The sequence below is a fragment of the Marinobacter sp. ELB17 genome, assembly GCF_000169375.1.
GTDB lineage: Bacteria > Pseudomonadota > Gammaproteobacteria > Pseudomonadales > Oleiphilaceae > Marinobacter.
The window spans coordinates 1-53,359 of record NZ_AAXY01000028.1; the positions used below are offsets into that span (position 1 = coordinate 1).

At 56.4% G+C, this 53,359-nt stretch carries 42 protein-coding genes, 2 tRNA genes and 5 pseudogenes; 10 read left to right on the top strand and 39 right to left on the bottom strand.

The window, feature by feature from the left end:
• Positions 1 to 182 (top strand): annotated as a pseudogene (locus tag MELB17_RS19345) (M48 family peptidase); the annotation flags it as partial.
• Positions 183 to 240: 58 nt separating this feature from the next.
• Here the strand turns inward: MELB17_RS19345 and nadA are convergent.
• The 14 genes from nadA to aspS form a co-directional block, all read right to left on the bottom strand.
• On the bottom strand, positions 241 to 1,317 hold the full coding sequence (nadA, locus tag MELB17_RS19350; RefSeq protein WP_007352034.1) for a quinolinate synthase NadA: 1,077 nt from the start codon (positions 1,315 to 1,317) through the stop codon (positions 241 to 243).
• A 206-nt stretch (positions 1,318 to 1,523) separates the two neighbouring features.
• Positions 1,524 to 1,599: transfer RNA gene (locus MELB17_RS19355), tRNA-Lys, on the bottom strand.
• A gap of 162 nt (positions 1,600 to 1,761) precedes the next feature.
• Positions 1,762 to 1,837 (bottom strand) — tRNA-Lys (locus tag MELB17_RS19360).
• 84 nt (positions 1,838 to 1,921) lie between these two features.
• Positions 1,922 to 2,698 (bottom strand): tol-pal system protein YbgF, encoded by a 777-nt coding sequence (ybgF, locus tag MELB17_RS19365; RefSeq protein WP_007352035.1) that lies wholly within the window; start codon positions 2,696 to 2,698, stop codon positions 1,922 to 1,924.
• A gap of 50 nt (positions 2,699 to 2,748) precedes the next feature.
• The gene (gene pal, locus MELB17_RS19370; protein WP_007352036.1) at positions 2,749 to 3,318 is read right to left on the bottom strand and encodes a peptidoglycan-associated lipoprotein Pal; all 570 of its coding nucleotides are present in this window, start codon (positions 3,316 to 3,318) and stop codon (positions 2,749 to 2,751) included.
• Positions 3,319 to 3,439: 121 nt separating this feature from the next.
• Entirely contained in the window at positions 3,440 to 4,771 is a 1,332-nt protein-coding gene (tolB, locus tag MELB17_RS19375) for a Tol-Pal system beta propeller repeat protein TolB (RefSeq protein ID WP_050774969.1), read from the bottom strand.
• Between the two features lie 33 nt (positions 4,772 to 4,804).
• Complete coding sequence (gene tolA, locus MELB17_RS19380) at positions 4,805 to 5,806, bottom strand: cell envelope integrity protein TolA (protein ID WP_007352038.1); 1,002 nt, start codon at positions 5,804 to 5,806, stop codon at positions 4,805 to 4,807.
• A 79-nt stretch (positions 5,807 to 5,885) separates the two neighbouring features.
• Entirely contained in the window at positions 5,886 to 6,332 is a 447-nt protein-coding gene (gene tolR, locus MELB17_RS19385) for a protein TolR (protein WP_007352039.1), read from the bottom strand.
• Positions 6,333 to 6,365: 33 nt separating this feature from the next.
• Positions 6,366 to 7,055: a protein TolQ gene (gene tolQ / locus MELB17_RS19390; protein WP_007352040.1), complete on the bottom strand. Its 690-nt coding sequence runs from the start codon at positions 7,053 to 7,055 to the stop codon at positions 6,366 to 6,368.
• 132 nt (positions 7,056 to 7,187) lie between these two features.
• The gene (gene ybgC / locus MELB17_RS19395; RefSeq protein WP_007352041.1) at positions 7,188 to 7,613 is read right to left on the bottom strand and encodes a tol-pal system-associated acyl-CoA thioesterase; all 426 of its coding nucleotides are present in this window, start codon (positions 7,611 to 7,613) and stop codon (positions 7,188 to 7,190) included.
• Positions 7,606 to 8,682, bottom strand: a complete 1,077-nt coding sequence (gene ruvB / locus MELB17_RS19400; protein WP_007352042.1) for a Holliday junction branch migration DNA helicase RuvB — start codon at positions 8,680 to 8,682, stop codon at positions 7,606 to 7,608. Before ruvB ends, ybgC begins: the two co-directional genes overlap by 8 nt.
• A 121-nt stretch (positions 8,683 to 8,803) precedes the next feature.
• On the bottom strand, positions 8,804 to 9,433 hold the full coding sequence (gene ruvA / locus MELB17_RS19405; RefSeq protein WP_007352043.1) for a Holliday junction branch migration protein RuvA: 630 nt from the start codon (positions 9,431 to 9,433) through the stop codon (positions 8,804 to 8,806).
• 37 nt (positions 9,434 to 9,470) lie between these two features.
• A complete protein-coding gene (gene ruvC / locus MELB17_RS19410) occupies positions 9,471 to 9,998 on the bottom strand; it encodes a crossover junction endodeoxyribonuclease RuvC (protein WP_007352044.1) in 528 nt (175 codons plus the stop codon).
• Positions 9,999 to 10,001: 3 nt separating this feature from the next.
• Positions 10,002 to 11,834, bottom strand: coding sequence for an aspartate--tRNA ligase (gene aspS / locus MELB17_RS19415; protein ID WP_007352045.1), 1,833 nt, complete (start codon positions 11,832 to 11,834; stop codon positions 10,002 to 10,004).
• A 290-nt stretch (positions 11,835 to 12,124) separates the two neighbouring features.
• Here aspS and fabR point away from each other — a divergent pair, with 290 nt between their 5' ends.
• A complete protein-coding gene (gene fabR, locus MELB17_RS19425; RefSeq protein ID WP_007352047.1) occupies positions 12,125 to 12,748 on the top strand; it encodes an HTH-type transcriptional repressor FabR in 624 nt (207 codons plus the stop codon).
• A 48-nt stretch (positions 12,749 to 12,796) separates the two neighbouring features.
• Here the strand turns inward: fabR and MELB17_RS19430 are convergent, their stop codons facing one another.
• From MELB17_RS19430 to MELB17_RS24065, 9 genes are all read right to left on the bottom strand, one after another.
• A complete protein-coding gene (locus tag MELB17_RS19430) occupies positions 12,797 to 13,225 on the bottom strand; it encodes an HIT domain-containing protein (protein ID WP_007352048.1) in 429 nt (142 codons plus the stop codon).
• 11 nt (positions 13,226 to 13,236) lie between these two features.
• Positions 13,237 to 14,580, bottom strand: a complete 1,344-nt coding sequence (locus tag MELB17_RS19435; RefSeq protein ID WP_007352049.1) for a UDP-glucose dehydrogenase family protein — start codon at positions 14,578 to 14,580, stop codon at positions 13,237 to 13,239.
• 61 nt (positions 14,581 to 14,641) lie between these two features.
• Complete coding sequence (gene galE, locus MELB17_RS19440; RefSeq protein ID WP_007352050.1) at positions 14,642 to 15,631, bottom strand: UDP-glucose 4-epimerase GalE; 990 nt, start codon at positions 15,629 to 15,631, stop codon at positions 14,642 to 14,644.
• Positions 15,632 to 15,686: 55 nt separating this feature from the next.
• On the bottom strand, positions 15,687 to 17,030 hold the full coding sequence (iscB, locus tag MELB17_RS19445; RefSeq protein ID WP_007352051.1) for an RNA-guided endonuclease IscB: 1,344 nt from the start codon (positions 17,028 to 17,030) through the stop codon (positions 15,687 to 15,689).
• A 295-nt stretch (positions 17,031 to 17,325) separates the two neighbouring features.
• Complete coding sequence (gene tadA / locus MELB17_RS19450) at positions 17,326 to 17,829, bottom strand: tRNA adenosine(34) deaminase TadA (protein ID WP_007352052.1); 504 nt, start codon at positions 17,827 to 17,829, stop codon at positions 17,326 to 17,328.
• Positions 17,830 to 17,958: 129 nt separating this feature from the next.
• Positions 17,959 to 19,800 (bottom strand): ATP-dependent zinc metalloprotease FtsH, encoded by a 1,842-nt coding sequence (ftsH, locus tag MELB17_RS19455; RefSeq protein ID WP_007352053.1) that lies wholly within the window; start codon positions 19,798 to 19,800, stop codon positions 17,959 to 17,961.
• Between the two features lie 90 nt (positions 19,801 to 19,890).
• Positions 19,891 to 28,518, bottom strand: coding sequence for a GH36-type glycosyl hydrolase domain-containing protein (locus MELB17_RS19460; protein ID WP_007352054.1), 8,628 nt, complete (start codon positions 28,516 to 28,518; stop codon positions 19,891 to 19,893).
• A gap of 142 nt (positions 28,519 to 28,660) precedes the next feature.
• Positions 28,661 to 28,906 (bottom strand): formate/nitrite transporter family protein, encoded by a 246-nt coding sequence (locus MELB17_RS26570; protein ID WP_413540301.1) that lies wholly within the window; start codon positions 28,904 to 28,906, stop codon positions 28,661 to 28,663.
• Positions 28,849 to 29,274: a hypothetical protein gene (locus MELB17_RS24065; RefSeq protein WP_007352056.1), complete on the bottom strand. Its 426-nt coding sequence runs from the start codon at positions 29,272 to 29,274 to the stop codon at positions 28,849 to 28,851. The genes MELB17_RS26570 and MELB17_RS24065 overlap by 58 nt, the downstream gene beginning before the upstream one ends.
• A gap of 266 nt (positions 29,275 to 29,540) precedes the next feature.
• Between MELB17_RS24065 and MELB17_RS19470 the strand changes: the two genes are divergently transcribed.
• Both MELB17_RS19470 and MELB17_RS19475 read left to right on the top strand, forming a co-directional pair.
• On the top strand, positions 29,541 to 30,572 hold the full coding sequence (locus tag MELB17_RS19470; RefSeq protein WP_007352057.1) for a zinc-dependent alcohol dehydrogenase family protein: 1,032 nt from the start codon (positions 29,541 to 29,543) through the stop codon (positions 30,570 to 30,572).
• Between the two features lie 198 nt (positions 30,573 to 30,770).
• Positions 30,771 to 31,790, top strand: coding sequence for an ATP-grasp domain-containing protein (locus tag MELB17_RS19475; protein WP_007352058.1), 1,020 nt, complete (start codon positions 30,771 to 30,773; stop codon positions 31,788 to 31,790).
• A 12-nt stretch (positions 31,791 to 31,802) separates the two neighbouring features.
• Here MELB17_RS19475 and MELB17_RS19480 read toward each other — a convergent pair whose 3' ends face one another.
• From MELB17_RS19480 to MELB17_RS19525, 10 genes are all read right to left on the bottom strand, one after another.
• Positions 31,803 to 33,080, bottom strand: a complete 1,278-nt coding sequence (locus tag MELB17_RS19480; protein ID WP_007352059.1) for a TerD family protein — start codon at positions 33,078 to 33,080, stop codon at positions 31,803 to 31,805.
• A 57-nt stretch (positions 33,081 to 33,137) separates the two neighbouring features.
• A complete protein-coding gene (locus tag MELB17_RS19485) occupies positions 33,138 to 33,716 on the bottom strand; it encodes a TerD family protein (RefSeq protein WP_007352060.1) in 579 nt (192 codons plus the stop codon).
• A 105-nt stretch (positions 33,717 to 33,821) separates the two neighbouring features.
• On the bottom strand, positions 33,822 to 34,808 hold the full coding sequence (locus MELB17_RS19490) for a calcium/sodium antiporter (protein ID WP_007352061.1): 987 nt from the start codon (positions 34,806 to 34,808) through the stop codon (positions 33,822 to 33,824).
• Positions 34,809 to 34,868: 60 nt separating this feature from the next.
• Entirely contained in the window at positions 34,869 to 35,318 is a 450-nt protein-coding gene (locus MELB17_RS19495; protein ID WP_007352062.1) for a tellurite resistance TerB family protein, read from the bottom strand.
• A 13-nt stretch (positions 35,319 to 35,331) separates the two neighbouring features.
• Complete coding sequence (locus MELB17_RS19500) at positions 35,332 to 35,919, bottom strand: TerD family protein (protein WP_007352063.1); 588 nt, start codon at positions 35,917 to 35,919, stop codon at positions 35,332 to 35,334.
• A 96-nt stretch (positions 35,920 to 36,015) separates the two neighbouring features.
• Positions 36,016 to 36,960 (bottom strand): HpcH/HpaI aldolase/citrate lyase family protein, encoded by a 945-nt coding sequence (locus MELB17_RS19505; protein WP_007352064.1) that lies wholly within the window; start codon positions 36,958 to 36,960, stop codon positions 36,016 to 36,018.
• Positions 36,957 to 38,078, bottom strand: a complete 1,122-nt coding sequence (locus MELB17_RS19510; RefSeq protein WP_007352065.1) for a cysteine protease StiP family protein — start codon at positions 38,076 to 38,078, stop codon at positions 36,957 to 36,959. The genes MELB17_RS19505 and MELB17_RS19510 overlap by 4 nt, the downstream gene beginning before the upstream one ends.
• On the bottom strand, positions 38,075 to 38,821 hold the full coding sequence (locus MELB17_RS19515) for a hypothetical protein (RefSeq protein WP_227498989.1): 747 nt from the start codon (positions 38,819 to 38,821) through the stop codon (positions 38,075 to 38,077). Before MELB17_RS19515 ends, MELB17_RS19510 begins: the two co-directional genes overlap by 4 nt.
• A gap of 17 nt (positions 38,822 to 38,838) precedes the next feature.
• Entirely contained in the window at positions 38,839 to 40,074 is a 1,236-nt protein-coding gene (locus tag MELB17_RS19520; RefSeq protein ID WP_007352067.1) for a phosphoribosyltransferase domain-containing protein, read from the bottom strand.
• Between the two features lie 4 nt (positions 40,075 to 40,078).
• Positions 40,079 to 40,717: a DUF1523 family protein gene (locus MELB17_RS19525; RefSeq protein WP_007352068.1), complete on the bottom strand. Its 639-nt coding sequence runs from the start codon at positions 40,715 to 40,717 to the stop codon at positions 40,079 to 40,081.
• Positions 40,718 to 40,912: 195 nt separating this feature from the next.
• Here MELB17_RS19525 and MELB17_RS19530 point away from each other — a divergent pair.
• Positions 40,913 to 41,113, top strand: a pseudogene (locus MELB17_RS19530) (type II toxin-antitoxin system HigB family toxin); the annotation flags it as partial.
• A 36-nt stretch (positions 41,114 to 41,149) separates the two neighbouring features.
• Here the strand turns inward: MELB17_RS19530 and MELB17_RS19535 are convergent.
• Positions 41,150 to 42,716 (bottom strand): annotated as a pseudogene (locus MELB17_RS19535) (IS3 family transposase).
• Positions 42,717 to 42,787: 71 nt separating this feature from the next.
• On the opposite strand from MELB17_RS19535, the pseudogene MELB17_RS24405 reads away from it, so the two are divergent.
• Together MELB17_RS24405 and MELB17_RS19545 are read left to right on the top strand one after the other, a co-directional pair.
• A pseudogene (locus tag MELB17_RS24405) lies at positions 42,788 to 42,898 on the top strand (type II toxin-antitoxin system HigB family toxin); the annotation flags it as partial.
• A 17-nt stretch (positions 42,899 to 42,915) separates the two neighbouring features.
• Positions 42,916 to 43,284, top strand: coding sequence for a helix-turn-helix domain-containing protein (locus MELB17_RS19545; protein ID WP_007352072.1), 369 nt, complete (start codon positions 42,916 to 42,918; stop codon positions 43,282 to 43,284).
• A 121-nt stretch (positions 43,285 to 43,405) separates the two neighbouring features.
• Here MELB17_RS19545 and MELB17_RS24075 read toward each other — a convergent pair.
• From MELB17_RS24075 to guaB, 4 genes and pseudogenes are all read right to left on the bottom strand, one after another.
• Positions 43,406 to 43,624, bottom strand: a pseudogene (locus tag MELB17_RS24075) (GMP synthase (glutamine-hydrolyzing)); the annotation flags it as partial.
• Positions 43,625 to 43,778: 154 nt separating this feature from the next.
• Positions 43,779 to 44,915: a Wzz/FepE/Etk N-terminal domain-containing protein gene (locus MELB17_RS19550; RefSeq protein ID WP_007352074.1), complete on the bottom strand. Its 1,137-nt coding sequence runs from the start codon at positions 44,913 to 44,915 to the stop codon at positions 43,779 to 43,781.
• A gap of 700 nt (positions 44,916 to 45,615) precedes the next feature.
• Positions 45,616 to 47,193, bottom strand: coding sequence for a glutamine-hydrolyzing GMP synthase (gene guaA, locus MELB17_RS19555; RefSeq protein WP_007352076.1), 1,578 nt, complete (start codon positions 47,191 to 47,193; stop codon positions 45,616 to 45,618).
• Between the two features lie 63 nt (positions 47,194 to 47,256).
• Entirely contained in the window at positions 47,257 to 48,720 is a 1,464-nt protein-coding gene (gene guaB, locus MELB17_RS19560; RefSeq protein ID WP_007352077.1) for an IMP dehydrogenase, read from the bottom strand.
• A gap of 213 nt (positions 48,721 to 48,933) precedes the next feature.
• Here guaB and xseA point away from each other — a divergent pair, with 213 nt between their 5' ends.
• The 3 genes from xseA (at position 48,934) to MELB17_RS19575 (ending at position 52,698) form a co-directional block, all read left to right on the top strand.
• The gene (gene xseA / locus MELB17_RS19565; RefSeq protein ID WP_007352078.1) at positions 48,934 to 50,283 is read left to right on the top strand and encodes an exodeoxyribonuclease VII large subunit; all 1,350 of its coding nucleotides are present in this window, start codon (positions 48,934 to 48,936) and stop codon (positions 50,281 to 50,283) included.
• Between the two features lie 187 nt (positions 50,284 to 50,470).
• A complete protein-coding gene (locus MELB17_RS19570; protein WP_007352079.1) occupies positions 50,471 to 52,348 on the top strand; it encodes a propionyl-CoA synthetase in 1,878 nt (625 codons plus the stop codon).
• A 140-nt stretch (positions 52,349 to 52,488) separates the two neighbouring features.
• Positions 52,489 to 52,698, top strand: coding sequence for a cold-shock protein (locus MELB17_RS19575; RefSeq protein ID WP_007352080.1), 210 nt, complete (start codon positions 52,489 to 52,491; stop codon positions 52,696 to 52,698).
• 85 nt (positions 52,699 to 52,783) lie between these two features.
• On the opposite strand, the gene MELB17_RS19580 is transcribed toward MELB17_RS19575, so the two are convergent.
• Positions 52,784 to 53,359, bottom strand: a 576-nt coding sequence (locus tag MELB17_RS19580; RefSeq protein ID WP_319795892.1) for an alpha-isopropylmalate synthase regulatory domain-containing protein, incomplete at its 5' end; no start/stop codon positions are given.

The following is a 53,359-nucleotide window of genomic DNA, read 5'->3' on the forward strand; positions in this document are numbered from 1 at the left end:
ATATTGTGGGAGTTCACAGGGCAAGGGCGGAATACGATGCATTGATGGGCGACCTGGAATCAGCCCAGCGCCAATTACGCCAGGCCCAGGAAAAACTGACGGCCGGCTCACCCATGCGCCAGATTGTAACCGAGCGCCTGAGTGCCATTACGGCCGAGCTTAACGTTCGGCGTAATGGCTGATAGCGAGTACACCTGCCACCGCAGCAAAACCCCGCAGGTGGCCTGGGGTTAAACCCTGCTAGGCGTTCCCGGCCGCCTTCAGATTCATGTTGGCGGTAAAGTCCAGCATGCGCTGTAAAGGCCGCAGAGCGTCTTCACGCAGAGCTTCGTCTACCAGCACTTCCTGATTACTGGTCTGGCCCTTTGGCGCTTCCAGCACGGCCAGCAGGTTTTCCAGCCCATTCATAGCCATCCACGGACACTGGGCGCAGCTGCGACAGGTCGCACCGTTACCGGCGGTGGGCGCTTCAATCAGGATCTTGTTGGGCGCCAGCTGCTGCATTTTATAAAAAATGCCGTTGTCGGTCGCCACAATAAAGCGTTCGTTCGGCAGGGTTTGTACGGCGTTGATCAGCTGTGAGGTAGACCCTACAACGTCGGCCAATTTCACTACCGCATCCGGTGATTCCGGGTGTACCAGTACGGCGGCATCCGGGTAAAGCGCTTTAAGATCTTCCAGGCCACGGTGTTTGAACTCTTCGTGCACAATGCAAGAGCCGTTCCACAGCAGCATATCGGCGCCGGTAGTTTTCTGCACCCAATGGCCCAGGTGTTTGTCTGGCGCCCACAGGATTTTTTCACCGCGGGCGTCCAGCAATTCCACAATGGCCTGGGCGCAGCTTGAGGTGACGACCCAATCGGCGCGGGCTTTAACCGCCGCCGAGGTGTTGGCGTAAACCACCACAGTGCGGTCTGGATGTTCATCGCAGAAAGCTGAAAACTCATCCGCTGGGCAACCTACATCTAGCGAGCAGGTAGCCTCAAGGGTAGGCATTAGAACGGTTTTTTCCGGATTCAGGATTTTAGCGGTTTCGCCCATAAAACGAACGCCGGCCACCACCACGGTAGACGCGGGATGTTGATTGCCAAATCGGGCCATTTCCAGGGAGTCGGCGACACAGCCACCGCTTTCTTCAGCCAAGCGCTGAATGTCTGGGTGGGTGTAATAGTGCGCCACCAGAACAGCGTTTTTCTCCTTCAGAGCAGCCTTGATGCGAGGTTCGAGCCGCGCCTTTTCTTCAGCGCTAAGGAGCTTGGGCTCCGCGGCGTGGGCCAGGTATTCCTGAACAAGGATACGGTCTTCAGCTTTAGTCATGTACAGCGTCTCTCAATTGCTTTCTGGCAGTAGCCTTCTGCGACCGAGTATATCATCTCAAACTCCGGCGTACCGCCTGGCAGCAGGGCAAAAAACGACGGAGAACAAGTGGGAATGCCGGGAGTGATGAGTCAAAGGTGGGAAAAAGACAAAAAAGGACAAAAAAGGACAAAAAAAAGGTCTGCTTTGCAGCAGACCTTGAATAATGGTGGGTCGTGATGGATTCGAACCATCGACCAATTGGTTAAAAGCCAACTGCTCTACCAACTGAGCTAACGACCCTGAATTGCTCACTGAATAACAAACAGCCTGTTGGTCGGCGTGCTTGCGCGTTGAAACTGCTTTAAACCACCGCAGCACTGCAACGCTTCAGTGCTTACCGCCGGATCTCTATAACAGCAATCTGTGCTAACACACTGCGTTTGCAAGACCCTGACGGGTGTTTGGTGGGTCGTGATGGATTCGAACCATCGACCAATTGGTTAAAAGCCAACTGCTCTACCAACTGAGCTAACGACCCTGAGCGAGGCGCACATATTAATGATTTTTCAGGCGTGATCAACCCCTTGCGCCCGTTTTTTTCATTTTTCCCAAACACCGAGCCTCAACCGCCGCTGCTTTGGCCGTCAAGATAGCTCTGAGCCAGCTTCGCCGCGCTGCTGTCCGGGTAGTTTTTTACCACCGTTTGCATTCGCCGACCGGCCTCTTCCTTTTCGCCCAGCCTGTCCAGAGTAACCCCAAGCTTGTAAGTTGAATCTGCTGCTTTGCGGTGGTCGGCAAATCGCGTGGCAACAATACTGAAGGCCTGCTTGGCCTGCTCTAGCTGAGGTTTTACCAAATAGACTTCACCGAGCCAGTAATAGGCGTTCACGGTTAGATCACCCTCGGGGTAAGTGTCCAGAAACTCATAAATTTGGGTTATCGCCTGATCGTATTTTTTCTGGTTACGAATCAGATCAACAATACTGTTGTAAGCTTTGCTTTCTTCAGCAGAAGGCTGACGATAGTCTTTGGCTTGCACGCTGGCAGGTGCGGGCGTTGCGGGCGCAGGTGCGGCACTGGCGGCCGCCTGAGCCTGCTGCTGCGCGGCAGTCAGCTTCAGAATACGCTGGTCAAGATCAATGTAGCGATCGCGGCCCTGTTGCTCAAGGCGGTCTACCAGATGGCGTTGTTCTTCCACCTCACCCTGCAGACGTCGCACATCTCCCTGCAACTGCTGAAGCATGTAAAACAGCTCTGCACTCGCTTGATTATTGCCGGCCTGACGGCTGGCCTCAGACGTATTGTTCTGAAATGCCGGTGTCGACGACTGTGCCAGCACCACTCCTGCCTGCGTTACCGCAAACAGGAGGGTGGCAGCCGCCATGAGCTTTTTAGTCATGGGCGTACCTGTTGGAGGCTAAAAGTTCCTGTAGATACTAACAGCAACGGTTAACGGAAAATCAGCTCTACCCGACGGTTCTGGGAACGGGCGCTGTCGCTCATGCCTTGTACCGCTGGCTTTTCTTCACCATAGCTAATGGTTTCGAGTTGGCCACGGGAAGCGCCATTTACAATCAGGAAGCGCTGCACTGCGTTAGCACGGCGCTCGCCCAGAGCCAGGTTGTATTCACTAGTACCACGATCGTCCGCATGGCCTTCCAGGCGGGCGTTCATTGACGGGTTGGCAGACAGATAGCGCGCATGGGCAACCAACACGTCACGAGATTCTGCACTGATTTCAGCGGTGTCAAAATCAAAGTAGAACACGGTAACGTCACGCAGTGCCATTTGTTGCGACTGCTGTTGTGCGGCCATACGCTCTTCATCGCTCAACTGTGCCGACGATACGCCGTCACGGGTGCCATCGCTGTAAACAGTGGAGCCACCTTGCTGGTCTACCGCTGACACATCGGAACCGAAATCGGCGTCTTCCATTGGGTCGCCAGTAGAGCTACAACCGGCAATGAGGCCAACTGAGAACAGCATGGCAATGGCTTTGGACTGGACTGAAAACTTCATGAGCATTTCCTTGTAGTCAATAGGTTAAAAATGAGTAGTCAATGGGTTGCAACATGGTAGTAAATTGATCGAAAACTGCGTTCACTTCATAACTCACCGGCTGACCTTTTGGGCCAGACAGTTACCGAGGCAGCGGGCCCCACGCCGGCTCACGGACATCGCCTTCGGTAGCGGGCAAGCTATAGGCTGCGCCGCCATCCGCCGAGATAACCGTCAGCACGCTGGCACCACCCTGACGGGTAGCGTAGATCAGCATGCGTCCGTTGGGGGAGACACTGGGTGATTCATCGGATTCGGTGCGGGTAAGCACGGTTTCTTCCCCGCTTTTAAGATTGGTGCGCGCAATGTGAAACCCGCTGCTGCGCTGGTGCACGTAATACACAAACTCGCCTTTATGGTCTGGCCTCGGGCGCGCGTTGTAGCGGCTACCGAAGGTCATCCGACGCGGCTCACCCTTGCCTTTCTGACGGTAGATTTGCGGGCCACCAGACCGGTCAGAGGTAAAGAAAATTTCATCGCCGCCGGCACTGTAGGTGGCTTCGGTTTCAATGGCCCAGTGATCGGTGAGTTTGGTCAGATCACGGCTGGCCAGATCCATCCGGTAGATGTCAGCATTGCCGTCTTTGGACAAGGTCATCAATAGGGATTTGCCGTCGGGAGACCAGGCCGGGGCCGAGTTCAAACCACGAAAATCGGCTATTTTGGTACGTTTTCCGCTCGCCAGTTCATGCACATAAATGGCCGGCTTGCCGGTTTCAAACGAGACATACGCCAGGCGACTACCATCCCGCGACCAGGCCGGCGACAGAATCGGTTCAGCACTTTCAAGGCGAACCCGCGAGCGTTTGCCATCAATGTCGCTGACCTGCAGGCGATAACGAACCTTATCGCCGACGTTTTCTCGAGTTATGTACGCCAGTTGCGTTGAAAAAGCCCCCCGCTCTCCGGTGATGGCTTCATAAACCCGATCACTGACGTAGTGTGCCAAGGTCCGCAGATTGCCCAAAGGCGCACCCGCGCTCTCGCCCAAAATACGCTCCTCGCGGTTCACATCAAACAGCTCATAACGGGCCTCGAGACGATCACCCTGGCGGGTCAACTGGCCAACCAACACATAGCGCTGGCCCAACAGCCGCCAGTCGCGGAAGTGCACCTCGGAGCGCTGCGACGGCAGGCTGAGCATTTTTTCTGCTGGCAGAGTGCGGAACTCGCTGCTCATGGTCAGATCAGACTGCACAATGTCGGCCAGGGTATCGCCCGGCGGTATGGCGCCACTTTCAGCAAACGGCACGACGGCGATGGGCAGCGCCGAATCGACGCCTTCGGTGATGCGGATCAGCAGCTCGGCGCGCAGCGGCAAGCTGGTTGCCAGCAAAAAAAACAGCGCCATTCCCGCGCGTACGGCGGCTTTACTCAAGGCCTTCAAGGTTGTCGGGGTCGTTAACGACGTCATGTTCAGAGCCTGTGTCATATTGTTACTCATATTCTAGCGCAACCGACTGGGGTTGAACTCGATGGTAAACTGGCGAAAATAGCTGTCAAACGTGTCCCGGTCTTTAGGCACAGGGTAGCGGTTCAATGAGCGCACCGCACTCAGAGCCGAGTTATCAAACGCGGTATTACCACTACCGCGCACCAGCGTTACGTTCACCAACTCACCGGTTGGCAGCAGGGAAATCTGTAACCGTGCTGTCGTCTCTTCGGTAGCTGACGACGGCGGATACCAAGCCCGGCTCAAGCTGTCGCGAATCAACGCCTGGTACTTTTCTGCATCGGTCAGCATTTGCGCTTCTCGCGCTCTGGCGGCGGCGGCCTGTTGTGATTTGCGCGCCTGGTCGGCTTCTGCGTCTGTAGCCTGTTGCGCCAATGCCTTTAAATTCTGCTCACGCAGTCTGCGCTCTGCCTCTTGGCGTTTACGCTCGGCTTCTACGCGCTTCTGCTCGGCCTGTTCCTGCGCTTCCTTTTCGCGCTTCTGACGTTCTGCTTCTGCCTCTTTGCGCTGTTCTTCCAGCTGCTTTTGCTCTTCAGCTTTGCGCTTTGCTTCCTGGAGCTGGCGTTGCGCCTGCTGTTCCGTTTTCTGCCTGGCCTGCTCTTTGGCTTCAGCGTCGGCTTTCAGCTTTGCAGCCTCTGCTGCCTGCGTCTTCTTTTCAGCCTGTGCACGGGCTTTTTCCTGCGCCTGCTCCTCGCGTTTCTGTTCCGCCTGCTGCTGCACGCGGGCGTCCGCTTCCTGTTTTTTCTTTTGCTCTTCGGCCTTGCGTTGCTGTTCCGTCTCACGCTGTTGTTCGAGCAACTTGCGATCTTCTACCAGGCGCTGTTCGGCTTCATCAGGCTGGTCTACCTCGGTTACGTCCGGTGTCGGCCGTGGCTCAGGGCTGATCAGCCGGGCAGAAATGCTGCGCGGTGGTGGTTCGTAGTTAGAGCTGCTCCAGCTCCAACCGCTTATGGCTATCACCAAGATCAATAGGTGCAAGCCAACGGAAAACGCCATGGGCGATTTCCAGGCTGGTGTTCCAGCATTATTCTGGTCGCGCTCCCGTCCGCTCACCGCAAACCCGCCTGCACTGCTGTCATGGTTTGTCCAGGGGCGCTTCAGTAATAAGCCCGATATTGGCCGCGCCAGCCATTTGCAGCGCCGACATCAAACGTACCACCGTGCCATAACGTACCTGTTCATCGCCACGCACCAATACTTCGCTGTTGCTGCGCTGAGACAAAATTTTGGCAACTTCTGACTGCAGCTCTTCCAGCGCCATTGGGTCACTGCCGCGATCACCCACTTCCACGTAATAGGCGCCGTTGCTGTCTACCGACACGATAATCGCTTCCACGTCTTTCTCAGCCTGGATCGGGTCAGAACTGGTTTGCGGCAAGTCCACTTTTACGCCTTGGGTCAGCATGGGCGCGGTTACCATGAAAATGACCAACAGCACCAACATCACGTCGATGTAGGGCACCACGTTGATTTCGGACATTGGTTTGCGCCGGCTTTCCGGCATCATCCCCATACCTTTCATAAGGTTACACCCTTGCCTTCAGCGAATTGAGATTCACGATGCAGCTCTGTCGCCGCTGTGAACCCGGCGGTGCAATATGCTTGAAAACTCTTCAGCAAAGGTTTCGTAGTTTTTCAGCAAAGCATCGGAGCGCGCAGCAAAGCGGTTGTAGGCGATAACCGCAGGAATGGCGGCGAACAAGCCCATGGCGGTAGCAATCAAGGCCTCGGAAATACCGGGCGCCACTGTGGCCAGCGTTGCCTGCTGCACCTGTGCCAGCCCGCGAAAGGAGTTCATAATGCCCCAAACCGTACCGAAAAGGCCCACGTAAGGGCTGGTAGAACCCACCGTTGCCAGAAATGGCAAACTGATTTCCAACCGTTCCTGCTCGCGGGAAAAGGCGACTCGCATGGCGCGCTGGGCGCCGTTCATTACCGCGTCTGCATCATGGCTTTGCTGGCGCAGACGGGAGAACTCGCGGAAGCCAGCGCGAAAGATAGACTCCATACCGGAAAACGGTGTGGGCTCGGCAGCTACCTCACGGTAAAGCTGGCCCAGGTCCATTCCTGACCAGAACCGCTCTTCAAACGCCAGCCGCGACTGCTGGGCTTTACGAAATACCTGAACGCGTTGCAGGATCAGCGCCCAAGACGCTACCGACGCCAACAGTAATAACAGCATCACCAACTGCACTAGCACACCGGCGTTGGAAATCAGATACCAGACCGAAATTTCAGATTCCACCTTCTACTCCCGGTTATTTTGATGATTCTTCAGAAAATTCTTTAATTTATTTTTGGCCAGTATTTCAAATAACTTTTTTAACAAATCTTTAAACTTTTCTAAAGCAGCTTCGCTGCTCTGTGACGACTAGCCTTATTGCACCTGCTGCTCAAGCAGGCTGGTCATATTAGCGGGTAAACGCTGGGGCCGACCAGCGCCCATGGTTACGCAGGCAACCGTGACACTGGCCTCGCACAACAGCTTCTGATCGCACTGGCGCACGACTTGTTCGCGAAACTTCATCCACACCCTACCAAAGGAAATTGGTACAGCGCGAACTTCCAGCATGTCATCAAGCTTTGCAGGTGCGCGGTAATACAGTTCTATACGCTGCACAACATAATTGACGTTGTCGGCCAGGCCGGCACGCAAGCCAATGCCATGACTGCGGAGCCACTCGGTACGGGCACGCTCCATGTAGTTCAGATAGTTGGCGTGAAAAACAACGCCACCGGCGTCAGTGTCTTCAATGTAAACCCGTACCGGTAAAACAAAACTGTTGCTGATGAGTTCAGTCATCAGCGGCCGCTCCGGCCTGACGCGCGGCATCTTCGCCCTGCATTTCTTTGCCTACTTCGCCCCGTACTTCACCCCGTACTACGCCGAAATGCTGGTACGCGTGGTTAGTGACCATGCGCCCGCGAGGGGTGCGCAGCATAAAACCCTGCTGAATCAAAAACGGTTCCAGCACGTCTTCAATCGTGCCGCGCTCTTCGCTGATGGCAGCGGCCAGGCTTTCGACGCCCACTGGGCCACCGTCAAACTTTTCAATCATAGCCAGCAACAGACGCCGGTCCATGTGATCAAATCCCTGATCGTCCACTTTCAGCATGTTCAGCGCCAAGTCGGCGATGTTGGCGGTAATACGGCCATCTGCACGCACTTCGGCGTAGTCCCGAACCCTGCGCAACAAGCGGTTGGCGATGCGCGGTGTGCCGCGGGAACGGCGCGCCATTTCAAACGCACCGGCCTCGTCAATGTGCACCGACGACAGCCGCGCCGAACGCAGAATAATTCGGGTCAGGTCGGCGTTGTTGTAAAACTCAAGACGCTGCACGATGCCAAAACGATCCCGCAAGGGCGACGTCAACAAGCCTGCTCGGGTGGTGGCGCCTATTAGTGTAAATGGCGGCAAATCGAGCTTGATCGAGCGCGCAGCCGGGCCTTCGCCAATCATAATGTCCAGCTGATAGTCTTCCATCGCCGGATACAGAATTTCTTCAACCGCTGCGCTCAAACGATGGATTTCATCGATAAAGAGCACGTCGCCGGCCTCAAGGTTGGTCAGCATGGCCGCCAGATCACCGGCTTTTTCCAATACCGGGCCAGAGGTGGTTTTAATCGCCACGCCCATTTCATTGGCAATAATATTGGCCAGAGTGGTTTTACCTAGCCCGGGCGGACCAAATATCAGTACGTGATCCAGCGCTTCCTGACGGTTGCGGGCCGCAGAGATAAAAATATCCATCTGCTCGCGTACCGACGGCTGACCTACGTAGTCCGCCAGCAATGTAGGGCGAATAGCGCGGTCCTGAACGTCTTCGTAGTCGGCGGTCTTAGCCGAAATCAGGCGATCAGATTCGATCATTGTGTAAGCGGCTCTTTTGTCAGGACTGTTTGAAAGCGTGGCAATTGTACAAAGGTTGTGCAGGCTGTCACGTTACGCTGACGCAAGGTTCGGCGCCAGTGCCCTGCACATTAAAGCCGTGTCATACCGTTGGTATCATGTTGCGCAGCGCCATGCGAATCAGCTGTTCGTTGGTCATGCCGTCTTCGGCAATACGGCTGATGGCCTTGGCGGCTTCCTGGGGCTTGTAACCCAGCGCTATCAGGGCCGCTTCGGCTTCTTCGCGGGGGTCGTTCGCCGCCGGCATGCCGTTAGCGGGCAGCGTTGCACCAGGAGCGGACGCTGCCGTCAGTTCAAATTGCCCTTCCAGCTGACCTATCCTGTCTGTCATCTCGATCAGCAGGCGTTCGGCGGTTTTTTTGCCCACACCGGGCAGTTTTACCAAGGCGCTGGTGTCTCGCGCCTGCACGCTGCGAATAAACTGGCTGGCGCTCAACCCGGACAGAATGCCCACGGCCAGTTTGGGACCCACACCATTCACTTTTATCAACAGGCGAAACAGGTCGCGATCCAGCCTGGAGGAAAAACCAAACAGGCTTTGAGCGTCTTCGCGAACGACAAAATGAGTGTGTAGTGTGAGCTCTTGCCCCGGATCGGGCAAATTGAGGAAGGTAGAAAGGGGGATGTCAACCTCATAACCCAGCCCCTGGCATTCAACCATCGCCTGGGCCGGCTTTTTTTCCAGCAAAATTCCACGGATACGACCAATCACATCAAGGCTCCTGGCACGGATGCCGGTTGGATGTCGGTTATTGCTGCCGCATTCGCCCGCTGCGGGCCTTACCGCCCTGCCCGGCTACGCGCAACAGGCTCTGATTCATGTGAGCGTGGCAAAGCGCTATGGCGAGGGCATCGGCGGCATCCTCTTGAGGCTTGCGTGAGAGGCTCAAAAGCACCTGCACCATATGCTGCACCTGGGCTTTTTCAGCGCCGCCTGACCCCACCACCGCCTGTTTTACCTGGCGCGCCGAGTATTCGTGCACTTCCAGACCGCTAGTGGCTGCGGCTACAATAGCCGCACCGCGGGCCTGCCCCAGCTTCAGGGCAGAATCCGGGTTGCGAGCCATAAACACCTGCTCTATGGCAAATTCCTCGGGACGAAACTCCGCAATCAGCGTGACCAGGCTTTGAAAAATCACTCGCAGCCGCTCCGCCATGGGTTTTTCACCCACACGGATGCAGCCACTGTCGATGTATTCAGTGTGCCTGCCCTCGACGCGAATAATACCGTAGCCGGTAATGCGCGAGCCGGGGTCAACGCCGAGGATTATGGGCACGGATCAGGTGTTACCGTCGACGTTGCTGTTGTCGACGATACGATCAGTACCCGCAATATTGCCTTCGACAGCCTTCGCCGATTTACGCAGGCGAATGTGCAGCTCGCGCAGTTGCTTTTCGTCGACCGCGCCTGGCGCCTGGGTCATCAGGCAGGTGGCGCTCTGGGTTTTCGGGAACGCAATCACGTCGCGAATGGAACTGGAGCCGGTCATCAGCATCACCAGGCGGTCGAGACCAAATGCCAGGCCACCGTGGGGCGGGCAACCAAACTTCAGGGCGTCCAGCAGGAAGCCAAATTTGGCGCGGGACTCTTCTTCGGTAATACCCAGAATGCGGAACACTTCCTGCTGCATCTGCTGGTCGTGAATACGGATGGAACCGCCGCCTAATTCGGTGCCGTTCAGAACCATGTCGTAAGCGCGGGACAGCGCGGTGGCCGGGTTGGCCGCCAGCTCTTCCGGCGAACACGAGGGCGCGGTGAACGGATGGTGAATAGCGGTCAGGCCGCCATCAGGCAACTCTTCGAACATGGGGAAATCCACTACCCACATCGGCGCCCATTGACAGGTCAGCAGATTCAGATCGTGGCCGACTTTGATGCGCAGCGCACCCAGGGCTTCATTCACCACATTGGTTTTATCGGCACCAAAGAACACGATGTCGCCGTCCTGGCCGCCAACGCGTTCAATAATCGACAGCGCAACGTCCGCGCCCAGGAACTTAACGATGGGCGATTGTAGCCCTTCAACGCCTTTGGCCAGCTCGTTGATTTTGATATACGCCAGGCCGCGGGCACCGTAAATGCCGACGTACTTGGTGTATTCGTCAATCTGCTTACGGCTGAGTGCGCCACCGTTGGGCACACGCAATGCAGCAACACGGCCTTCGTCATCGTTGGCAGGGCCGGCGAACACTTTGAAGTCTACGTTGGCGACCAGATCGTCTACGCTTTGCAGTTCCAGCGGGATACGCAGATCCGGCTTGTCGCTGCCATAACGGTCCATGGCTTCTGAATGCGACATGCGCGGGAATTCTGGCAGTTCTACCTGCATCACATCTTTGAACAGGGCGCGAATCATGTCCTCGTTCAGGGTCATCAGGTCTTCTTCGTTTACAAACGACGCTTCGACATCCACCTGGGTGAATTCCGGCTGACGATCGGCGCGCAGGTCTTCATCGCGGAAGCACTTAGCGATCTGGTAGTAGCGGTCGACACCGGACACCATCAGCATCTGCTTGAACAGCTGCGGCGACTGCGGCAGCGCGAAGAAGGAGCCTTCGTGGGTGCGGCTGGGCACCAGATAATCACGGGCGCCTTCCGGGGTCGCACGGGTCAGGATGGGGGTTTCCACATCCATAAAGCCGTTGCTATCTAAATAATTGCGGATATAGCTGGTGACCCGCGAGCGGAAGCGCAGGCGATTCAGCATTTCCGGGCGGCGCAGGTCTATAAAGCGGTAGCGCAGGCGTACGTCTTCGCCCACATCAACGTGTTCGTCCAGCGGGAACGGCGGTGTGGCGGCGGCGTTAAGAATAATCACTTCTTTGCCCAACAGTTCAACCTGGCCGGTGGCCATGTTGCTGTTTTCGGTGCCAGCGGGACGACGACGCACACGGCCGGTAATTTTCACCACGTATTCGCTGCGGACTTTTTCCGCCAGGGCAAAGCTTTCGGGAACGTCTGGGTCTACCACTACCTGCGATATACCGTCCCGATCGCGCAGATCCAGGAAGATAACCCCACCGTGGTCACGGCGGCGATGTACCCATCCGCAGAGTGTAACTTCCTGATCGATGTGAGATTCGTTGATCTCACCGCAATAATGACTGCGCATACCGGTTCCCGTTATGTGTGGTGTCTGATGTTTAAATTTGGCTGTTTAGAATTGTGCTTGGCGTTGGCCCGGCAAAGTCGGGCAAGCAGCCGTACGCGTGAGCTGTCAAGTTGGTTTTGGCTCGCAAAATTTGGCGCGAACGATGCTGCAAAAGTACGACATTATAAACAAAATGGTGGTGAAAATCAGGCCCGTTTAAAGGCCAACTTTATTGTCGCCTTACGGTTAAGTGACGCAGCCTCGGTAGCTGGCTAGAATATGCAGTTCGAACCCTACCTGGAGTCACTATTTTGTCGTCCCGCGCTGAGCAAAAAAGCCGTACCCGCCGCGCCTTGATGGATGCTGCCCTGGCCCAGTTAAGCGCCGACCGCAGTTTTGGCAGCCTTAGTCTGCGTGAAGTAACGCGCCAGGCCGGCCTTGCACCTACGTCGTTCTATCGCCATTTCACGGATTTGGACGAGCTGGGCATGACTCTGGTGGACGAGGGCGGCGTGGCGTTGCGCCAGTTGATGCGTCAGGCCCGCCGGCGCATTGTTCGCAACGGCGATGATGGCAGCGCTATCGCGACCTCTATTGATACCTTTATGGAATATTTGCAGGGCAACGCCAACCTGTTCCGCTTGATGCTACGGGAACGCACCGGGCTGTCGGAGCATTTTCGGACGGCGATTAAAGCCGAGATTGATCATGTCGCAACGGAACTGGCGGTGGACTTGCGCCGCTTTGCCGCCGCAGAAGGCCGCCGTCTGGCGGAGCCCAAGTTGGTGGCCGAGGCCATGGTGGCGCTGGTTTTCAGCCAGGGAGCGGAAGCGCTGGATGCCAGTGCGGAGATTCAGGAACAGCTGAAAGTTAAACTGAAGATTGAGCTGCGAATGGTGTTGTTAGGTGCCCAAGAGATGGGCGCCAAAGGCTAAAGCGGCCTCTGACCAGCCTGCCAACCTATTCTACTACTCTCTACAACTTTAGCGTTGCAGCTTAGCTGCCACGGGTGCCAGCTGTTCACGTACGCGGGCAAGCCCTGCGTCATCGTAGGCCACTGGCGCTTGCTTGCCCCACACCGGCGCGGGCCAGGCCGGATCGCCTTCGAAGCGCACGATATGGTGCAGATGGAGCTGCGGCACCATGTTGCCCAGCGCCGCTACATTCATTTTGTCGCCGGCAAAGAACGTCATCATGCCGCGGCTGAGTTCAGACGACTCCCACAACAAGCGCTGCTGATCGGCGTCATCAAGCTGGTAGATCTCGCGAATGCCGGCCCGCATTGGCACCAGAATCACCCATGGCCAGGTGCTGTCGTTCATCAAACGAAGCTCACACAAACGGCTACGCCCCAGGCTTAACGTGTCAGCCGCCAGGCGTTCGTGAAGATTAAAGCCGTTGATGCTTGGCATGTTGCTTCCTGTTATTCGCTGTGGAACTGGTTGCGGCCGCGGCCGATGGCGTAATACATCAGGCCGTGGCGTTCCAGCATTTCCGGCTCGTAGAGGTTGCGGCCGTCAAATACAACAGGATGTTTGATGTTTTCGGCAATGGCCTTGAAATCTGGCGAGCGGAATTCTTTCCATTCGGTACAGATCGCCAGCACGTCGGCACCTTTAATGGCCTGCTCTTTGGTGCCGCACAGGGTCAGGCGCGCTTCGTCGCCATAGATGCGCTGGGTTTCTTCCATGGCTTCCGGGTCAAACGCTTGCACCGTGGCACCGGCTTTCCACAGGTCTTCCATCAGGGTGCGGGCCGAGGCTTCGCGCATGTCGTCGGTGTTGGGCTTGAACGCCAGGCCCCACAGGCCCACAACCTTGCCCTTCAGATCGCCACGGAAATAGTGGCTGATTTTGTCAAACAGCACGTGCTTCTGGGCGTAGTTGACGGATTCCACCGCGTTCAGAAGCTTGGCCTCGTAACCAATGCCGTCAGCGGTGCGGGCCAGGGCCTGCACGTCTTTGGGGAAGCAGGAACCGCCGTAACCGCAGCCGGGGTAAATAAAGTGGTAACCGATACGTGGGTCTGAACCAATACCGCGGCGCACCGCTTCAATGTCGGCGCCCAGGCGCTCGGCCAGGTTGGCAATTTCGTTCATAAAGCTGATCTTGGTCGCCAGCAGCGCGTTGGCGGCGTATTTGGTCAGCTCGGCGGAGCGGATGTCCATGTACACCATGCGATCGTGATTCCGGTTAAACGGGTAATACACTTCACGCAGCATGTCCGCGGCACGGTCACTGTCGCAGCCGATAATGATGCGGTCCGGCTTCATGAAATCGTTAATCGCAGCGCCTTCTTTGAGGAATTCCGGATTCGACACCACATCAAATTCCAGCTCCAGGCCGCGGTTGTCTAGCTGCGCGCGCACTGCCGCTTTGACCTTGTCGGCGGTGCCGACAGGTACGGTAGATTTATCAACCACCACCGTGTAATCGTCCATATATTGGCCGATAGAGCGGGCTACCGCGGTGACGTATTGCAGGTCGGCGGAGCCATCTTCGTCTGGCGGCGTACCTACAGCGATAAACTGCAAGCTGCTGTGTTTTACCGCTTTTTCAGCGTCGGTGGTAAAGGACAGGCGCCCGGCTTCCACCGTGTGCCGCACAATGTTTTCCAGACCGGGCTCGAAGATGGGAATCTGACCGTTTTCCAGTTTTGCGATCTTGGCCTGATCCACATCCATGCACAGCACGTTATGGCCGACATCCGCCAGGCACGCGCCCGTTACCAATCCTACGTAACCGGTGCCAAAAATCGTTATATTCATAAATCGTTTCCTGCCGTTCTAAGCAAATTAAAGGTAACTGTGAATTCTTGCGGGCCCGGTTCTATTGCTCGCGTTTGCGCGTTTGCCAGATGCCTTCCCACGCCAGCGCGGTGCCCACAATGGTGTCCAGATTGTCGTGATCCGGCTGCCAGCCAAGGGTGTGTTTGATCAGCTGGTTATCCGCCATCAGCGCCGCGGGGTCGCCCGCACGGCGGCCACCGCGCTGAACCGGGAAGTCTACGCCGGACAGACGTTTGACCACGCTGATGACTTCATCAACGGTAAATCCGCGGCCGTAGCCGCAGTTCATCACCTGAGACTGACCACCACGGGCCATGTAGTCCAGCGCCATAACGTGGGCCTTGGCCAGGTCTTCCACGTGAATATAATCGCGCACGCAGGTGCCATCGCGGGTGTCGTAGTCGGTGCCGAATACGCTCATGTCTTCGCGCTGGCCGGTAGCACATTCGCAGGCGACTTTGATCAGGTGGGTGGCTTCCGGCGTGGCCTGGCCCAGCAAGCCATCGGGGTTGGCACCGGCAACGTTGAAGTAACGCAAAATCACGTAGTTCAGGGACGATGCCGCGGCCAGGTCCATAATCATCCGCTCGCTCATCATTTTAGAGGCGCCGTAGGGATTGATCGGTACTAGCGGCAGGTCTTCGGTGAGCACGGTCTGCTCTGGCGTGCCGTAAACTGCAGCGGTGGACGAAAACACCATGTAAGGAATTTGGTGACGATCAACCGCCTGCAATAAATTCAGGGTGTTGCGTGTATTATTGGCGTAGTACTTCAGGGGATTGCTGACCGATTCCGGCACCACAATGTTGGCCGCAAAGTGCAGTACCGCTTCAAACTGATGCTGGCTGAATACGGCGTCAATGGCTTCTGCGTCTGCCAAGTCGCCCACCACCAGCTCGCCGGCGGTAACGGCCCAGCGATAGCCGGTGGAAAGATTGTCGAACACCACAATATCGTGGCCTGCAGCAGCCAACTGGCGCACGACGTGGCTGCCAATGTAGCCGGCACCGCCGGTAACGAGAACTTTCATCATTTTGCGCGGGATACCCCGCCCTTCAGGGCGGGGAGGGATAGCGCGTCGTGCGTCAGCGCGACTCGTTTTCCCTGTCTCCCTCCTCCTTTCGTTGGTTGGGTTGGATGTGATAGCCGTAGCCATCCGCTCGCTGGGTTAAAACACAGTGGCGATGAGATATTCCTTGAATAGCACCACTACTTGTCTGAATATTGAAGCTGCCGGTTTTACGAACCGCCACACGACCCTGCCAGGTGCCGGCTTTCGTGCCTGCTGGCACCACGGCGCGCACCATATCTCCGGTTTGAAACCCCTGTACTTGCTTCTGTCGCATCAGATATCCACGAGGGAAACCGTGCTTTGTTAAGCGTGTGCGTTTATAACTGCCGCGCCCGGTGGCTTTGATCGCCAAGGTTGGAACGTCCCAACCTTCTACGATCTCGACTTCTCCGACGCAAGCCGCATCCAGCGCGTGAGTCTTTGGAATGCGCAATCGACAGCGATTGAACTTGGTCCGGCCACCGGTACCCACTTCAACCGGCAGGCCCGTTTGCTTCAGGGCCTGATACAGCGCCCATCGGGTTGAATTAACCGCGGAGGCGTCTCTTAAGGGCTTTTTGCACTGTTTGAGGATGCGATCCAGCCTGGCCTGATGGTTCTTTAGCCGCTTGGATGTGGCAAAGAATGAAACCAGGGATTTCCGGTCCTTTTCCTGATTGCAGGGCCGGCACGCCAGCGTCAGGTTGCTGATGCGGTTCGAGCCACCGTTGGCTTTTGGGTCGATATGCTCAATTTGAAGCGGCGTATCGGTATCAGCGCAATAGGCGCATTCGCGGCCCCACTTTTCCAGTAGGTATTCGCGGATCTCGTAGCCGAGCAAGGTGCCTTGCTGGTATTCGACACCGCTGACTTCCGGGGTTTCCATCTTTTGCGTATCGAATCGAACCAGCTCCTGGCTGATAGACACAACCGGCACCAGAGATCGAAGCCGATTCACCAAGCTCCGGGTGATATCGACCCGATGCTGGAGACTCGGGGCCAGCCAGCCTTTCGGCTTGGTTCGATTCAGAAATCTGGGCGCCCGGTACCGCAGCTGGTTGCGACGCCGGCGGCGAAACGCCCTGCGTTGGTCCAAAGACTTGCTGATCTGGCGGCCGCGATGGACTAATTCCATTAACGCCAGAACGTGTTGCTTCTGGCCGTTTTCTCGAACCACCGCGATCCCGGTGGCCTTGCTGCCGGGGTCAATCTTGATTCGTAACGGCTGTGTGACGTCACCGGTACGGTTTTTCAGCCGGATTGTAAACGGATACGCACGCACCACCACGGCTCGCCTACGGCTGAGCAGAAGCCGTGCGCGCCTTTCGGTGCACGGCATAAGGGGGTGTTTGCGTTTGTCTAATACAAAGACCGACATCGTTTTCCTTTCAATGAATGCCCTTACGGGCCTTGTGACGGAGGCCGAAGCCTCTCTCCCCTCGGGAATGTCTATCACCGGCTCCCGCTTGCGCGGCAACTGAAACCTTCGGCGCTTTGCCTTTCGCCAGCGTGATCCCGGTCTTCCAGAGCGCCGAACTGAGGAAGCATTCGGCGGTGAGTCTTAGCGACCTGTGATAAACGTAGCGGGTTGGTTACCGCTTTCCCTGGTCAACCTGGCCTGCAGGGTGTTCTCTACAAGCCCCGTCCTTTAGGGCGGGGTAGTTGACGTCCATTTACTCCGTTTTGGCTGATTGGCGCCTGAGTTCGCGCCGACGGCTAAAAAAGTCACTGATAATACGACTGCAAGGCTCTGCCAATAAACCGCCACGGGTTTCAACACGCCAGTTAAGGTGAGGCTCGTCAAAGGTACGCCGAGCCGATTCCACCGCGCCGGCTTTGGGTTCGGTAGCGCCGTACACCACTCGGCTGATGCGGCTGTGGACAATCGCGCCCACGCACATGGTGCAAGGTTCCAGTGTAACGTAAAGCGTGGCGCCGCTTAACCGGTAATTGTTCAGGTAGGTCGCGGCCTGACGCAAGGCGCAGATTTCGGCGTGGGCGGTAGGGTCACAGCTGCTGATTGGCTTGTTAAACCCCGCGCCCACTTCCTGGCCGTCAATCACCACTACGGCCCCTACCGGCACCTCGCCCAGAGCGGCGGCCTGTGCCGCCAGCGCCAGAGCTCGGTTCATCCAGTATTCGTCGTTCGCGAGCACCGTTGTCAGCGGTTCATACATTAACAGGCGTTTCCTAATGGTTATGGCACAACCCGGAAGTACTCAAGGTCGGCGATCACGTTGGGCTGGGCCAATATTATACTATTACGATGATCCGGATCTGCACGATCAGGAATCTACCGCAATACATTAATCATCAACCGCGACTTCCCCCTGGACCCCGTGCCGCAAACCTTGCGCCAGTTCGCGCAACGCTGCCTGATCCAGCGTTTCAACTTCCAGCAAGCGGCGAGCCGCCCGCTCCAGAATGTCCCGGTTGTGAGACAGAATTTCGAAGGCCTGCTCTGATAACTCACTCAGCAGCTCACGTACGGCAGTATCTATGGTTTCAGCGGTCGCCTCACTGTAATTGCGTTCAAAATAACCGGGGGTACGATCGCCAAGAAAGCTACTCCGCTCAGCCTCATAGCTGACGTTGCCGAGATCTGCATCCATGCCATAGCGTACCACCATGGATCGGGCAATATCACTGGCCCGCGCCAGGTCGTCAGCCGCTCCCGTAGACAGGTGGTCAAAGATCAGTTTTTCCGCCGCGCGCCCGCCCATCAGCACCGCTATTTTGTCCCGCAGTTCGCTTTCGGTCATCAGGAAACGGTCTTCGGTCGGGCGCTGAATGGTGTAACCCAAGGCTCCGATACCCCGTGGAATAATTGACACTTTATGAACCTCATCCACCCCCGGCAATGCCATACTGACCAATGCGTGGCCCATCTCGTGATAGGCCACAATTTCCCGTTCACGAACGTTAATCAGGCGGTTGCGTTTCTCCAGGCCGGCGATAATGCGCTCGATCGCGCCGGTGAAATCGGCCATGGTCACCTGCGCTGCCCTACGCCGTGTGGCCAATAGTGCCGCTTCATTCACCAGATTGGCCAGATCGGCACCGGAAAAGCCGGTCGTGAGCGCTGCGATCTCATCCAGCTCTATATCCGGAGTTCGCACAATCTTGCTCATATGGACCTGCAGGATCTGAATACGCCCTGCACGATCCGGTCTATCTACCAGCACCTGCCGGTCAAAACGCCCGGCCCGCAGCAGTGCGGGGTCAAGAATCTCCGGCCGGTTGGTTGCCGCCAGCAGCACTACTCCCTGGCCCGGATCGAAACCGTCGAGCTCCGATAAAAGCTGGTTCAGCGTCTGTTCGCGCTCATCGTTACCGCCTTGCACCGTGCCGGCGCTGCGGGCCCGGCCCAAAGCGTCCAGCTCATCAATAAAGACAATCGCCGGCGCGGTGCCACGGGCCTGTTCGAACAGATCCCGAACTCGCGCCGCACCAACCCCTACGAACATTTCAACAAACTCAGATCCGGAGATGGAAAAGAACGGCACACCGGCTTCACCGGCCACGGCCCGTGCCAGTAGGGTCTTACCGGTGCCGGGCGGTCCCACCAGCAGAATGCCTTTTGGCATTCGCGCGCCCAGGCTGCCGTACTCCCGGGGGTTCTGAAGGAAGTCGATAACTTCCTGCAGCTCAGCCTTGGCCTCATCCACGCCGGCGACATCGGCAAAGGTCACTTTGGTGTCTTTTTCCACGTAAATTTTGGCTTTGCTTTTACCCACCGCCATCATCCCGCCCATGCCCTGCTTGCCAGCCATACCGCGAATCAAATACATCCAGATGGCGACAAAGATCAGCGCGGGTAAAATCCAGGACAATAGCGCGTTAAACAGGGTGTTTTCTGCCGCGCCTGAATAGGTTACGCCGGTTTGATTCAGACGATCAGCCAGGTCAGGGGTAACCGGCGTCGTAACAAAACCGGTTTTGCCGTTCACCGGGCTGGAGAAAGTGCCGCTGATGGAGGTGGTGCCAATCACCACGTTTTCGATAGCGCCCTCATCGAGATAAGTCTCGAACTGGCTGTAGGGAATGGGCTCAACGGTTGTTGACTGCACCCAGTAATCACGGAGGAATACAACGCCCATGACAGCAAGCAACACATACCAGATATTGATCTGATGTCGGCGGTTCATGCTGTTCTCCGATAACCGACGGCTCCACGCGGTAACTGCGATAATGACATCGCGAGCAGAGCGTTTACCGCGGGAATATTTTTGACACTATCAGAAAGGTACCACAACGACGACATGATGATCCCGCTCGTCGTTCACCAGCGGGATCATGCTGTGCCGACGCCCTGCCCGGCCTACGCTTGTGTCAGTGACCCGGGCACCATCCAGCGTCACATGACACAGCTGGTTCGGTTGTTCGCCGTTGCACCTGACGTTGATGTGGTAGACGGTCTCGCGATAACGATAATGGATTGTGTACGCATCCCAATGGGTCGGTACGCAGGGTGCAATGATCAGGTGATCCTTTTCCAGCTTCAGGCCCAGAAGGTTTTCCAGGGCCAGCCGATACATCCAGCCCGCCGCCCCGGTGTACCAGGTCCAACCGCCCCGGCCCGTATGCGGCGGCGCGCCGTAGACATCCGCGCACATAACGTAGGGTTCGACCTTGTAGATCTGCATGGAATCCGGCTCACTGCTGTGATTGATCGGGTTCAGCATGGTGAAAAGCTCCCAGGCACGCTCCCGGTCACCCAGCTTGGCGAATGCCATCGTGGCCCAAATCGCGGCATGGGTATACTGGCCACCGTTTTCGCGCACACCGGGAACGTAGCCCTTGATATAGCCGGGCTCAAGGGCTGATTTATCGAAGGGCGGATCGAGCAACTGAATCAATTGCGCATCCCGGCGCACCAGGCGTTGGTCAACCGACGCCATCGCCTGGCGAGCACGTTGGGGATCGCCACCGCCCGAGATCACCGCCCAACTCTGGCTGATCGAATCAATCTGGCATTCGTCGTTTTCGGAGGAGCCCAGGGGCGTGCCATCATCAAACCAGGCGCGCCGATACCAGTCGCCGTCCCAGGCATTGGCCTCGATGTGTCCCACGAGCTGTTCGGCCTGAGTGCTGCACAGCTCGGCGAAGGCTGTGTCGCCCTGCTCATTCGCAAGACGGGCAAACTGCTGCAGATTCTCGTATAGAAACCAGGCCAGCCACACACTCTCACCCTTGCCGTGCAGGCCGACCAGATTCATGCCATCGTTCCAGTCACCACAGCCCATCAGGGGTAACTGATGGGCACCAAAACGCAGCCCGTGCCTGATGGCACGCACACAATGCTCGTAGAGGCTGGCCGATTCCGCCGATCGCTGGGGCTGGTCGTAGTAGGCCTCTTCGTCGGGATACAATTCGCGTCCCTCCAGGAAGTGCACTGGTTCATCGAGAACGCCAGTATCGCCGGTCGCCAGCACATAACGGCAGGTGGCATAGGGCAGCCAAAGATAGTCATCGGAAAAATGCGTGCGCACACCTTGCCCCCTGGGCGGGTGCCACCAGTGTTGTACATCGCCCTGGATAAACTGGCGCCTGGCGCAGCGGATCAACTGCTCACGGGCAAGCCAGGGTGTGGCATGGATCAGCGCCAGAGTATCCTGCAACTGGTCACGGAAACCATAGGCGCCCCCAGACTGATAATAGCCACTCCTGCCCCAGAGCCGGCATGACAGCGTCTGGTAAAGCAGCCAGCCGTTGACCAGCACGTCCATCGCTGGGTCCGGTGTTTCCACCTGCACCGCACCCAAGGTATGGTTCCAGTATTCCTCGACCGACGCCAAAGCTCGCCGGGCACCTGCCGGCCTAATGAAGCGCTGTATGAAGTGCTGTGCTTCATCCGTGTTGCTAGCCACGCCGAACACGAACACAATTTCACGCTCCTGCCCGTCGGCCAACTCAATTTGCGTTTGCAGTGCGGCGCAGGGGTCCAGCCCCGCACCAACCCTGCCCGACAGACGCGTGCGGTGCAACGCTGCCGGACTGGCCAGGGAACCGTTGCGACCGATGAACTCACTACGATTGCCCGTCAGTGTATGCACGTGCTCGCCGACTCCGTCATGGTCGACGTGGGCGAAAACGACTCGGTTGGCGCACTCACGACCATAGGCGTTGCGTGCAAACAGTGCACCGCTATGGGGGTCCTTCTCGGTCACGATGTGCATCAGATTGGCGTGGCGCCACTCACCGAGCACCAGTTCCCAATATCCAGTGAGTGATATGCGGCGAGGTCGTCCGGAATGATTGCGCAGCTTGAAGACCACAAACTTCACCGGTGCGTCCATGGCAACGTAGGTGAACAGTTCCGAGTAGATACCGGCTTCGTCGTGCTCGAATACGCTGTAGCCAAACCCGTGCCGGCACACATAACCTGAACCGTTCTGGTTGATGGTTGGCGCGGGCAATGGCGTTGGCGACCAGAACACACCGGTGTCCTCATCCCGGATATACAGCGCTTCGCCGCTGCTGTCGCTCAACGGATCATTGTGCCAGGTGGTCAGACGGAATTCGTGGGCGTTCTCCACCCAGGTATAGGAACCACCGCTCTCACTAACGACTGTGCCGATGTGCGGGCTGGCGATAACATTGACCCAAGGCGCCGGCGTGGTCTGGCCCGGATCGAGGGTAATGACGTATTCACGCCCGTCAGGCGTAAATCCGCCCAGGCCATTGCAGAATATGCGCTCGCGAGCTGGCAGAGCATACTTACGTTCCGTTGTCGGCTCAACAACGGTTTGCGCCAAAGGAACGGGACGATCCGGCACACGCTCCACCAGCGCACGGCGCCCGACCTGCTCAGCCAGGGTCTCAGCGGTATCCGTGATGACTACACGTGCGACCGTCATGAACAGAACACGATCCTCTTCGGATAGCTCATCCGCTCGCCGTACAAAGACTCCGCCCGGCTTGTGGGCGAGTTCCGCCTCCGGGCCAGTGTTGATCAGGCCTATGATCTGATCGTGCAAAACGGCTCGGTAACCCGAAAAATCTTCATTCAGAATCACCAGATCCGCACGCAGGCCCTTCATCCGCCAATAGGCATGGGCTCGCAACATCTGTTTGACCAAATCAATGCGGTTAAGATCTCCGATGCGCAGCAGAACGATCGGCAGATCACCCGAGATAGAAAAGCGCCATAGTCCGGACTGTCCCAGTTGATTACGGGCAATGACGCTGGGCGTTGAGCGGCGTAACGCATTTGCGTAGATCACCGAACTGGCCAGCCGGGCATAAACCTGCGCATCGGCTTCCGTCGTGTTGATAAGATGCAGAACTTCCTGGCTTTGGCACCAGGCCATTTCAAAGGCGCGTTCGATGAAATGCTTGTCGCAGTATTTCTCAAGCAGCGCCAGGGCCGCTTCTCGCGTGTATGCGACACCGGAGATGAACTGTACAGTGGCGGATTCGTCCGGCTCCAGCGTGAGTGTACTGCGGATTGCCACGATGGGATCGAGCACCGGACCAGCCGTATTTGACAACCGCTGGGTCTCGTTAATGGTCAATTTTCTATTCCCGGGAGACGATTTTTCACGGCTATCCAGCTTCAAGGGATTGGCAGCGGTTCGGCCCCGCCCGATGAATCGGCTGCGATCGGTCTCGTACGACGGCGCGTCGGCATTCGCACCGGATGCCGCGAACAGGTGGAACATCCAGGGTGTATGTTCACCCGGTGTGCGTGGCCGCCGTGTGCAGAGGATTGCTTGTCGGTCTGGCAAAATTTCGGTCTGCACGAACAAATTACTGAAAGCCCGATGGGCAAGATCGGCGTTCAGAGGCGCCAACACAACCTCAGCGTAACTCGTCAGCTCAATGTGGCGGATTCTGGACGACTGATTGGTAAGAGTGATCCGGCGGATCTCGACGTCGTCTTCGGGCGATACGCTGATTTCGGTGTGGGCGTCAATCGCCTCATCACGGCGTCGATATTCAGCACGCGCCTGGACAAATATCGCCTCGTAATGATCGGCTTTGCGCAGAGTAGGCTGATGCGCCGTTGACCAGTAATGCCCCGTGTCGCGATCGCGCAGGTAAATGAAGGTGCCCCAGTTATCGGCCGTGGCGTCCTCGCGCCAGCGGGTTACCGCAAGATCATGCCAATGGCTGTACCCGCCGCCGGCATGGGTCGCCATAACATGATATGTGCCGTTGGATAACAGATGGACTTCAGGCAGAGGTGTATTCAGATCGGTGAAGACTCGCATTATCGCGTCATCTTCCGCTGCGGAAGGACGAGCGGCAGCACTGACTTCCGAAGCATGTGGCTGCAAGGTGGCACCCTGCTTCGGCACCCGTTCCTGCAGCAATAACTGCGTCGCCCGCGCCAGTGGGTCGGACATAAAACGGCGCTGCATAGGCTGATCGAGCAATAGATGCTCAAAGGCCAGCAGGCTCATGGCCTGATGATGCGCCATAAAAGTACGCACGACGGCATGCTGCTTGCCCCGCGGTACCCGCGAAGGCGTGTAATCGATCGCTTCGTAGAATCCGTAGGTGCCAAGAAAGCCGTTCCCCGCCAATATCTGCAGATTGCGACAGGCCTCCAGCGGCATCACCATCAGCGCCAACGCACTGGCGTAGGGCGCAATGACCAAATCGTCCCCAAGCCCACGTTTGAGACCCATTCCGGGTACGCCGAACGCCCGATACTGATAAACCTGGTGCATATCCGTGGCGTTATAACAGGACTCCGAGATGCCCCAGGGCACGGCACGCTGCCGGCCATATTCGATCTGGCGCGACACCGCAGACTTGCAGGTCTGATCCAGTAACGTGTTCTGATAACTCGGCATGATCAACTGCGGCATTAGGTACTCAAACATTGAGCCGCTCCACGAAATCAGGCTCACGTCGCCACCATGGATGGTCAACAAACGCCCAAGTGCGAACCAGTGTTTCTGTGGCACCTGGCCCTGGGCGATGAGCAGAAAACTGGCCAGCCGGGCCTCGGACGCCAGCAGGTCGTAGCACGCTGGGTCGCGACGTCGTTCGCCCACATCGTAGCCAATCGTCAACAGGCTGCGGGCGGCATCGTAGAGGAACTCAAAATCCATCACGGCCAGTTCGCGGCATCGATCTGCAAGATCATCAATACGTCGGAGGCGTTCCACCGCGCCCTTGTAACCTGAATGCCCTGCCCTGGCCAGGGCCGACAGTGTCGGGATGGTATCGAAAAGCCCAGGGTCCGGAGCCATACCGCGAAGATCGCCTTGCAACGCAAGGGACTGTTGGTCGAAAGCCCGTGCCCAGTAATAGAGTTCACCATTACTATCGGTATCGCGCGGCAACCAGGCAATCAGCCCCCCTTCCATACGATGAAGCTGATCCAACGCGCTGTCAGCGGCAACCAGTGTCTGAGGTTGTCCATCGAGAGTGAGCGCGTGCAGGGTGTCCTGAAGAAGCCTGATCTTGTCTGCAAGCTCTTGGCTAAGTGTCACCGGTGCGTGTTCTGCAAGGACCTGCAGGGTATCCTGTAACCCGTGAAACGCATTCGCCGCCAGTATCGGCGCGTCTTTCAACTCGGCCAGCCCCGCCTGCAACGTGAGCAGGCTGCCGGCCAGGTTACCGCTGTCCACCGACGACACATAGTGTGGCCGCAGCGGTTGCAGAGTGCGGGTGTCGTACCAGTTATAGAAGTGGCCACGGTAGCGCTCCAGCCTTTCCATTGCCGTCAGCGTGTTCTCGATCAGGCGCAGACATTCACCGGCGTGAATGTACCCGAAATCGTACGCTGCCAGATCGGCCAAAAGCGCCATACCCATATTGGTGGGCGAGGTACGGAAGGCAATGGCCGGCTCGGGATATTCCTGAAAGTTATCGGGGGGCAGCCAGTTTTCCAGCGGAGAGACGAAGTCTGCAAAAAAACGCCAAGTGCGGCGGGCCGACGTGCGCAGGAAAACCCGCTGCTCAATCGTCAACTTCGGCTCTGGCGTCAGTAGTGGCGTACTGATCCACCAGCCGACGATGGGCGACAGCAGCCACAGCAACAAGGTGGGCGCCCAAACCATCCACTCAGCCGAACGGGTTTGCCATAGGGCAATAGCCAGCAGCACCGACAAGATCGGCGCGACCCACATTTCTCTTAAAAAACCGCTCAGTGTTTTGCGCGCATTGCGAATCCCATAGGATCTTAGCTGCCAAAGCAGCAAACCGCGTTGAGTAAACAACATGCGTATACCCGAGCGCAGGATCGCATCCAGGCAAATCTGCGCTTCGTAGGGCAGCATAATCCAGGCAAGCAGGGTTACTGTGAGCGGACGAAGCGCGGATTGGCTGGCCAGAATCAAATGCTGCCGCCAGCTAAGCTCTTCAGGCTTACGGATGAATTGAATCAGAATCCCCAAGAGCGTCGGCACAAACACTAGGCCGGCGGCCAGCAATAACCAGAACCACGCAGGTCCCGGCCCCAGTAGCCAGCCGCCCGCCAGCAAAATCAGCAGCGCCGGAGACACAAGACTGCGGCGCAGATTGTCGACGATTTTCCACCTCGACAAGGCGGATAGCGGGTTTGGCTGCCGCTTTATTCCCGGCCCGGGTACCCGAGGCCACAACCAACCGGTAAGCTGCCAATCGCCGCGCATCCAACGATGCCGCCGACTGGTCTCCTGAGCGTAACTGGCCGGATGCTCTTCAATAAGGTCAACATCTGTTACCAATGCTGAACGCGCATAGCCGCCTTCCAGCAGGTCATGACTTAGAATGAGATTGTCCGGAAATCGACCATCGACGGCCTGGCGAAACGCATCCACATCGTAGATACCTTTACCGATGAACGACCCCTCTGCGAAGATATCCTGATAGACGTCCGATATTTCGCGGGTGTAGGGATCGATACCCGCTTCGCCCGCGAACAGTTTGGTAAATCGTGACTGGCCAGCACTGGTAAGGCTGATCGAGGCGCGCGGCTGCAGAATCGCGTAACCCTCGACGACGCGCCCCTTGCCCGCATCGTAGACCGGCCGATTGAGCGGATGCGCCATATTACCGACCAGTTTGCGTGCGGCGTCGCGCGGCAGTTGGGTGTCAGTATCCAGAGTAATGACGTACTTGATCGAGCCCAGGATGGATGGATCACCGATTGTTTCCGAAAATGCCGCTTGCCCCTCCCCCCGCAGCAACGCATTGAACTGCTCCAGTTTGCCGCGTTTACGTTCATGCCCCATCCATACCCGCTCAACGGCGTTCCACACTCGAGGACGATGAAACAGATAAAAAATGCATGGACGATCGTCGTTGTAGGTCGCGTTGAGCGTATCGATTGCAACACGCGCGTATTCAAGCAGCGATTCATCCTCGGGCAAGGTGCATGTGGACGCGTCACGGAAATCCGTCAGCAGGGCAAAGAACAAATTGCGATCACGATTGCCGAGATAACGGATCTCCAGTGCCTCGAGCAGATCATCAATTTCCTGCGTTCGGTCGAGCAACGTGGGGACCACCACCATAGTGCGTTCGCTATCTGGTATGCCTTTGGGGAAATCCAGACGTGGCAACGCTCGCGGCGGCAGGAACATCGTTACCACTCGGTTTACCAGAGAGACGGCCAACGCCGAGCCACCGATCAAGCCCATGGCAGCGAATAACCAATAGCGCCAGTCCCCCGGTACACATCCGCCAAAAGGAAACTGCGCCAGCACTGTCATCACGGCGGTAAGCAGCAGAATCGAACTGGCATACAGCAAGAGGCGGTGACGCCGGCACGCCCGTCTGACTCGCGTTTTCCGGGACAAACAGCAGCCGACAGACTGTTCCAGACAGTGACGACCCCGATCGATCAGATAGTAGCCGACATGGGCGCTTCGATCGTCCGGACCGAGTCGTTTCAAGGCCTTATGAGAGAGGGCAATGGCTTCGCGTGCCACTTCCCACTCTCGGTGGGGGCTAACTCTCGCGATGTCCTCAATAGCATGCCGATAGCGATCGCGGGTGGCGAAATCCTGGTGAGCGTATGTGTCTGCCGGATCTTCTCGCAAACTCTTTTCGACAGCGCTGAGTGACTCGACGAAATCCTTCCAGTCCGTCGCACCGATTAAGCGCAGACTGCCGATGCTGTTGGCGATGGATACCTGGTTGGCTGCGGCTGTTCGGCTGGCGGCTTGTGACAACTGGATTGCAGTCACGCCTTGTTCGTGCAGCTTTTGTTCGACCCATGCCTGCACAAAAGCCATCGTGGACCCCTGCACCTGGAGCCTTGCGTAAAACTCCTCCACAAAGGGGGCCGTCAGCGGCACACTCGCACTGGCAAACTCGGCCAGCAAATGAACCAGCCGCCCGGGTTCGTTTTCAGCTGTCGTGAGCATGCGATCCGCCCAGATGATGGCGACATCGAGATCTTCGCGTCGACGCGCTATACGCACCGCCACACGGCGCAGGTTTTCCAGCAGCGCCAACTGCAACATAATCGGGAACGCCCACAACTCGCCGAGTTGCAGCGGTTCAGCGGTCTGGTAGGCGGCGACGAACTGGGTGGTGTTGTCGATATCGACGCGACCGTCCATGTGCGAAATCAGTTCCAGGGCCAGATCATAGATGCGCGGAAAACCGGCAGACGATCCCACCGCCAGCCGCGGCAATTGCCGGCTGTAGCCACGAGGAAGGTGCCGGCGAGCCAGGTTGATCTGCTGTTCGATGAGATAGAAATTGTCGAGCAGCCAGGCTTCCGACGGGACGATTCTATGTCCGGGCATGACGGCGGCGGTTACTACGTCGTAAGCCACCAACAGCACGCGCGCGTTGTCCGCCAGTCGTGGCAGCAGTCTGTCGGGCCCCGGGCGCGGATCGATTCCATGCTGTGCGGCCAGCGTAACCGCGTGGCGCTTGAGTTGCTCGATACTGAATAGTTCCGCACGTAACAATTCCGTATCCCGATCATTGAACGGAAGGTTCGGCGTGCGTGCGGTAAATCCAATATCTATGTTGCCTATGAGATTCTCCTGGTTGTAACCCGCCTGGAATATCTTGATTCTTACTCAACGAGCGCCTTCCTGGTGCGCCTTATCACATTTCTTCATGAACCTGGCCATAGGCCAACATCGCAAACAAACCTGTACCACCCAGAATGTTGCCGATGAGTACCGGGGCAATATGGTAGATAAAGGCGGTAAAAATATTCATTTCCCCGTTGAGCACCAGAGTGAAAATTTCGTTTGACCCGGCAATGACGTGGGTAAAACCACCCGCCGCGATCAGCCAGGTAAACAGGACGATAACCAGCTCTTCGGAGCCCTTCGCCGAAGGCAGCAGCCCAGGCTTTCAATCAAGGTCAGGTAGGGGTGATCTGAGCCCAGATTAGAGCGGATAATTCCCTCGGCGAGGACCGAGGTCGAAATCCCGACCCCCGCTGCCAAACCAGACCACCAGAGTGAAATTTTCGGGCGTTGTAGCTCGTCTTCGCCCTCGCGTAAGATGATGGAGTAGAGCGTCAGCGGCGATAGGTGGTGATGTTCGGCGACGGTATCGCGTTCTTTCGACGTCAGTGACTTTTCGGTTGACGTGGGTGTCTGTTCGCGGGCTTCACGATCCTGGACCTTGGCGCGAGTCTTTTGCTCGTCCTCGGCTTCTTTGGCTTTCTGTTCGGAGGAAGTGTCCCGATTGGCTTGCCCGTCACTCATTTAACTGTCCTTTGGCCATCCAGAAACGCTTGTGTTACTGCAAGATCTAGTCTGCCGGAAAGTTGTCTTCAGTGATTATGATAGCCTAGATTCTGCCATTCAAGCGGACGGCTAACGGATGATGTCGATGGTTTCAACGGAACACAATATCGTTGCCCACCGGCCTTGCTCTTGATGTGAATCAAGACGTCCGCGTGCAATATGTGAAATTTTGATATGGCAATATTTGGTATTCGTAGCTTTGCACCCTCAAAGGAGAGCGTGTCATGAAAGCATTGGCATTTCATGGGCCTGGTAAACGCAGCTGGGAAGATAAGCCGCAGCCGGCGATCGAAAAACCCACGGATGCGGTAGTCCGCATCACTCATACCACCATTTGCGGCACCGACCTGCACATCCTAAAAGGCGATGTGCCCGCCGTAGAAGTAGGTCGCATCCTGGGTCACGAAGGGCTGGGGGTGGTGACGGAAATCGGTGACGGCGTAAGCAACATCCAGATTGGCGACGAGGTGCTGATATCCTGCGTCACTTCCTGCGGTCGCTGCGACTATTGCAAGCGCGGCGTCTATTCTCATTGCCGCGACGGAGGCTGGATTCTCGGTCATCTAATCGACGGGACCCAAGCCGAGTATGTACGCATCCCCCATGCGGACAACAGCCTCTACGTGTTGCCCGAAGACATGGACCGCGCTGCAGCTGTCATGCTCAGCGATATCTTGCCCACCGGACACGAAATTGGCGCCCTGAACGGCGAGGTCAAGCTCGGTGACACTGTGGCCATTGTCGGGGCTGGCCCTATAGGACTGGCGGCACTGATGACCTCACGCTTCTACTCCCCAGCGCGAATCATCATGATTGATCCGGACGAGAACCGCCTGGCCATGGCCAAGCTGCTCGGCGCCACGGACACCATCGCCAGGGACCCAATCGAGGCCATCCACAAAATGACCGATGGTGAAGGCGTGGACGTGGCTATGGAGGCAGTAGGGGTCCCCGAAACCTTTGATATCTGCCAGAGCATTGTTCGCGCGGGCGGTCATATCGCCAACATCGGCGTGCACGGCAAGAGCGTCGAATTCAAGCTGCAGGACTTGTGGATCAAGAACATCACCCTACGCACCGGCCTGGTGAATACCAACACCATTCCTGTGCTAATGCGGGTGGTCGAAAGTGGCGGCGTCAAGCCCGAGGAGCTGGTCACGCATCGCTTCAAACTCGACGATATCGAAAAGGCCTACGATATTTTCAGCGAAGCGGCAAAGGAGCAGGCCATCAAGATGCTGTTGACGGTCGAATGAGGATTAAAAGCTAGCGAAAGACAGCACCCTGCTGCCCAGATCCGCCCTGTTACCGTTATGCCGGAAGATCCGGCGTAACGCTGAGACAGAAGACTTATTCACGCCCCCCCGGTTATACTCTTCGCCCGTAATTCGGGCCAGAACTGGGCGAGAACCCTGGGTCAGTATTGGGCAGTCATCAACCGCTAGGAACCCCTCTTGCGAATTCTCTTTAATCACAACATCTCCGGCGCTGCGGACCTGATCGACCTAATGCGTCGCGCCCGGCCAGACCTTCACGTTATTGCGACCCATGAGCGGCGCGACACCCCAATCGCCCTGGCGGCGGACCAACTATTGCCCGAGCCGGCCGAGACCCGGCTGATGAGCCCGGACGCCTATGCCGACTGGCTACTGCAGGTAGCCCTTACAGAGAGGGCGGAGTTGGTTCTGCCTTATCGGCGACGTGAGGAGCTGGCCGGGTTTCGGGACTGGTTCAGCGCGCGCGGGATCCGGCTACTGACCGCCTCAGACTCAAACACGATGGGGTTTCTCGAGGAGAAGCCGGCATTTCTTGCCCGAATGGAGACGGCTGGCGTTCCGGTCACTCCGTTCAGGCGCTTCGAGGGGGCAGAAGAGTACGAACGTCTGCGCGGGGAAGGCGAAATCTTCCCAGATCACCCGGGCCAGCTGTGCGTAAAGCCTGCGTCCGGCATTTACGGGGCCGGCTTTCGGATAATTCGAGACGAGCTGCCGGCCATGACCCCACTTTCCGGTCTATCGGCGCTGGAACTGCCGGACGTTGCCTTCCGGGCATTGCTCGGAGCACTGCACCGGCCAGAGCCAATGATGCTGATGCCGTTTCTGGAGGGCCCGGAACGGAGCGTCGATTTCTCTTGCCATGAAGGGCGCCTGCTCGGGACGGTGACCCGGATCAAAGCGGGGACTTCGCAGCGGCTCCGTCATGACACCTACGGTGAGGAGCTAGCCCGATTCGTCACGCAGACATTCAGACTGACGGGCATACTGAACCTACAGACAATTGAGGACACGGCCGGAACGCAAAGGCTGATGGAAGTGAACACCCGTGCCTCGGGTGGGATCGGAATGACCGGGCTAACAGACGTTAACCTACCTGCACTCTTGCTTGACTCCATCGCCGGAGTAAGATCGGATTTGCCGGCACGGGTCACCAAAGAGGTGCAGGCGGGCCGGCGCGAGCTGTTCTGGGGAGTTTAAGAGAGCGCCCGGTTATTTACGGCCAGCGGTCCAGCGGAATCCCCAGTCGTACTGTTTGTCCAGAGCCTTATGGCCGCTGTGAAAAGTGACCTGCCGGGAGACGCGCACTTGACCGTCGTGATTGTCTATGCCGACCACAGCGCACATGCTGCCGTCCTGTTCGAACTCGTTCATCCGGATTTCGACTTCCGGCTGCCCCGGAACCAACACTCGAACAATGCCGTCCGTTTCCTTCCAATTCGGGACGCCTTCGTAAATGAATGCGTAAACAAGAACGCGCCTGATGTCGGCCCAGCGGTCCCCGTTGATCTCAAGCCACTCTCCGTCTGAAGTGGAGCCGGTACGATCATCCCCGAGCAATCGCACAAAGGGAGCCTGCTGGAAGTCACCGAAGCCGTTGCCAAGCGCCTGAACCACATGTCTCTTCCCGTCTCGCGTCTCTACGAACGCGCCCAGGTCAAGGTCGATCGCGACTGAGCCCCTCGAGAAAAAGCCGGTCTTTTTCTGGGTCTGGCTTTGATTCCAGTTCAGGTTGATCTGCATTTTTCCAAAACGACCACCCTCTTTCTTCAAAGAAACCGTGTTGTTCTGCTTGGTCAGACTCACTTTCGAGAGGTTGACCGAACGTGTTGACGGCGGGGGCACGGGAGTCGGGGTTGGACTTGGACTTGGAGTCGGGGTCGGGGTTGAATTTGAAGTTGGAGTCGGAATGGGAGCAGGCGCCGGGGTTGGAGGAGGCGCGGGTGTCGGAGCAGGCGCCGGCGGCGGAGTAGGAGCAGGCGGCGCCGGTTCGGCAACCTCAACGCCAAGGTGTTTCGCCAACGCGGCGAGCCCCCCGTTGAACCCTTGCCCAACAACCCTGAATTTCCAGGCCCCATTACGCTGATAAAGTTCGGCCAAAATAAGCGCCGTCTCTGTCATACCGGCGCAGGGAATGGCACCCCGTACTCCGCCCGCGTCCAGTGTAATCTCCGGGACTCGGGAGAAAGAGGCCCGATTCTCGTGAATCGTGGCAGTGAACACCACCTTTTCTACCCCGGCTGGAACTCGGCCAAGCCCCACAGCAAACCGGGCTTCGCCGTTTTCAGAGCCAGACAGCGCCACAGCGCCTCCGGCAACCGACGGCTGTCCGTAGAAACACATATCCGCATCTGACCGAACTTTGCCTGACGCAGTGACCAGAAAAGCAGACACGTCGATATCCGCACCCGGTATTGTGCCATGGCGGATCAAAACGGTTAGGTCATTCGAGGTGAGGGGCGCGTTTGCGCCAGGGCCCAGGACAGTCATCAGGAACTCCTTAATAAACCGGTGCGAGCCACCCCAAAATGGCGACCCGCCACCGAACTAGCCGATGTTCACGCCGTGTGCCGTGGCCAGTGGTCCTAGACCGCCCGCGAAACCGGCGCCAATTGCCTTCATTTTCCACTCTTCGTTATGCCGATAGATCTCACCAAAGATCATAGCGGTCTCGGTTGAGTAGTCTTCGGAGAGGTCGTACTTCGCAAGTTCAGCGCCGCCGTCCTGATTGAGAATGCGCATAAACGCATTGCTAACCTGGCCAAAGTTCTGATTTTTCTTTTCGGCTTCGTGAATCGTCACTACGAAAACCAGCTTTTTCACGTCCGCCGGGATTTTTGACAGATCGATCTTGACTTGCTCGTCGTCACCTTCACCTTCACCGGTGCGGTTGTCGCCGAGGTGCTCAACAGCGCCGCCAAGCCCAACCAGATTTCTGTAGAAAATGAAATCCTCGTCGGAACGCACCTTGCCGTTTTCACCGCAGATAAACACTGACGCGTCCAGGTCAAAGTCTGTGCCGTCAGTAACGCGCGGGTCCCAGCCAAGACCAACCAGGATGGAAGTGAGACCCGGAGCCTCTTTAGAAAGCGAAACGTTGCCACCTTTACTAAGAGAAATTGCCATGTCGTTTTCCTTTGCGAAATGTAAGTTGTAACCCGCCCGAATCAGACAGGTCAAGATTACAGGTTGCTACCAAACTCTTTGTACATCGTTATACATAGTCATACATCAAGGAGCCGCGACCCCAACGAATGCGTCAGCCACTCCGCTGTACTGAGCGAAGGTGAACAGCAGATACGAAACCGCCATGATCCCGCCAGCAATGCGGCCAATTCGACCGACAAACAGCAGGAACAGCGCGAACACAAACGTTACGGCAAGAACGATCAGCAGGTCAAACTGGCCGAACCGCGGATCGATCACCAGCGGCTTCACCACTGCTGTAATCGCCATCACCGACAGGATGTTGAAGATATTCGATCCGACAATCCCGCCAATGATCATATCTGACTGCCCCTTTCTAGCCGCCGCTACGGAGGCGGTCAGCTCAGGCAGGGAGGTCCCGAATGCAATCACGGTCATCCCGATCACCGCCTCGGGAACGCCCAGAGCGAAGCCGCCGGCCACCGCGCCTTGAACCAGCACTTCCGACCCGATCACAAGCGTTGCAATGCCAATTGTGACCATAACAAAAGGATTCCCGGGACTCGCGTCTTCGCCCTCGTCGTCTTCGTCGACTTCGATTTTACTCGCTTTGTACTGATAGGTTACATAGGCAACAATAGCGAAAACCATTGCCAAACCTGCCCAGCGGGGCAGGAGCCCGGCCCAGACGGCTACAGCCATAGCGACAGTAGCCAGAATCATAACCAGGGTGTCGACCTGAGCCTTTTTACGATCAAACACGATTGGGGCGATCATTGCCGAGATACCAATCACCATCAGCACGTTAGCGATGTTGGACCCGATCACGTTGCCAACTGAGATGCCTGCAAAGCCGCTGATGTTTGCGTTCACCGATGTAAACAGCTCCGGCGCCGAAGTACCAAAAGCAACGATGGTCGCCGCAATGAACATCTTCGAAAGGCCAGACCTTTCAGCAATGCGTACCGCTGAATCGATCGTGAGATCGCCACCTTTAACAAGAAGCCATACCCCAAAAAAAATAGCACCCAGCGCAATGACCGCGAGCTGATAGGTGGTTAATCCGTCCATTTATGATTCCGTTTGTCTAAAAAAATGAGGGCGGCATAAGCACCCTCGGTGAATTCTCTATTAAAGATCGAAATCGGCGGGTTTCAGCCCGAGTTCCAGACAGATCTCGCGCACGACAGCTTTTTCATCGTCATCAAAGGTTCCGTCTGACGCACCGATCGCGCAGGCAACGCGAACCATAACCCGAGCTTGCTCGTCGTTATCACGAAGGCGGCCGATCACTTTGAGCGCCTCGGCCTTACCGATCGCCGAATCGAAATCAAAATTCCCGACCACCTTCTCGAAGTAGGCAATCACGTCGGTCATGGCGAAATGCTTAAGTTCGTCCGAGTTCCGCATGTACCCCGCCATCTTCTGTTTCTCGTCAGAGGATACGGTTCCATCCGCCGCCGCCACCAGGGCACAGGAGGCAACAACGGCTTCCATAAAGGTGCGATTGCGGAACTTCGACACTTCCGCAGTCAAGCGGGCGCGGGCTTCATTACTTTTGTCTTTCAACCAGTTCAACATAGTTAAGCTCCTGCTAGATGACAGATTTCGAAACGCCGACCAGGTCGTCTACAGTGCGGCCGGTGGCCTGAACTCCGTGGGCTGTCATGCTCCAGCCGTCGCTGCCTTTTGACAAAGACGCCATAACAACGCCGGTGTGTGCGCCTTGCTCGCGCAGCGTGTAGGAGCAAATTTCACGCTGGTTAGTGTCGTCCACCAGCCGCGCGACTGCGTTATCGACTTCATTGAAGGTCTGACCGCGAAAGCTGTTGACGGTGAAGACAAGGTGCGCAGCTTTTGCGTCCAGGCGGGACAGATCGACCCGGATCACTTCGTCATCGCCGTCGCCTTCACCGGTCAGATTGTCGCCGTCATGGGTGATAGCACCGTTTGATGATTTGAGTTTGGTGAAACAGACTCTGTCAATTTCGTTCTTCGCGCTGTCAAAGACGAGTACGCTTGCGTCCAGATCAATGGACGCGGCGCCTCCGCCAAACAGCTTCGACAGGAAGCCGCCGCTGCTTTTCACCGGATCCCAACCCAGCCCCATGAATACACGGGACAGTCCCGGGTTGTCTTTTGACAGGCTTATCGCCTGGCCTTTCGATAGAGAAATACTCATTTTTTAATTCCTTTTATGACGTTGAAAAACAGTACAATTTTCTGCATCTGTTGTGCAATACTTTTTCCATTCCTTAATTAATCCTAATTTACCCTTTCAACCGGTACCGGTCTCTCGCTGATACCTGGCCTGCCCATACGAGTGACACCCGAACCGATCCGCGCGCGCCAGTGTGCGGCGTGCCCACGCGGCATGGGTTGCAGGCTCGCACATGACTCCACCAATCTGGAACACGGCACTCGCGTCCCGATCAAGGATTGCTCTAGCTGCGCGGAGATCCTCCTCCGATACGGAGAGCGCGCCTTCAATGATCGGGACTTGGGCCGGATGGATGGCGGTTTTTGAGACGAATCCCATTTGCACATCGCGTTCCACCTCACGGCGCAACGTCTCCGTGTCTTCAATGATGTCAAAGACCGGGGCGGAAACGGGAATCCCGGCCGGGATAAGGATCGACGCCGCCATCGATAAAAACCAGCTAAGCGGCCCCTCATAAGCCGTCATGCCACGCACTCGGCGCAGCGCCATCGAACCCAGAAGATCGTTTCCACCAATCCGGACCGCGGCGATCCGGTCCGGTCCGGCGCTCAGCAATAGATCCCGAAACTGAATCAGCCGGGCCGGATCGAAAAATTCCGGCGTCTCAAGCGTTGGCATGAGTTTCAGGGTGGTTCCTGACAGCAGCGAAATCCAGTCCGGGGCGGTTTCAGGCCGAGCCTTTGGCAGAACAAAACCGTCAATCTGGGTAATGCCGTCAATTGCCCGAAGCCGGCACGCCATATCATAAGACCGGGGCCGGATGAAAACCTGTGGCCGGCTGTCAATGCTACCAAGACGAGTCTTTAGCAGTTCCGTCAGGGTTCGGATGCCTTTCTCAATGTCCTCCTCACGCAGCGCGTCCTCCAGGCAAAGGACAATCGATGAGGCTGGCGACGGCGCCAATCCTGACACTATGTCTGGCACCTTCGGATGTATGGCGGGCATGTAGAGGGTAGCCCCCAGTTTATAAGCCGAAAACATATGAGACCCAAAGTCAGTCATTTAGTTTCCCTAATGAGCGTAATCGCCCGGTAAGGCCCGGTGAGGTCAGGCGCCTCAATCAGATTGACTCCGTCCTGACGGCAAAGATGAATGAGCGCTGCAAGGTCTGGGTCTTCGCTGAGCGATCGAACCAGAACGCATTCTGGCCGGCGCCGCAGAACCGCCCTTGTGGCCTCCGCAATGCCTGGTTTGATGCGGTTGCGGTTCTGCACTCCGAACCGCCTGGCAACCGCCGCAACGGTGCGGTCCGCCTCGGTGCGGAACCGGGCAGCCGCGGACGAATCCGCCTCTGGGCCCAACTCAACCCGGTCTTCCAGCGTCGACAACGCCACATCCACCCGATCGACAAACGAGCGCGACAGGTCAATGTCAGCAAGGTGATCCAGCAAAATGCAGCCGTGATAGTCCCCGGGGCCTATCAGGTCGGACCGGAGGATGGAGCGGGAAATAAGACCGGACACGTTACCGCCAAGAATGCCAGAGGGGATCAGCCAGTCCTCGCGGGATCCGCAGAGGTTTGCACGGCCGCAAGGGTCGGCGATCACAGCGAGCATTGGCTCCCGATCAGTGAGAGCACGCCAGGACTCTGTCAGCTCCGCCGTAATTGCCCCTTTGCCGGTCCACCCGTCAACGAAGATCACCCCATCAACAGGCCGCCGCGCAAGGACTTCCCCCATGGCCGCCTCGTCAAGACCGCGATCGCGGATGATCGAAATCCCGAAATGAGTGACGTCGGCGCCCAATCGGGCCAGATCGCGCTTGAGCAGTACCCCGTATGGCACTCCGGCCCGAACAAGGCTGCACAAGGTAATTTCCGGGTTCAACCGTCCCTGCTGGACCAGATCAAGGATTTGCCCCGCCAGAGAACGGATGTCTCGGGCGAGCCGCGGCACTCCAAGCCGGCAAGACTCCTCGAACAGCGACAGGTAACGGGCGTCTGGACGCCGCTCCTCGGAGATCATTTCCGAGTAATGGGTCACGCCGGCCTGAATTCGGCGCTCTTTCTCCTCCACCGGGGTGGGTTCAAGCGCGACCGGTTTCAGCAGAAATTCAACGTCTGTCGACAGATAGCTGCCTGAAAAAGGACGTTTTTCGGTATCAGTCAATGGGCGGCTCAAGGTGTTAGGTCCTCATCGGACATTCGCGCCATGAGGTCTGCAATCTGCGACCCGGACGGGGTCATGATGAAATCGCAAAGACCCATGAACGGAAGGTCCGTCAGGCTATCGCCGATGCCGATCAGCGGCGCCCCGCTGCCGCCTCTGATACTGTCTATCAGATGCCGACAGGCTTCCCGCTTTGAGATGCCTGTTGGCGTGAACGAGAGATTATTGCCGTTTGCGTGTTGCTGCAGACCGGACAGATCGAACCGACTTGCGAGGAGCTCCGCTGCGGCGGTGATACCGCTCTGAACGTCTTCCGCCCCGGACGCGTTCATCTTCACGCAGAAATAGACTGGTGCGCCGTACTCTTCGACGATCCAGCTGCGGGCCGCTGACCCAAGCTCCGCGCTAATAAGCGCAGACATGTCGAGCAGCAACGCTTCTGCGCTGCGCCCAATGTGCGCCGTGTGCGCGAGCCAATCCGGTTCTGCAATGCCCTCGCCGTTCAAAATCACCGCCCCATTGGCCAGAATAGCGCGCCGGGTGCCAAAATCGAGATGGACCCGGGAAAAGGCGTCGGTGCTACGGGCAGTCACCGGAATCACCGCTCCGGTTGCCCTCAGCGCCGAGAGCAGGCCCTGCTGCGCCGGGTTCATGTGGCCGTGGTGGCCGTTGGTCGCGGTGGTTACCCGCGTAAGGGCCTCGCCCTGCGGATGTTTGTGAAATGATCGAAAAAGAGTGTCGTCAAGATCCGTCAAGTAGATACATTGGCCCATTACGTCTTGAACTCCGTCACTTGGCCGGCTCCGTTAATGATGTGTCCGCGCCCGAGATAGGCCCGGAGCGTTGGGCAGATTCCGTCATCGCCTGTTTCGGTCATGATGATGACTCGAGCGCAGGGGCGTTCGGGGACATTGTGAAGATACATCGGTACGCCTACCCGGTAATGGTCTGGAAACACCACCTTGTGCCGGATAACCTCTCCGTTGAGGATCGGCGAACGGGTGGTTGCGACGAACGTTACATCCGCCCCTTCCTGCTCAAGGCGCTCAGCCAGCAGCATCGGACCCCAAACGTGCTCGCCGGTCCCGATCACAAGAACAGAGTCGCCTGCGGCAACCGTCGGCAGAGCGGTCGGAATCAAGGGCGTCATCAGTTCGATCGTAGATTCGACAGTTGATTCGACAGTCGGTTCAACAATCAGCTCCATCTGAAGCCCGAGCCGCGGCGCCTGAAACAGCGGATTCGGCACGGGATTCGGGTTCGGAACCCAGGCCGGAAGTGTCGCTTCCCCGGCCCAGATCGGGACAGCCGGAAGCGTTGCTTTAGCGTCCTGCTCCCATCGCCATTCCCCTCGAACTAAAGAGAACGCGTTCACCGGGATGCCAGGGCAGAGCTCCGCGATTGCCTGGGCGGCTCGTCCGTTGGACCAGTCGGTCAGGGTCAGAAGTAGGACACGTTTGACGTCTACCCCACCGTCACGAACCGCCTTGAACAAAGCCGCAAAGGTGTTTCCGGTGGTCGTCTCGTCATCCACAAGAACAAGCGTTCTTGCAGACCCACTTAAAAGCTCGCTCGACGTTGGCGCCATCACATGATGTGCGGTGGCGTGACTGTGCCCTTCCGAAAAGCTGACCCATTCCCGACCCGCAACCGGGTGGCGGGTGGTCGACAGGTAGAGCAGGTCCGCTTCGGGCCGCCGCTCCCGGATGCGCCGAGCCGCGGCGGCTCCGATTCCAACCGCCGTCTCCGCGTAACCCATGACCAAAAGAGGGCCGCCAAGCAGCGCATCGGGAATCTGATCGACGATTCCGTTAACCGCATCAAAATGGTCCCGCGGTCTGACGGGGATATGGCGCCCAAGTACGGTGGATACGAAAAGAAAGCTGCGCTTCGGGTTGATACGCTCCGCAATCCGGAATAATTCGCCGTCTGTCGGAGCTGCGATGGTCCGCAGCTCAAGAACCCCGGTGTTCAGAGGATGTCGCGTGATAACCGGTGTTTGTTGCATCCGCTCAGTCGTCCCTCCCCGACTTATCGGACCGGCTCGACGTTTGCTGGTCGCTCTGCAGCCATTCATCGTGACCAGCATCGCTTGCCGGGGATGATTTTGAGGATGATGAGGGCGAAGACGAGGGGACATTGTCCGCACGCCCGGGCGTATGCCGGGCACGCAATTCTGTAAGCTTACCGGACGCTCGCTTAAACGCGCGGCGCGCTATAAACCCCAAGCCTAAAAGAAACACCAATATAACGATGTTGAAAATCGGGATATGACGGTACCCGGGCTCGACAGGCCAGGCTGAGGTCGCATTCGGGAACATCGACAGAAGCGGGAGCCGCCAGCCGTAATGGCGAATAGCAACTGCCGTGCCCTTCTCTTCGCGGGCAAAGACAGCCGCTTGCGTCTGGAGATTCGCGGAGTTGAGCTTAAAATAAAGCCATGAGTCTTCGTTGCGGAATACGCGGACTTTGTCGCCGCCGATCAGCCGGGTTTGAATCATGTAAACGTCTCGGGTTCCCACCTCTACATCGGTGCGCTTGACCTCAACGCCGACCACCTCGACAACGGAGACACGGGGCAACACATAATGCAGGGCCAGACCCATAACAATCAGGCAGCACCCGATCAGGATAATTTTGAGTTTCTTCATATGCAGTTCCCTGGAGTTCTATTTTGCTCTGACAATTTTTTGGGCTTCAGTTTAACAGCCTGAGTGAGTGTGTCACAGCGACACTGCGCGGTCTTGCAGGAGTTTAATCGACTGTTTAAAACGCTGCTGCGGATATTGGGCAAACGGGCAAAAAATACGTTGCTCGAGTCCCATAATGGGACTATGGTTCCAGGCATGAGAATAATTGCACTGTCGTCACTGAAAGCCTTCTGGGAAAAGGCTCCGGAATATCAGGATGCCCAAGAGCCAACATTGGCCTGGCACCGTTATGCCGCGCACGCCGACTGGGGTTCACCTGCCGGGGTAAAGCGTGACTTCAGGAATGCCAGCATCCTTAAAGATGGTCGGGGGGTGTTCAATATTGCCGGGAACAAGCGGTGATTTGCAACCCAGTTGTCCATATAGCTGCACTTAAGCAGCCTGTTTATTACGCTCAATTTCCTGCAATTTTCCAGGGTTGAGCGATACGGCTCCGGCGACTGCCCAGTTTCGAGTATCACCAGACCAACGCCTAGGATTCAGACTCTTTGCTCGTTCATAAACCGCTTCACGTTTGGCTAACAACTCTGCATCAACACCCTGGTGCCGTTGTGCGGGCGTCACGAAGTTGATGCCGCTGTGCAGGTGCTCTTCGTTGTAAGCCTGCTCGAACAACAGCATCCATTTGCGCACCGCCGTTAGTGATGAAAAGCCCTTGGCTGGCCATTTTGGACAGTACTTTAGCGTCTTGAACAACGACTCTGAGTAAGGGTTGTCGTTGCTTACTCTGGGTCGGCTGTGAGACATCAGCATACCCAGGTCTGCCAGCCGCGCTTTCAGCGTGTAGGACGTCATCGGCGCGCCGTTATCTGAGTGCAGCACCGGTGGGTTTTGCCAACATCTCTCGCGTAACAGAGCTCGATCAATGAGCTTTTTGGCAAGCTCGCCGGACTCTGATTCGTGGATTTCCCACGCCACGATTTTGCGACTGTAGATGTCCATGATCAGGTACAGATACCAGTGCTGACCGCGCACCTCTGAGGGGCAATAGCTGATGTCCCAGCTCCACACCTGGTTCGGGCCTGTGGCGGTAAAGCTGGTGGGCTCAGGGACCTTGCGCGGCGGTTTCATGCGGCCCCGATGATTCACTTGCTGGTACTTTTGAGCACTCGGTAGAATGAGGACTCAGAGGCCAGGTAAAGCCCTTTATCAGCCAGTCGAGGCACGATCTGGGACGGTGGCAAGCTCTGGTACTCCCGTTCATTGCAGGTGTCTAGAATGGCCGCTTCTTCAGCGTGAGTGAGCTGGTGTGGCTGCACAACGCGCTCCGCTTGCGGGCGTTGATCTTCCGCTACAGCGCCATTAGCCTGTCGCCAGCGCTTCAACGTGCGCTGACTCAGCTCCATCAAGTCGGCCGCCTTGTACCGGGCTGCGCCACTGGCGACAGCTTCGTCATAGTCGTTTAAAAGCCTTGTACGTTCGGTCAGCGGTGTTAACTGTCCTCGCTGTCCGGGTCCTCGCCGTACAAGGCTTCGAGCTTTTTTGACAGCACCAACAATGAGGTCGTTTCTGCCAGAACCCGATCCTTACGGCGCACTTCCGCTTGCAGCTTCTTGATGGTTTTGCGGGCATCACGCTGCTGCTTCTGAGCGGCTTTCCCTTGCCCTTCTTGCAGACCGGCACCGTGTAGGCAGGCGTCTTTCCAGCGTTGTACCTGCTCGGGATACAGACCTTTCTGGCGGCAATACGCACTCAGTTCAGCTTCGGACATAGACGCCGTTTCGATCACGACGGCTAACTTGGCATCAGGAGACCAATCGTCTCCAGCATTACGATAACCCGGCACAGGCACCCCTTGTTGTCGACACTGTTTTAACCAATTGTACAGAGTCACATCCGATAGGCCTTCCTCTGCGGCCACCTGCACCACACTGCGGTTCTGCGGAGGTAACAACTTCTTCAACACGGCCGCTTTACGTTCCTCGGAATAACGTGGCATGACTGCTCTCACTCCGCCCAATCTGACATGAATTTAGGCGAAATCGCCAACTGGACAACTAGGCTGGCAGAGGGGGCAAGTATCGACTTGTTGTTTGGATCAACTATGCGTATCGGGTTGTATACGTCCGCTTTATTGGAACCCATGCGCAGTACGACAAAATAGATGCGCAAACCATTTAACCGCCGGAGGAAAGATTATGGACATCAAACCGATTAAAACTGATGCCGACTACCGTGCGGCCTTGAAAGAAATTGAAAGTCTGATGATAGCTGGGCCTGATACGCCTGAAGGCGAAAAGCTGGATGTCATGGTCACATTGATTGAGGCTTATGAAGCCAGGCATTTCCCGATGGATTTTTCTGACCCTGTTGAGGCCATCAAGTTCGAAATGGAACGCAAAGGCTTAACCGTGAAAGATCTGGAGCCAATGATCGGCAAAAGCAATCGTGTTTACGAAATCCTCAATCACAAACGTTCGCTGACTTTAAAGATGATCTGGAAGCTCCACCAGGGTTTGGGCATTCCAGCAGAATCTTTGATCAAACCACCTCAAGCTCACGCTTAGTCACTCTTTACAGTAACTTTTGAAGGCCGGAAAGAATTCTACAAACCCACAAAGCCCAGCATAACGCTGGGCTTTGTGGGTTTGTAGAACGGTCGCTGTCAGTCAACGCCCAATCTGCCGGTTATTCCCACTCAATCGTCGCTGGCGGCTTCGATGACACATCGTAAGTCACCCGTGATACGCCGCTGATTTCGTTGATAATGCGGTTAGACACGGTTTCCAGCAGTTCGTACGGCAGATGCGCCCAGCGGGCGGTCATGAAATCGATGGTTTCTACGGCGCGCAGTGCAATCACCCCTTCGTAGCGCCGGGCGTCGCCTACTACGCCTACCGATTTCACCAGCAGCGCGAAAGCGATGGTTTTTTAGGTGAACAGTTGAAGGTGGTTAAATGTGACACTAAGAACCTGTAGAAACCGCAGAGCCCCACTTCAGGCCAGCCTTTGAGGTTTCTGAGGCCTTCCGTGAACGAGAAGATAACGATTAAAAAGCCACCTAAATCGTGGACACGATCGATTTTCGCTTACGCACAGCACTAGAAACGAGCACGTTAAATACTCCGACCATTAAACCCAACATAGCAGCTAAAATTGCATAGAGCACTGGCTTACTTTGTGAACTGGTGGTCGCTAAAGACAAATCGTAGGCCAGCCAACTGGTAACGTCGTCATCGGCAACGGAGCCTTTGGCAGACATAATTTGCTGCATAGACACATCATTATGAATCGAAGACAGCTGCGTCTTAATGGAGACGTACGTATTATTTATAGCGAGACGATCCTCTTTTGAACGCGAAAAAAGAAGATCAATTTCCTTGTCAATAGCTTTAAAGCCGCGCAAGTAAAACGGGATGTCCGATGAAGTGACACTCAGTGAAACACCTGTATTTTGCGATTGAAATAACCCGTTTCCATTTAGGGAATTTTTCTCAACCCCTAATTCTTTTGCGATTGCGGTTTGCTCATTTAAATACAACAAACGTTTAGCAAGATCCAGATTTATCGCGTCTTCTAATGCGACTAAATCTGCATTCAGCCTTTGTTTCTTATTTTTATTACGTATAGAAACAGTGCGTGCTAGTTCGTCTATATCTGAAAGAATTGTTTGTCGAACGTTCGCCAACACGTCCTCTATCGACTGAGTAAAAATCTTTTTACTCTCATTAGAGTCGCGCCACTCATAATCAAGGCTCCAATGGTTTCCATTTTCCGACGGCGGCAAGATCTCGAAATTTTTAGCCATGTATACAAGAAAATCATTTCGATCTTCAATCTCTATAGCTTGAAGACGCTGTTTAATATAGTCACTCTTTTCCAAAATCTTGACAACTTCGTCGTAATCTGCAAATTCAGTAACGAACATATCAAATACGGACTGTGAACTTATCGCATAGCTGAACCCACTTTGCTGTAACGTTTCGTTAACCGATGAGTACTTTATAAATGAGGAGCTTGGCGCTTTACTCAGCGCCGTTGAGCCATTATATAATTCAGGCTTCAATACATTAACCGCAATACTTATAAGCACGGCTAATATTACAATACCAATTACTCTCCACCTACCATCCCACACCGTTTCAAAAATTTCGAACAAATCGATTTCATCATCATAAGGAACCCGTGAATCTGACATCAGAGGCCCAACTTTAACACTGAGGCCAGCGCATATGCGGAAGCTATACACGATGCGACTACAACAGCGATAAATACCTTGGCGCCCAGCGTAAAACGTGTTGATTTTTTTACGCTATTAGAATTGGGGGGGGGGGGGGGTAGAGACATAATAATTAAAATCCACTAGTTGATTGTTTAGCAGTGCCGCGAGCGGCCGCACCAATGCTTTAAATAAAAACGTGCCTTTCTGCTGTTACCTTTGCGCGCTGTATACAGAATGTACTCTATATGAAGACATGGAAATTTTAAACTATTTTTAATGTTAAAGAAAAAGGCCGATGGAATCAACCATTGGTTCTTAAACCTTCACTACCCCATAGCCGACCGTTTCACCAGCAAGAAGACCGCGCTCGCAACTCTCGAGCCTCAATACTCTCGGTCTATTTTACAAACAGAACAGCAGCCAGCGGCTTGCTGTTCTGTTTGATCTGATTTGTCGACTGCTGTGTTTTCACTAGCATGGTGCCAAGATGGGTTTTTGCCTCGTTGACTGAAAGCGCTCATCGTCGCGGACCTCGATATCATTCGATTAGAGCACTTTAATTGGCCTAAAAACTTTTAGTGAATTTAGAACCCTGCAAAACCAACAAAGCCCAGCGTTATGCCGGGCTTTGTTGGTTTCTGCTAGGTATTTTTATCCGTCAGCGCAGGACGCTCACTTACTCCCATTCTATGGTCGCTGGCGGCTTCGACGACACATCGTAAGTCACCCGTGATACGCCGCTGATTTCATTAATAATGCGGTTAGACACGGTTTCCAGCAGCTCGTAAGGCAGGTGCGCCCAGCGTGCGGTCATGAAATCGATGGTCTCTACGGCGCGCAGTGCGATCACCCATTCGTATCGGCGGGCGTCGCCTACTACGCCTACCGATTTCACCGGCAGGAAGACCGCAAAGGCCTGACTGGTTTTGTGGTAATAATCGGCGCGGTGTAGCTCTTCCAGGAAGATGGCGTCAGCGCGGCGCAAGATGTCGGCGTAATCTTTTTTCACTTCGCCGAGAATGCGCACACCCAGGCCCGGGCCCGGGAACGGATGGCGATACACCATATCGTAAGGCAGGCCAAGTTCAAGGCCGATGCGACGCACTTCGTCTTTGAAAAGCTCCCGCAGCGGCTCTACCAATTTCAGCTTCATGGTTTCCGGCAGGCCACCCACGTTGTGGTGGGATTTGATCACGTGGGACTTGCCGGTTTTGGACGCAGCCGATTCGATCACGTCCGGATAAATAGTGCCCTGAGCCAGCCAGTTTACATTCTGGATGCGGGTGGCTTCTTCATCGAACACGTCGATGAAGGTGTTACCAATCACTTTGCGCTTCTGTTCGGGATCGCTGACGCCTTTGAGGTTGGTCAGGAAGCGTTCCTCGGCGTCGGCGCGAATGACTTTTACGCCCATGCTGCTACCAAACATGTCCATCACCTGGTCGCCTTCGTTCAGGCGCAGCAGGCCGTTGTCAACAAACACGCAGGTTAGCTGATCGCCAATGGCTTTGTGCAGCAGCGCCGCGGTCACCGAGGAATCTACCCCGCCAGACAGGCCCAACAGCACTTTGTCGGTGCCAACCTGTTCGCGGATTTTTTGCACGGCGTCGTCGACAATCTTGGCCGGCGTCCACAGGGCTTCGCAGCCGCAGATGTTCATCACAAAGTGTTCCAGAATGCGCTTGCCCTGCAAGGTATGGGTCACTTCCGGATGGAACTGCAGGCCGTAAAGATTGCGCGACAGGTCTTGCATGGCTGCGATAGGCGCGCTTTCGGTGGAGGCCAGAAGTTCAAAACCTTCGGGCATGGCAACCACTTTGTCGCCGTGGCTCATCCACACGTCCAGCAGAGATTCGCCGGTCGCGGTCAGGTGGTCGGTGATGTCTTGCAGCAAAGGGCCCTTGGCGCGCACTTTTATCTGGGCGTAACCAAACTCGCGTTTTTCCGAGCTGGCTACCCGGCCGCCCAGCTGCTCTGCCATGGTTTGCATGCCGTAGCAAATACCCAATACCGGAATTTCACGATCAAACAGGCCATCAGGCGCGCGGGGGCCACCCAGCTCGGTGACCGACTCAGGACCACCGGCCAGCAGAATACCCTTGGGGTTGAACGCGTCGAGCTCTTCAGCAGTGATGTCAAAAGCGCGCACTTCGCAATAAACACCAATGTCCCGAACCCGGCGGGCAATCAGCTGGGTGTACTGGGAACCGAAATCTAGAATCAGGATGCGGTGATCGTGAATGTCGTGGGCCATGGAATCCTCGGGGAAATTAGCAATGCGGCCCCAACAATGGGGCCGCATAAAAACAACCTGTAATCAGCTAACGCGGTAGTTCGGTGCTTCTTTGGTGATGGTCACGTCGTGAACGTGACTCTCGCGCATACCGGCACCGGTGATGCGCACAAACCGAGGCTTGTTGCGCATATCGGTCATGGTGGCACTGCCGGTGTAACCCATCGCGGCGCGCAGGCCGCCCATCAGCTGATGAATAATGTTGCGCATCGGGCCTTTGCACGCCACGCGACCTTCAATCCCTTCGGGAACCAGCTTTTCTATGCCTTTACTGGCGTCCTGGAAATACCGATCGCTGGAGCCCTGACCCATGGCGCCGATTGAACCCATGCCCCGATAGGCCTTGTAACTACGCCCCTGGAACAGTTCGATTTCACCCGGGGCTTCGTCGGTGCCGGCCAGCAGGCTGCCGATCATCACACAGTGGGCGCCGGCCGCAATAGCCTTGGCAATATCACCGGAGAAGCGCAAACCGCCGTCGGCAATCAGCGGAACGTCACTGTTTTTCAGGGCCTCAGCCACGCTGGACACCGCTGAAATCTGCGGCACTCCCACACCAGCTACAATGCGGGTGGTACAGATAGAACCCGGGCCGATACCCACTTTCACCGCATCTGCGCCGGCGTCAACCAGGGCAAGGGCGGCTTCAGCTGTGGCGATATTGCCGCCAATCACCTGCAGCTCAGGGTAATGTTCCTTGATCCAGCGCACACGATCGAGCACACCGCGGGAATGACCGTGGGCCGTATCCACCACAATTACATCAACACCGGCTTCCGCCAGAGCAATCACGCGGGCTTCGGTATCACCGCCGGTGCCGACGGCCGCGCCAACCCGCAGGCGGCCCTGATCGTCTTTACTCGCCAGCGGGTAGTCTTTGGACTTCTGGATGTCTTTTGCTGTGACCAGTCCGCGCAGCTGGAAGTTATCATTCACCACCAGGACTTTCTCAATGCGGTGGCGGTGCAGCAGTTCTTTCACCGATTCCAGATCAGCGCCTTCTTTCACCGTAACCAGCTTTTCCTTCGGCGTCATGATGTCACGCACCAGCGTGTCCATGCTGCTCTCAAAGCGGATGTCGCGACCCGTTACAATGCCCACCAATTCGCTGCCGTCGACTACCGGCAGGCCGGAAATATTATTGGCCATGGTAATTTCAACCAGCTCGCGTACGGTGTTCTCGGGCTTGACCGTAATCGGGTCTTTTACCACGCCGCTTTCGAACTTTTTCACCTTACGCACCGCGGCGGCCTGCTGCTCGGCGCTCATGTTTTTGTGCATAATGCCAATGCCGCCTTCCTGGGCCATGGCAATCGCCAGCTCTGCGTCTGTTACTGTGTCCATGGCCGCCGACACCAGCGGGATATTCAGTGTGATGGTTCGTGTCAGGCGAGTGCGAAGATCGGCTTCGTGGGGCAGAACCTCGGAGTAACCGGGCACCAACAATACGTCATCAAATGTGAGAGCTTCTTCGGCAATTCGCAGCATTGGGATCGGCCTTTTGAACGTGCTAAATTTAAACCTTGGCAAGGCCACAGAAAGTGCCGTTGCAAAGTAGAATCCTTAATAGATCTATTATAAAGATCTGTTGCAGCCCAGTAAACCGCACAGTTTCCCACCAAAGGTTGCATGCATCTGAATTTTAAGCAGTTTACATCCAATTTATTCGGCTATTGCGTATAAAAATATGGGGAGTTTTCGGTGAATGATGCCTTTCAGGACACCCGGCCGCGGGCGCTCAGCGTTAGTGAGCTGAATCATCAGGCCCGTCACCTGCTGGAAACCAGCTTTATGCAGGTTTGGGTTGAAGGCGAATTGTCGGGGTTTTCACGCCCTTCCTCCGGGCACTGGTACTTTTCTCTGAAGGATCGTAACTGCCAGATTCGCTGTGCCATGTTCCGCGGCGCCAATCAGCGGGTTCGCCCGGCGCCAAAAGAAGGCGAACTGGTGCGAATTCGCGGCAAAGTGACCTTGTACGAGAACCGCGGCGACTTCCAGATTATTGTCGAGCATCTGGAGCCAGCCGGCGCGGGCGCCCTTCAGCAGGCGTTTGAAGCGTTAAAGTTAAAGCTCTTCAACGAGGGCTTGTTTAGCACCGAGCGCAAAAAACCCATACCCGCCCTACCCCGGCATATTGGCGTGGTTACCTCCCCAACCGGTGCTGCGATTCACGACATACTCACTGTGCTGGCTCGGCGTTGCCCGGGCATCCCCGTCACACTTTACCCAACCGCGGTGCAGGGCCAAGCCGCAACCGCAGACATAGTCGCTGCCATCGGCCGGGCTGTCGCCCACAATCGCGCGGACGTGCTTATTATTGGCCGCGGCGGCGGTTCGTTGGAAGATTTGTGGTGCTTTAACGAAGAGGCCGTAGCCCGCGCCATTGCCGCCTGCCCGATAGCCACCGTCAGCGCCGTGGGGCACGAGGTAGACACCACTATTGCCGATTACGTAGCCGATTTGCGGGCGCCAACACCGTCGGCAGCGGCGGAAAAAATATCGCCAGATCAAAGCATCTGGTTACGCCAATTACAGGCCATCAGCGAGCGCCTGCAGGCTGCAATGGGGCGCCAACACACGGCGCTTGAAAACAGACTGCTGCAGCTTTCCACGCGATTAAAGGATCCGCGCCGCAGCCTGCAAGAAAAAGCGCAGCGCCTGGATGGGCTGGATCTGCGCCTGAGCCGCGCCATGGCGCAGCTGACCCAGCGCTTGCATATGCGTACCGACCATTTGCAGCAGCGCCTGGCCATGCAATCACCTAACAGGCAACTGGCCAGCGCCGGCGAACGTGTGTTGCGGGCAACAACAGGCTTGAATCTGGCCATTCAGCAAGCTCTTAAAAGCCGCCGTGAGCAACTGGATTACACAGCGCAAACCCTGAATCTGGTCAGCCCGCTGGCCACTCTGGGGCGGGGCTACGCCATTGTAAAAGACGACCAGGGCAAGATTGTGCGGCATGCCGGGCAGCTTGAAGCCGGCCAGGCCATCAGCGCCCGTGTGGCCAACGGCACTGTTCACGCCCAGGTGACGAGTTGCGATGAATCTTAATGCAGTGCGACACATTTTGATGGAGCGTAGCAACGCTTAAAAACACCTCGTTTTGTCGTGTGATTGCTTTAATTCAGGCCTGCGCCAGCAAATCTACTCCCATGGTCTACTGGTTGCATGACGGAAACGGCCTAAAGTGGTTCACAAGTGCACTAAGAATAAACACTGACACTGTGAGGTGGAATGAATGGATTACAACGCAGAATTTACACACTCAATCAGCAGACCAGACGATTTCTGGCGTGAAAAAGCCGCCGACATCGAGTGGATTAAATTTCCGCACACCATCTGGCAGGCCAAAGACAACGGCCACGGTGACTGGTTTACCGATGGCGAATTGAACACCAGCGACATTGCTCTGGACGCCAACCTTCGCGCCGGCCGTGGTGAACAAACCGCACTAATTTACGACTCACCGGTGACCAACGCCCAGCAAAGCTACACCTACAATCAACTGACCGATGAAGTCGCACGTTTTTCCGGCGCCCTGAAAGCCCGCGGCATTGCAAAGGGCGATCGCGTCGTTATCTACATGCCGATGATCCCTCAGGCGGTGATTGCGATGCTGGGCTGTGCTCGTATTGGCGCGGTTCATTCGGTAGTGTTTGGCGGCTTTGCGGCCCACGAACTGGCCCTTCGCATTGACGATGCAACGCCCAAGGCGCTCATTACCGCGTCTTGCGGCATCGAAGTCAGCAAGGTGATTGCCTACAAGCCACTGGTGGACAAAGCTCTGGAACAGGCTAAACACAAACCTGAGTTGTGTGTTGTGTATCAGCGCCCGGAAGCACTGGCGAGCCTGCAAAGCCCCAGAGATGTGGACTGGAACGAACTTGTTCGCGACGCCAAGCCAGCAGCCCCGGTCGCCGTCAAGTCGACCGATCCGCTGTACATTCTTTACACCTCCGGCACCACCGGTAAACCCAAAGGTGTGGTGCGGGACAACGGCGGCCACGCCGTGGCACTGAAATACAGCATGAAGCTGGTCTACGACGCCAGCCCCGGTGATGTGTTCTGGACCGCATCGGATGTGGGCTGGGTAGTGGGTCACAGCTATATTATTTACGCGCCGCTGTTTGCCGGCTGCACCACCGTGCTGTATGAAGGCAAACCGGTTCGCACCCCCGACGCAGGTGGTTTCTGGCGCGTGATCCAGGATCACAAGGTCAATATTCTGTTTACCGCCCCAACCGCTTTTCGCGCGGTGCGCAAAGAAGATCCGGAAGCGGATTTTTTAAAGAAATACGACATCAGCTCGCTGAAGCGCATCTATCTGGCCGGCGAGCGCCTGGACCCGGCCACCTACGACTGGCTGCGTGAGCATACTCATTTGCCAGTCCTTGACCACTGGTGGCAAACCGAGACCGGCTGGGCCATTTGCTGTAACCCCGCCGGTATCGAAATGATGACCACTAAACCCGGTTCCGCCACCATGCCGTCCCCCGGCTACGATGTTCAGATAGTTGATATACGCGGCAATCAGATGCCAGCGGGTGAACAGGGCCAGATCGCGATAAAACTGCCACTACCACCGGGCTGTCTGCAAACCGTTTGGGGCGATGATAAGCGTTTCCGTGAAAGTTATCTCGACGCTATTCCCGGCTTTTACAGCACTGGTGACGGTGGCTTTGAAGATGAAGATGGTTATATTTTCGTTATGGGCCGCACCGACGACGTCATTAACGTAGCCGGCCACCGGTTATCTACCGGTGAAATGGAAGAAGTGGTGTCGTCTCACCCGGCGGTCGCTGAATGCTGCGTGGTTGGCGCCCATGACGATATGAAAGGCCAGATTCCGATCGGGCTGGTGCTGATAAAAGATGGCGCCACCATTGACCATGACGAGCTGGAAGACGAGCTGGTAGAAATGATGCGTGACAAAATCGGCGCCATTGCCTGCTTTAAACGGGCCATGGTGGTTGACCGCTTACCAAAAACACGTTCTGGCAAGATTCTGCGCCGGGTTATACGCCAGATTGCAGACGGCGAGGCCTACAATGTGCCAAGCACCATTGATGACCCGTCCATTCTGGAAGAAATCAGCGACCAGTTCCGGCCTCGGTAAATATTCCAAAACAGCGCCCGAAAGGGCGTTGACGGCGCCTTCGTCCGGTCTATACTGGGGTGGCAGTATCTAAAGCCCCTACGGGGGGAAATCAGAAAAGCTCCGTTTATAGGAGCTCATGTGAAATACAGGAAAGATCGATGTCTGAGACCACAACTGGCCACGTGAAGTGGTTCAACGAAGCAAAAGGCTTTGGCTTTATCGCCCAGGAAGACGGCAGTGACGTATTCGTTCACTTCAGTGCCATCAACGCAGACGGTTTTCGCACCCTGGCTGAAGGCCAGAAAGTGCAGTTTACTGTAACCGACGGCCCTAAAGGCCCGCAGGCAGAGAACGTAACGCCTGTTTAATAAGGGCTGTCGCTGATAAAGCGTGACCAGTCAGAAAAACGGGCCGATGATTCACCGGCCCGTTTTTTTATGGCTGATTTTAAGATCAGACGCTTAACGCCTCATCGACCGCTTTTGCGCTAGCGTGAACACCGGGCACAATCTGGGCCACCGCATTCAATAACGCCTGTAAGGTCGCCGACGTGGTGTCCTCCGCCAGGGCTGCTGCGCTGCATGTCTGGCCGTTAGCCTGCAAACGAATACACGCCATGGCATTGGCCGAAGTGCCTGCGCCCAGGGCGAACTCGTCATAAGCCTCTACCGCAAGGGTAATGGAAAAACGCTGGGCCAGCGCCGCTGCTACTGCTTCCACCGCCCCTGAGCCATAACCTTGCAGCGTAACCGGACTGTTTTCGTTACCGATCACCAAATCCGCACGTACACCTTGTTCGTTGCGATGAAGATCGTAAGTGCGTAACGCCCAGTCTGCCTGCACCGCAAGATAGCGAGCTTCAAACAGGCGATGAATGCTCATCGAATCGATCTCGCCACCGTTGTTTTCCGCTTCACGCTGCACCACTTTGCTGAATTCAATTTGCAGCCAACGTGGCAAGCTGATGTTGTAATCCCGCTCCAGCACATAAGCCACGCCGCCCTTGCCAGACTGGCTGTTGATGCGCAC

Excerpts from the sequence above, each read along its gene's own strand:
- nadA (WP_007352034.1), bottom strand. The coding sequence starts at position 1,317 with ATGACTAAAGCTGAAGACCGTATCCTTGTTCAGGAATACCTGGCCCAC.
- ybgF (WP_007352035.1), bottom strand. The coding sequence starts at position 2,698 with ATGACTAAAAAGCTCATGGCGGCTGCCACCCTCCTGTTTGCGGTAACG.
- pal (WP_007352036.1), bottom strand. The coding sequence starts at position 3,318 with ATGAAGTTTTCAGTCCAGTCCAAAGCCATTGCCATGCTGTTCTCAGTT.
- tolB (WP_050774969.1), bottom strand. The coding sequence starts at position 4,771 with ATGACGTCGTTAACGACCCCGACAACCTTGAAGGCCTTGAGTAAAGCC.
- tolA (WP_007352038.1), bottom strand. The coding sequence starts at position 5,806 with ATGGCGTTTTCCGTTGGCTTGCACCTATTGATCTTGGTGATAGCCATA.
- tolR (WP_007352039.1), bottom strand. The coding sequence starts at position 6,332 with ATGAAAGGTATGGGGATGATGCCGGAAAGCCGGCGCAAACCAATGTCC.
- ybgC (WP_007352041.1), bottom strand. The coding sequence starts at position 7,613 with ATGACTGAACTCATCAGCAACAGTTTTGTTTTACCGGTACGGGTTTAC.
- ruvB (WP_007352042.1), bottom strand. The coding sequence starts at position 8,682 with ATGATCGAATCTGATCGCCTGATTTCGGCTAAGACCGCCGACTACGAA.
- aspS (WP_007352045.1), bottom strand. The coding sequence starts at position 11,834 with ATGCGCAGTCATTATTGCGGTGAGATCAACGAATCTCACATCGATCAG.
- MELB17_RS19430 (WP_007352048.1), bottom strand. The coding sequence starts at position 13,225 with ATGCCAAGCATCAACGGCTTTAATCTTCACGAACGCCTGGCGGCTGAC.
- MELB17_RS19435 (WP_007352049.1), bottom strand. The coding sequence starts at position 14,580 with ATGAATATAACGATTTTTGGCACCGGTTACGTAGGATTGGTAACGGGC.
- galE (WP_007352050.1), bottom strand. The coding sequence starts at position 15,631 with ATGAAAGTTCTCGTTACCGGCGGTGCCGGCTACATTGGCAGCCACGTC.
- iscB (WP_007352051.1), bottom strand. The coding sequence starts at position 17,030 with ATGTCGGTCTTTGTATTAGACAAACGCAAACACCCCCTTATGCCGTGC.
- tadA (WP_007352052.1), bottom strand. The coding sequence starts at position 17,829 with ATGTATGAACCGCTGACAACGGTGCTCGCGAACGACGAATACTGGATG.
- ftsH (WP_007352053.1), bottom strand. The coding sequence starts at position 19,800 with ATGAACCGCCGACATCAGATCAATATCTGGTATGTGTTGCTTGCTGTC.
- MELB17_RS24065 (WP_007352056.1), bottom strand. The coding sequence starts at position 29,274 with ATGAGTGACGGGCAAGCCAATCGGGACACTTCCTCCGAACAGAAAGCC.
- MELB17_RS19470 (WP_007352057.1), top strand. The coding sequence starts at position 29,541 with ATGAAAGCATTGGCATTTCATGGGCCTGGTAAACGCAGCTGGGAAGAT.
- MELB17_RS19480 (WP_007352059.1), bottom strand. The coding sequence starts at position 33,080 with ATGACTGTCCTGGGCCCTGGCGCAAACGCGCCCCTCACCTCGAATGAC.
- MELB17_RS19485 (WP_007352060.1), bottom strand. The coding sequence starts at position 33,716 with ATGGCAATTTCTCTTAGTAAAGGTGGCAACGTTTCGCTTTCTAAAGAG.
- MELB17_RS19490 (WP_007352061.1), bottom strand. The coding sequence starts at position 34,808 with ATGGACGGATTAACCACCTATCAGCTCGCGGTCATTGCGCTGGGTGCT.
- MELB17_RS19495 (WP_007352062.1), bottom strand. The coding sequence starts at position 35,318 with ATGTTGAACTGGTTGAAAGACAAAAGTAATGAAGCCCGCGCCCGCTTG.
- MELB17_RS19500 (WP_007352063.1), bottom strand. The coding sequence starts at position 35,919 with ATGAGTATTTCTCTATCGAAAGGCCAGGCGATAAGCCTGTCAAAAGAC.
- MELB17_RS19505 (WP_007352064.1), bottom strand. The coding sequence starts at position 36,960 with ATGACTGACTTTGGGTCTCATATGTTTTCGGCTTATAAACTGGGGGCT.
- MELB17_RS19520 (WP_007352067.1), bottom strand. The coding sequence starts at position 40,074 with ATGCAACAAACACCGGTTATCACGCGACATCCTCTGAACACCGGGGTT.
- MELB17_RS19525 (WP_007352068.1), bottom strand. The coding sequence starts at position 40,717 with ATGAAGAAACTCAAAATTATCCTGATCGGGTGCTGCCTGATTGTTATG.
- MELB17_RS19545 (WP_007352072.1), top strand. The coding sequence starts at position 42,916 with ATGGACATCAAACCGATTAAAACTGATGCCGACTACCGTGCGGCCTTG.
- MELB17_RS19550 (WP_007352074.1), bottom strand. The coding sequence starts at position 44,915 with ATGTCAGATTCACGGGTTCCTTATGATGATGAAATCGATTTGTTCGAA.
- guaA (WP_007352076.1), bottom strand. The coding sequence starts at position 47,193 with ATGGCCCACGACATTCACGATCACCGCATCCTGATTCTAGATTTCGGT.
- guaB (WP_007352077.1), bottom strand. The coding sequence starts at position 48,720 with ATGCTGCGAATTGCCGAAGAAGCTCTCACATTTGATGACGTATTGTTG.
- MELB17_RS19570 (WP_007352079.1), top strand. The coding sequence starts at position 50,471 with ATGGATTACAACGCAGAATTTACACACTCAATCAGCAGACCAGACGAT.
- MELB17_RS19575 (WP_007352080.1), top strand. The coding sequence starts at position 52,489 with ATGTCTGAGACCACAACTGGCCACGTGAAGTGGTTCAACGAAGCAAAA.